Origin of the sequence: Bacillus cereus group sp. BfR-BA-01311 (assembly GCF_022664295.1) — a bacterium.
GTDB lineage: Bacteria > Bacillota > Bacilli > Bacillales > Bacillaceae_G > Bacillus_A > Bacillus_A cereus.
Window position 1 is genome coordinate 57672 of sequence record NZ_JAKUHC010000009.1, and the last position, 57671, is coordinate 115342.

Consider the following 57671-nt stretch of genomic DNA (forward strand, 5'->3'; position numbering starts at 1 on the left):
ACCAACTGGAACATCATTGTCATATATAACAACGTGTGTTGAAGTTTCTTCAAACTCATCGTACTCTTCTTCAGCAGAGACACGTTGTTCATTTACAAACACTTGTTTACGTACAGAGAATGCATCTCTTAGTTGTTCGTCCGTTTGTACAATCTGTGCGTGCAAATTAGTTGTTCCCCTTTCCAAGACGGAATGTTTCGTGTACAGTCCATGTTCCATTTTCTAATTGATATAGAAGATGGAAACGATCAATTGGTTGTTCGTAATAGAAATCTTTCATACGTAATCGGCCCAACACATCAGCATGCTCTGCATCTGATAAGCCTTGTCCGATTGTTAGATGAGGTACGAAAGCATATTCGCGTTCTTGCGTGAATAACCCGCTATGCATTTCTTCATTTAAGAAAGTAAGTTCAGGTGTTTTTTCTACTTTAAAGTAAAGGACGTTATTAACAGGTGCGAAAGAACCAACTTTCCCAACATGAAGGGTGAAAGGGTTCGTTTTACTTGCGATTGTATGTAACTCGTTTACAATCGACTCTAATTGTTCATCTTGCGCCTCAAAGGGTGTTTTCAATGTAATATGTGGCGGAACTAATGCGTAGTGCGGGTCATAACGTTTACGCAATCCGTTCGCTTTATCTTGAATCATTTTAGATGGAAAAATTACAATGCCTAATTTCATGTTCCAATTCCTCCCTTTGTAAGTCTAGTTAGATTTTGAGATAAATAAATCTCTTTATCTATTATATCAAATTATTCTGAATACTGCTCTCTATTATTTCATTGATAGAATATGAGAGAAGGCTTTTGGTAAATCAGTCTGCCAATATTTCCAAGTATGATTGCCTTCAAATTCCTCGTAATGCGTGATGAAGTTTCTATCTGTAAGAAGCGTATTTAACTCACGGTTCGGCCCTACGAAATCAGATACTTGTCCATCAGTACGCTTTACAGCCGTTTCTTCTGTACCGATGACGTGATACAGTTCTAACGCCTGTGGATCTTTGAATTCTTTTGCTAAGTTTATCACTGTCTCATCCACAAATGGTGATTGCATAACGACTTTACCGAATGTATGCGGATACATAAGTGCAGTCATAAAGGAAACTGTTCCGCCAAGAGAATCACCAATTAAAACACGACCTTTTCCCATTTGATACGTTGGATAATTTTCATCAATATATGGTGCAAGTTCATGAGCAAGGAAACGAATATATGCAGCATTTTTCACTTCATTTGGGAAATATTTTTCTTTACGATCATGTACATTTTTATATGGAATACCGACAATAATTGTACGGTCAATTTCTTCGGTTTCACGAAGGCGCTCAATTACACGGTGCGCTTTACCGAGCTGAAAATAATCTCTACCATCTTGTGCAATTACAACTGTATGTTTGTGCAGTGGTGTGTAATTTACTGGTAAATAAACGAGAAGTGTAACATCTTCTTGAAGTGATGCGCTATAAAATGAAATTTCTTCAATTCTCCCTATTGTTTGACTCATGTAGATCCCCCTAAATAAAAATTTACTGTAACGATTGTAAGAGCGACGCTTGTAGTGAAAAGGAAAGAAATATTCACTAATTGGTGCCTTAATTTCTATTTTACCATAATGGTACGAAGAATCTAAAAAATTAGTATTTAAGTTACGAAAGAAAACGGATATAATGAAGTGGGATTTTTGACAGGTGAGAGGGGAGACAGGATTTGAAACAAGAAAAATCAATCGCACTACCATTGGCTATTTCTATAATTGCCATTTCCTTTGCAGCAGTTTTTGTAAAGATGTCCTCAGCACCATCTTCAATATTAAGTATGTACCGCTTATGGATTATCGTACTTATTATGCTGCCTATCGTATGGAAAAAAAGAGAGGAATTTAATAGGATTCAAATGAAAGATTGGGGCTTTTTAATTGGATCTGGTTTCTTTTTAGCACTTCATTTTCTTTTATGGTTTGAATCTTTAAAGCATACAACAGTTGCTAGTTCAACAATTATTTTGGCACTTCAACCGATCGTATCTTTAGTTGGAGGTTTTTTTCTATTTAAAGAAAGAACAACATATTCAGCCATTGCAACGATGGGAATCGCTATTTTAGGAGTAATGTGCATTGGTTGGGGAGATTTAGGTTTAAGTAAGCAAGCAATTTATGGTGACATATTATCCTTTCTAAGTGTAATAGCAGTTGTCGGTTATTTATTTATCGGGCAAACGACAGTGAAGAAAGTATCACACTGGATTTATAGCTTTACAGTCTTTGCGTTCGCAGGTCTTTTTATGGGGATTTATAATGTCATATTACAAGTTCCCTTTACAGGTTATACGAGGTGGGATTGGACTGTTTTTCTTTTACTTGCAATTGTGCCAACAGTGTCACATGTAATTAATAACTGGCTATTAAATTATGTAAATGCAACGACAATTTCAATGAGTATTTTAGGAGAACCTGTTGGAGCATCTATACTTGCGTTCTTCTTACTTGGAGAAAAATTAAATGCAATGCAAATTATCGGTAGCATGCTCGTATTGTTTGGTGTATCTGTATTCTTACTGCAGCAACAAAAACGTACAGCAAAAAACGTCGTAAACGAGCCGGTGTATACACAGGAATTATAGTGTTAGGGGAGCAAAGAGAAGTTGTGATACTTCTCTTTTTGTTTTATAGGAATATGGGCATAGAAGGGGGATGGAAATCGAATTTCCATCAAAAAAAGATACATGGTTATATCCAATTTTTGTAGGGAGAGAATATTTTCTTTTGCTTTTTACAATTCCATTAGCAATGTTGTTTAGTTGGAGTTGATTTTTGGCAAAATATATTGCCGGGAAAGAAACAATTACGATTAGATCGGGTCTCATTACAAAACGTATATTTATACGAGATATAAAACAAATTTCAAATACGAAAAATCCAATAGCAACTCATGCATTATCATTTGACTGACTTGAAATTGTTTACGATACACATAAAAACAGAAATTATTTCTCCAAGAAATAAAGAACAATTTATTAACTTTGTAAAAAGTAAAAACTCAAATATTGAAACAAAGTAAAAGAGTGGCTACGAAGCCACTCTTCTACTTTGGGTTTGTCATATAAGGTTGTACGTGAATGACACATAGGTCACGGAATTTGCCTTCAGCAGTTGTGACAATTACGACTGCTTTACCTGCACTTTTTCCAGTAATCGTCACGGTGTCACCTTTTGGATATATGGTGATGATATCAGAATTCATATTTGACCAAATAAGCTCTTTATTCGTTGCTTGTATTGGCAAAGTAGAAGCTGCTAACACAATGTTTTGTCCCGTTTTTATTTTTAATTTATGTTTTTCCATATGAACACCGATGACTGAAATAACAGAAGGAGCAATTGAAATTTTAGGCGGGTTAGGTTGCATGTTTAAACAAGACGCAGAAGTATTTGTGATAGGTGAAAATTTTCGTGTTTGTTGTTGCTGGAAAGCTGCTAACATGTTGGAGTCCCCTTTCTGTATAAGTGCTGATACTCATACTATAAAGGAGTAGTGTTATGTTAAATTTAACGAAACATAAAGAATTTGTTAAATTTGATAAGAAGATTGTCGAACTGTAAAAAATCTCTGCTGTTACGATAACAGCAGAGATTTTTTTATAAATTATGACGATGTTGTTTTTCGAAATCCTCAAATTGCTCTTCAACTTCTTTTGAAGGTTGTGTTAGTAAACTAACAATTACGATGGCTAGTAAACTAATAGCGAAACCTGGAATCATTTCATATAAGAAATCTTTTAAGAATTTGAATTGAGTCCAGATAATAACAGTAGCGGCACCAGAAATCATACCAGCAAGCGCGCCCCATTTCGTCATACGCTTCCAATATAAGCTTAATAAAATAGCAGGTCCGAATGAAGAACCAAAACCAGCCCAAGCGTATCCAACAAGAGCTAAAATCGTATCATTTTGTTTAAACGCTAAAGCGCACCCAACTAATGCAATAACAAGTACAGCCATACGACCGACAAATACAAGTTCTTTATCAGATGCAGAACGTTTGAAGAATGTACGATATAAGTCTTCCGTTACGGCACTAGAAGTAACGAGTAACTGAGATGAGATTGTACTCATAATCGCTGCTAAAATTGCGGCTAATAAAAATCCAGTAATAAGTGGGTGGAATAAAATTTTCCCAAGTTCAAGGAAAATTGTTTCTGGGTTAGATAATGTTAACTCTTGTTGTGAATAGTAAGCAATACCAATAAGACCAGTAAACATGGCTCCGACAACAGAGAAAATCATCCAGCTCATACCAATTCTTCGTGCGCTTTTAAGTTCTTTTACAGAAGCGATTGCCATAAAGCGTACGATAATATGAGGTTGTCCGACATAACCAAGGCCCCATGCGAATAGAGAAATCATTCCTAAAGTAGAGGCACCTTTAAAAATATCTAGACGTGTTGGATCTACAGATCGAATTGTATCAAATGCAGGTCCAAGTCCGTTCGAATTCATAATTGTTACGATAGGAACAAGAATAAGAGCAACTACCATAATGATTCCTTGCACGAAGTCTGTCCAACTTACTGCTAAGAAACCACCAAATAATGTGTAAGCTACAACAACGCCTGCTACAATGAATAATCCAACATGATAGTTCATGCCAAATGAATTTTCAAATAATACAGCGCCTGAAACTAATCCTGAAGCTACATAGAAAGTAAAGAAAATCATAATAACAAGTCCAGATACTAAACGTAGCATATGAGATTTGTCGTGGAAACGGTGTTCCAAAAATTCTGGGATAGTAATAGAGTTATTTGCAATTTCTGAGTAGGTACGTAAGCGAGGAGCGACATAAAGCCAGTTTGCGTATGCGCCTAGTGTTAGGCCGATCGCAATCCAACTACTACTTAATCCAACGCTAAACATTGCACCGGGTAATCCCATTAAAAGCCAACCACTCATATCGGATGCTCCAGCACTTAATGCTGTTACTGCGGGGCCTAGTGTACGCCCGCCAAGCATATAATCTGTTAAGTTGGACGTTCGTTTGTAGGCGAAATAGCCAATTACTAACATCCCGAGCATGTAGATAGAGATCGAAGTTAAAGTTAACATCTGCGTACTCATGTAGTTCCCCTTCCTTTTGTCATGTCTTTTGATGCGTTATGCATATTTATAATCTATCATGATTATTCTGAAAAATCCATATAGAAATATGAATTTTCAGAAATGTAAGCGTTTTTTGATGTCATTTTACTTTTTTAATATATAATATTCATACAAAAAACCTTATTTTTAATAGAGTATTTATTATATTTACATAAAAAGAGGTTGTTTTGTCAATATAATATTGAAAGGAAAGAAAAATAAAATTTTTAAAAAAGTATTGACTTGTGAAAAAAGTCAGGTCTATAATGAGTGCAACTTAAAAAAATGCAAGCGTTGATGAAGAAGAGTACACATGATGAACATGTCAGAGAGCTGATGGTTGGTGCGAATCAGTATGGAATTGATGTGGAATGGGCTTCGGAGCTTCCAAACCGAAACGAAAGAAGTAGGCTTTGGCGACATGATCTCATCGATACAAGAGACACGTATTGTTTTTGATACGGTAAAGTGCGTTACATTTGTAACGAATTAAGGTGGCACCACGGGAGTACCCGTCCTTTCTATAGGATGAGTACTCCCTTTTTGTGTATAAAAAATTAAATAAATGAAATCGTTTAAGTAAGAAGAGTACGTATATTGGAGACGTTACAGAGAGCCGGGAATAGGTGGGAGCCCGGTACGGTGCCATATACGGAATGGGCTTACGAGAGGTATGCTGAACAATTATATTCAGTAGGCAACCCGGGTTCCGCCGTTACAAGGATAAGGTATAAATTTTGTACCTGAACAAAGCGGGATGCTTTTGCATCCAACACGAGGTGGTACCGCGGTATATTTATCGTCCTCTACATATTTTCGATATGTAGAGGATTTTTTTATTTTTCAGGGCGAGGTGAAGGACATGATGACGAAAGAAGAATTTATAAAACAAAAAAGAGAGAGAAAGACATTTTTAGTAATCACTGAAGAAGAAGGAGATAGCATTACGCCAATTTCTTTATATAGACGTATGAAAGGGAAGCAGAAATTCTTATTAGAAAGTTCACAGCTTCATCAAGATAAAGGGCGTTATTCTTACTTGGGATGTAATCCTTATGGAGAAGTGAAAAGCGTTGGTACGGAAGTGGAACGAACGATTTACGGCCGGGCAGAAAAGTTACAAGGTAATGTACTGCAAGTGTTAGAAGAAGTAATCGCACCATCACAAGTAGACAGTCCATTTCCATTTTGCGGAGGAGCAGTTGGTTATATTGGATATGATGTCATTCGGCAGTATGAAAACATTGGAGCGGATTTACACGACCTATTAAATATTCCGGAAGTACACCTTTTACTATATCGTGAGTTTATCGTTTACGATCATTTACGCCAAAAGTTGTCGTTTGTATATGTATGCAGGCAAGATGATTCAGCAGATTATGAAGAAGTATACGAAAGGCTACGAGTATACAAAGAGGAAGTGCTACAAGGAGAAGAAGCTGAAGTAAATACAATACAATCCCCATTATCATTTACTTCTTCTATAACGGAAAAAGAGTTTTGTGAGATGGTAGAAATGGCGAAAGAATATATAAGAGCGGGAGACATATTCCAAGTTGTACTGTCACAGCGTTTACAAAGTGAATGTATTGGTGATCCATTCGCGTTATATCGAAAACTTCGAATTGCAAATCCATCACCATATATGTTCTATATCGATTTTCAAGATTATGTTGTACTCGGTTCTTCGCCAGAAAGTTTACTATCAGTAAGGGAGGATAAAGTGATGACGAATCCAATTGCTGGTACAAGGCCGAGGGGGAAAACGAAGAGGGAAGATGAGGAAATCGCAAAAGAACTGTTAGGCAATGAGAAAGAGCGAGCAGAGCATATGATGCTTGTAGATCTTGGGCGAAACGATATTGGTAGAGTGAGTGAAATCGGCTCGGTTACGATAGATAAATATATGAAAGTAGAAAAATATTCTCACGTTATGCACATTGTATCCGAAGTTTACGGAACATTGCGAAAACAAATGGGTGGATTTGATGCGTTAGCGTATTGCTTACCAGCAGGGACGGTTTCTGGAGCTCCGAAAATTAGAGCGATGGAAATTATAAATGAACTAGAGAATGAAAAAAGAAATGTATACGCTGGTGCAGTTGGATACGTTAGTTTTTCAGGAAATCTTGATATGGCGCTCGCCATTCGAACGATGGTCGTAAAGGATGAAAAAGCATACGTTCAGGCAGGAGCGGGAATTGTTTATGATTCAGACCCAGTAGCTGAATATGAAGAAACGTTAAATAAAGCGAGAGCACTATTGGAGGTAATGAAATGATTGTACTAATTGATAATTATGATTCATTTACTTATAACTTGTATCAACTGTTAGGTGAATACGAAGAAGATATTGTAGTCGTAAGAAATGATCAAATAACGATAGAACAGCTAGAAGAGATGAATCCAACAGGAATTGTGCTTTCACCAGGACCAGGAAAAACAGAGGATGCTGGTATTTGTATCGAAGTGATTCGTCATTTTTATAAGAACGTTCCCATATTAGGTATTTGCCTTGGTCATCAGGCGATTATATCAGCATTTGGAGGAGACATTGTTAGAGCAGAACGTATTAAACATGGGAAAACATCACGCGTGAAACATAATGGAACGTCAATTTTTTCATACGTTACACAGCCGTTAACAGCGATGCGCTACCATTCCCTTGTTGCAGCGCAAACGAGCTTGCCAGAGTGTTTTGACATACTAGCGACAGCGATGGACGATGGAGAAATTATGGCAGTTCGTCACAATTATTATCCGCTATTCGGATTACAGTTTCATCCGGAATCAATCGCGACAGAAGAAGGCGGAAAGTTAATACGTGCCTTTTTAACAGAAGTGAAGGAGGAGGAAAGAGTATGAATAGCTATCTTCGTAAATTAGTGGAGGGGAAACATTTAACAGAAGAGGAAATGTATAGAGCAGGGCTTCTTTTATTAAATGAAAACATATTGGAAAGTGAAATTGCAGCTTTTTTAGTCTTACTGAAAGCGAAAGGTGAAACTGCAGAAGAAATATACGGCCTTGTTCGAGCTCTTCGCGAAAAGGCATTGCCATTTTCGAACCATATACAAGGAGCGATGGACAATTGCGGAACGGGTGGTGACGGTGCTCAAACGTTTAATATTAGTACAACATCGGCATTTGTACTGGCAGGAGCTGGCGTAAAGGTTGCAAAACATGGTAATCGTGCTGTTTCTAGTAAAACAGGAAGTGCGGACTTATTAGAAGAATTAGGTGTAAATATTAGCAGTACGCCAAGCGAAATTGATTATTTACTAGAGCATGTGGGCATTGCATTTTTATTTGCACCAGCGATGCATCCAGCACTAACGCGCATTATGAAAATAAGAAAAGAGTTAAACGTGCCGACGATCTTTAATTTAATTGGTCCTTTAACAAATCCGGTAAATTTAGAAACACAATTTGTCGGCATTTATAAACGAGATATGTTACTACCAGTTGCGCAAGTATTACAGAAGCTGGGAAGAAAACAAGCGCTTGTCGTAAACGGAAGTGGATTTTTAGATGAAGCATCATTACAAGGAGAGAATCATGTTGTCATTTTAAAAGATAATGAAATAGTAGAAATGAGTATTGATCCAGAAAAGTATGGTTTTTCAAGAGTGAAAAATGAAGAGATTAGAGGAGGGAATTCAAAAGAAAATGCAAAGATTACGCTTGAAGTATTGAGCGGAGAAAAGAGTGTTTATCGCGATACCGTTTTATTAAATGCAGGTCTAGCTCTTTTCGCAAATGGAAAAACGGAAACGATTGAAGAAGGAATTAAACTCGCGGCACATAGCATTGACTCTGGAAAAGCATTAGCCAAATTAAACTTATTAATTGTAGCAAGCAACGAAAAATTAGAAAGGGTGAACTAAAGTGGGGACGATTTTAGATAAAATTGTAGAACAGAAGAAAAAGGAAGTTGCGGAGTTATATGAAATATATACACCAGTAAAAACAAAAAGAAAGACACAGTCACTTGTAGAAGCGTTACAGCAGTTTACTGTCATTGCAGAAGTAAAGCGAGCATCACCATCAAAAGGAGATATCAATTTACACGTTGACGTACGAAAACAAGTGGGAACATATGAGAAATGTGGTGCAGGAGCAGTATCTGTTTTAACAGATGGTCAATTTTTTAAAGGATCGTTTCACGATTTACAAACAGCAAGAGAAGAAAGTAACATTCCGCTTTTATGTAAAGATTTCATAATCGATAAGATTCAAATCGATAGAGCGTATGAAGCGGGAGCAGATATTATTTTACTAATTGTAGCAGCGTTAACGAAAGAGAAGTTAAAAGAGCTGTATAGCTACGTGTTAGAAAAAGGATTAGAAGCGATTGTTGAAGTTCATGATGAACAGGAATTAGAAACTGCGATTGTATTAAATCCGCACGTTATTGGCATTAATAATCGTAATTTAAAAACGTTCGAAGTAGATTTAAGCCAAACTGAAAAGCTTGGAAAAAGATTGAATGAGGAGAAACTACTTTGGATTAGTGAAAGTGGCATTCATTCAAAAGAAGATATTATTCGTGTTAAAAGAGCTGGAGCCAAAGGTGTATTAGTTGGAGAGGCACTTATGACATCATCTTCTATTAGTAGTTTTTTTGAAGATTGTAAGGTGAATATATGAAAGTGAAAATTTGCGGCATCACTGATGTGGAAACAGCGAAAAGTGCGTGCGAATATGGCGCAGATGCACTCGGATTTGTTTTTGCAGAAAGTAAGCGGGAAATCACTCCAAAGAGAGCGGAAGAAATCATTCAGGAGCTTCCAGCCAACGTGTTAAAAATCGGTGTTTTCGTAAATGAATCAGTAGAAGTGATCCAGAAAATTGCAGATGAGTGCGGGTTAACACATGTACAACTACATGGGGATGAAGACAATTATCAAATTAGAAGATTGAATATTCCGTCTATAAAGTCACTAGGAGTAACTTCAGAGAGTGATATGAAAAACGCTCAAAGGTATGAAACGGATTATATATTATTTGATAGCCCCAAAGAAAAGTTTCATGGAGGAAATGGAAAGACATTTTCATGGGAACTACTTAGAGATATGCCAAAAGAATTGCGAAAGAAAACGATATTAGCTGGTGGATTAAACGCTCTTAATATAGAAGAAGCAATTCGAACTGTTCGGCCATACATGGTCGATGTGAGCAGTGGAGTAGAGACAGAAGGAAAGAAAGATGTAGAGAAAATAAAACAATTTATTATAAAAGCGAAGGAGTGTTCCAAATGAACTACGCATATCCAGATGAAAAAGGACATTACGGTATATACGGAGGACGATATGTTCCAGAAACGTTAATGCAATCTGTACTAGAACTAGAAGAAGCATATAAAGAAGCGATGCAAGATGAAGCATTTCAAAAGGAATTAAATCATTATTTAAAAACGTACGTCGGAAGAGAAACACCGCTATATTATGCTGAAAATATGACGAAGTATTGCGGTGGTGCAAAGATTTATTTAAAACGTGAAGATTTGAACCATACAGGAGCTCATAAAATTAACAATACAATCGGTCAGGCACTACTTGCAGTGCGAATGGGCAAGAAAAAAGTTGTCGCTGAAACAGGAGCTGGACAACACGGAGTTGCAACAGCTACTGTATGTGCTCTTCTCGGATTAGAATGCGTCATTTTTATGGGAGAAGAAGATGTAAGACGTCAAAAATTAAATGTGTTCCGAATGGAATTACTCGGAGCGAAAGTAGAATGTGTAGCGGCAGGTAGCGGTACATTAAAAGATGCGGTAAACGAGGCGCTTCGTTACTGGGTTTCACATGTGCATGATACGCACTACATTATGGGATCTGTTCTCGGACCACATCCATTCCCGCAAATTGTCCGTGATTTCCAAAGTGTAATTGGAAATGAAACGAAAAAACAATATGAGGCGTTAGAAGGAAAGTTACCAGAAGCAGTCGTTGCTTGTATTGGCGGTGGTAGTAATGCGATGGGGATGTTTTATCCGTTCGTACACGATGAAGAAGTTGCTCTTTACGGCGTAGAAGCAGCTGGAAAAGGCGTTCATACAGAAAAGCATGCAGCAACTTTAACGAAAGGAAGCGTTGGCGTTCTCCACGGATCAATGATGTATCTTCTGCAAAACGAAGAAGGACAAATTCAAGAAGCACACTCTATTTCAGCAGGACTTGATTATCCAGGTGTTGGTCCAGAACATAGCTTGCTAAAAGATATTGGCCGCGTTTCCTATCATTCGATAACAGACGAAGAAGCATTAGAAGCATTTCAATTATTAACGAAAAAAGAAGGCATTATCCCGGCGTTAGAAAGCTCGCATGCTGTCGCATACGCATTAAAATTAGCGCCGCAAATGAAGAAAGATGAAGGGCTTGTCATTTGTTTATCTGGCCGCGGTGATAAAGATGTAGAGAGTATAAAACGTTATATGGAAGAGGTGTAAAAAATGGGAGTAGAAAAAATTAAAGCAGCGTTTGAAAATGGCAAGAAAGCATTTATTCCGTACGTAATGGGCGGAGATGGTGGCCTTGAAAAATTAAAAGAAAGAATTCGTTTTCTTGATGAAGCAGGAGCAAGCATCGTTGAAATTGGTATTCCGTTTTCAGATCCAGTTGCAGATGGCCCAACGATTCAAAGAGCAGGGAAACGAGCGCTAGATAGCGGCGTAACATTAAAAGGCATTTTTCAAGCGTTAGCAGAGGTAAGGAAAGAAGTACAAATGCCTTTTGTTCTTATGACATATTTAAATCCGGTACTTGCATTCGGAAAAGAGAGATTCATTGAGAACTGTATAGAAGCAGGTGTAGACGGCATCATCGTTCCAGACTTACCGTATGAAGAACAAAATATTATTGCGCCGTTACTTCGAGAGGTAAACATTGCGCTCATCCCACTGGTTACCGTAACGAGTCCTATTGAAAGAATTGAAAAAATTACGAGTGAGTCAGAAGGGTTCGTTTATGCTGTTACAGTAGCGGGCGTAACGGGAGTACGTCAAAACTTTAAAGAGGAGATTCATAGTTACTTAGAAAAAGTAAAATCACACGTCAACTTACCAGTAGTCGCTGGATTCGGCATCTCAACAAAAGAACATGTAGAAGAAATGGTTACAATATGCGACGGAGTTGTCGTTGGAAGTAAGGTCATTGAGCTTTTAGAAAATGAAAAGCGAGAAGAAATATGTGAATTAATATATGCAACAAAACAAAAAGAAGAGGCGTAGTCTCTTCTTTTTGTTTTGCGTAATAAATGTTAAAATATACAGAAAATACATATAATTCAGAGGGGGAGAAGGCATGCTAAGACGTAAATTACTATATCTATTTTTAACTGTACCGTTATACGCTTGGCTCATTAGCATGACGAAAATAGAGTTAATGGCTCTATTTTTAGGGTATGTATTCATCTTTTCCAACTTAAATCGCATTCAAGAACAGTCTATTTTAGAAATATGTCTATTTTCGATTAGTATAGAATTATTTAGTATCGTTTCGATTGTATTATTAAACGAACTATTTCTACGGATTCATTCATTTACATTAATGAAATTTTGGAATATTATATTGCAAGCAATATGTACTTACATTGTGTTTGTTGTGTTGAAAGAAATAGTCGGAAAGCAGACAGTTTTTCAGGATAATAGAAAATGGGAGTGAATGAAAAGGAGCCGTTTGGTTCCTTTTTTGAATCTGTTTTAAAAACAATTGAAAATTATAGCATCTGTTATATAATAGTTAAAAATTGTATTTTAAACGAAATGAGATGATAACATGGCCATATTGTTGGCACTTATCCCAATTATGATGATTTTCATTTGTTTATTTTTATTTAAACAAACGTCATTAAGGTCTTCGTTAATTTCTTATGCTGTATGTGTTGGAATCGTTTTACTCTCGCCAACGTTTCAATTAGGGATAAGTGAAACTGTACACGCAACGATTAAAGGATGGTTAATTTGTTTTATTGTCGGGTACGTTTTATTTTTCGGTATTTTTTTATTTCACCTCATGAACAAAATGGGGTACATCGATCAAGTGGCACGTTTTCTAGAAGCAGTGACGCAAGATCGCTTATTACAAATGCTGCTTATGTGTTTTGGCATTTGCCCGCTTATTGAATCAGTAAGTGGATTCGGTATCGGCTTCATGGTTGCAGCACCTATTTTTCTTTCACTAGGATATAAACCATTTCAAGCTGTACTACTCTCATTCATCGGCTTACTAGCTAGTTCATGGGGCGCAATGGCAACTGGTACGATTATCGGTTCGCAGCTAATAAATATGCCTCTTACAACACTTGGCACAAATACAGCGCTACTAAGTATTCCGATGTTTGCTTACTTCGTTATTCTTTCTTTACACGTTGTTGGCGGCTGGCAAGCGGTTATAGAAAAGTGGAAAGAAGGAGTAGGATTCTTTCTATTATTTTCTCTCGGAATCTATCTTTCTAATGCATACGTAAGTGTTGAACTAGCCGGGATATTAAGTTCTATCGTTACGATTACATTTGGCTTTTTTATCATTAAATTAAAAGGAAAAAGTGGGCAAAATCTTATAACAGAGCATGCGGCTGCAACGGAGAGAGAAGTATCCATTATAAAAATTATTAGCCCTTATATATTTCTAACAGTTTGTATTTTACTTTCTCGCCTCGTTCCAGCATTACATGATTTGTTCAGATCATATGCGGTTCTTGATTTGAAATCATACTCTTACAAACTAGAGTTACTATATTCACCAGGATTTTGGCTCGGTATGACTTGCTTATTTACTATTATTTTCTTCCGCATCCCGTCTAATATTATTAAACAATCACTCTCACAAACGATCAAACAATGGATTCCTTTTGCGATTACGACGACAATGTTTATCGCCATTTCAGAACTAATGGGTGCATCAGGCATGCATTCATTACTCGCAAAGACAGCTGGTGATACATTTGGAACATTTTTCGTTTTCGTTGCGCCGTTTATTGGCGCTATTGGTGGATTTTTAACAGGTAGTAACGCAGGATCAAATGCAATGTTTATAAAACTACAAATGCAAACCGCACAAAACGTAGCACTCCCGTGGCAATATGTCACAACACTTCAAAACACCGCATCATCAGTAGCGACAATCGCTTGTCCATCACGGATTACACTAGGTGCTTACTTATGTAATATCCCTTACCGTGAAAATGAACTATTAAAGAAGACGACGTTAATGATCTTTGGTGCGGTTTTGCTTGTAGTGGTAGAGGTTATTGTTTGGTATATGTTGAGAAATTAAAAATCCTCCTAACATAGGAGGATTTTTTTTATGAATGGATAATGTTTTAAATATGAAAAGCTTCTACTCAATGAATAGGAGATGAAATGTATGCCCCTAAAAAACTACGGTGTATTAAAAGGTACAGTTATACAATCAAAGATGGGAAAAGGGAAAACTCCTCATTATCAAGTTCATTTACAAGATGAAGCAGAAGTAGATTATCGCATTGCAATTAACGTAAAGTCGCAAAGTTATCCATCAGAAGTTTTATATTTTGCGAGCGACAATATTCGGTCAGAGGCGATTCATATTTTACCGACATTACCATTCGGTTTTACAGAAATAAAAAACAATGAACCGAAAGTAGCTTTAGATTATGTAAGAGGAAATCTATTTGACTCAAATCAAATGATTCCTTTACCTCCCGAAAAGGCAGGAGCAGATAATGATTTAAATGAAAAAATAGAACGTTATATAAAACGAGCGATAGAAGAAAAAGCAATTATTTACGCGTTTGGCGAAAGATGGGGACCAGAAGAAAATACACCAGATTCCTATTTTCATTTCAAACCAGGAAACGGTATACATGATATTCATATGAATCAAGGGAATGTAGAAAAATGGCAAGGTGATGATGGAATATGGCAAGATGGAGGGATACTCATTCACTTTGAAAAGGAAGAAGAATGGATTGGTATCTTTCTTGCATTCCAATCACAGTCATGGTGTACCGATGAAGAAGGGCATGCTCGTGTTCCGGTTGAACATTGTGATTATCAGAGGAATAATTAATAAGAAGAGGGCGTTCAAAAAGAACGTCCTCTTCTTATTTTATAAAACGAAAAACTAACAAGTGTAGAAATACAAGAGAAAAGCAGTGCTACACTAGAAAACGCAATGAGATACATATTATATTTCATAACCTGTCCAATTAGCTGGTTACTGTCGTATTGAAACAGTCCCGCTATGATGTTGAATAAAAATAAAACGATAAACATGACGATAACTCCGTCTATTGATCCTTTAATGTCTGGTTTACTTAAAGCGATATGTGCGGAAATGCAAATGGCGATAAATAAAAATAACCAAAAGGAAGGATTCAATAAATTGCCGATTGTAAATAAGTTTTTCAATAATACAAACGTCGACAAGAGCATGTTTTGGATCATTTCTATATTAATAGAAGTAGAAGCAATCGTTTTTTCGAGAGTTGTATTAAATAAAAAATATGATTCTGGTACGAAATAGCGCATTAAAAGGATTAGTGCAGTAATACCAGAAATAATAGGCCCAATGCCGATGAAGAAATTCCCAATCCGTTGATACACACTTTTTTGATTGTATTGATGTTGTACGTAGCCTAAAGCGCCTTGGCTTGTATCTGTCGGGAAGAACTGAGTCGCCACAATTTTATGACGGAACAGTACGCACATAATGGCATGTCCAAGTTCGTGAATCGGAACACCGATCCAAGCCGTTAATAGGAATCCTTTTCTTCCGAAAGCTCTCGACCAATACATCCGTGTGAGAGATTCTAAATAGCCTAATAGAAATCCAATTACAATGATAACGCCAATTAAAGATAATAATTGGATTACGCTTGTAAGGAGTATTTGAAAAATTGAGTTTACCAATTCCATTGCCAGTCATCCAATCTGTTAAAAATATTATTTATTCTGTTTCATAATAGCATTTTTTTTCAAGATTACTAGCACATATATTTTCTTTCGGAAGAAGGATTTCAGAATCTTTTTCTTGTAGTCATGTTTTATGTCCAAAGTCATATATTGAACTTGTAACACCCTATAAGGTATATGCTTAAGGAGGGATAAGAGAATGAAATGTCCGTCATGTCATACAGAAAATGCAGCGGAGGCAAAGTTTTGCGGGAATTGTGGACATTCGTTAACGGAAGAAGTAGTGGCAAGTAGTGGCCAAGAAGAAGGGCCGGAACAAGTACGTGCGGCACAAGCAAAGGAAGCTCGGCCAAATGAAACGGTAGAGCAAGCGAAGCGGTTCGCGAGCGGCTATTTTCAATTTTTTAAACATGCATTACAAGCACCCACAGCGATTATGAAAAGCGGCGCTATTGAAGTGCGAAATGGAATTGTAAGTCTTGTTCTTATTTGTTTTTTAGGAGCATGTATTTTTTATAGAATGATGAGTGCAGCATCAGCAGTTACGAGAACATTTGCACCAGATATATCTACTCCCACGTTTTTTGGAGAATCTATAACGGTCTTTTTCTTTTTATTAATTTTAACTTTATTTGTTGGATTTATTATTTTTGTAAGTGGTAAGATGATGAAATCGTCTTTTTCGTTTCTTGAAGTATTTGGTATATGGGGAACGATAGCGACGCCGACTATTGTCATATTAGTCCTTTCTTTTCTTTTTAGTTTCTTATTAATCTTTTTCTTACCTATATTATTATCCGTAGCTGCAACTTATATAGGGATTAGTATAACTGTAGCCGTATTAAAGCTAGACAATGGCGGATTAGATCTCGTTTACACACTTATTATTGCAAATGTTTTAATTGGAATTGCAACGTTCATTGTACTTTGGTCTTACATTAGCACGATAATTCAAGCCTTAACAAAGGGAATAACTGGCTTCTAATGAAAAGGTGGTTGACTGAATGAATGTATGTCCAAAGTGCGGATCTCAGTTTGAAGATGGTGTGCAATTTTGTCAAAACTGCGGGTCGAAGAGGGGACGTCCTGTAGTAAAGAAGAACATGAGCGGTGGTACAAAAGTTGGCATTACACTGTTAGCACTATTTGTTATAGCGATTATTGGATTGTATTTGTACGGAGCATCGTATTATACGCAGGTGGCACAAGTAGACCGGATGATTACGATTTTACAAGAGAGGGACGGAGAGAAATTAGCTGAGATCGTTACGGCAGATGATCCATCGGTTATGATAACGAGAGAGAGTTTAACGCCTCTATTTTCATATATAAAAGAAAATCCATCTTACGTAAATGAATTAAAAGGATATTTGAGACAAGGTGAAAAACAACGGGATGGAATAGAAAGAGTTGATTTTTCATTAACGAAAGACGGAAAGTATTTCTTTATATTTGATCGATATAAATTGAAAGCGAAGACGTACTATACAACTTTGCTTACAAATGAAAAAGGCGTATCGTTAAAAATGAACGGAAAAGAAATTGATAAGACAGATGACAAAAAGTTTGAGAAGCAATATGGGCCATTTCTTCCGGGAAATCAAGTGTTTCAATCAGATTATAAAAATGACTATGTAAAATTATCTCGTGAGGAAAAGGTTGTACTTATGAAACAAAGCCAAAATAACGTAACGATAGATTTAACGTTGCAAGGTCAATATATTACAGTTCAAACGAACGCGCCTGGTGCAACATTGTACGTAAATCAAAAACCGGTTACAGCGCTAGCAGGAGAAGAAATTACATGGGGGCCTGTAGCGACTGATGGAAGTGCGACGATTTATTTAGAACGAAATGGAGAAAGCGGACGAGAAACGACACAAGTAGAGACGATAACGACACTTTCGTCTTATAATCTTCCATTCCAAAAGAAAAGTACAGAAAAAACAGTTGTTTATAATGTTACTCCAACGCCCGCGACTGGGTATGTATATAATGGTTTCATCTTTCCTGATAGTGATATTCGAAAATTAACGAGCGCAGATTTAACATATTTATCGAAAGAGCAGTTGAAAATTGCTAGAAATGAAATATATGCAAGGCATGGACATATTTTTCAAACGAAAGATATGCAAGCGTATTTTGCAAAACAGTCTTGGTATAGAGAAAATCCTTATTTTAAAGGAACGTTAACAGATATTGAAACTTATAATATTGAACTAATCAAATCAAGAGAATAGGCACTTGAAAAAGGTACAGTGTATATTGCTGTACCTTTTCTATCGTTATTTAGCTGGACCAGGATCCCTTGAGAAAAAGATATGAAAGAGAAATGTGACTTTACTTGCTCCCCCGGATGTACTGGCTTGCACATCAGATAAAGAACTAGACGTTAAGGCAGCTTCAGAATGAGGAGGAACGACTATTTTGAGTGCATCATCTGATTCTGATGATATCGTAACCGTTATTGTATCATCAGAAACATTTACAACTTTAACAGTACCAACGGGGAAGATGGACTTACCAGCGTGTGATGCAGAAGCAAAGCGAGTGGCTTTCCAAATAGTTTGAGAGAAAGTGTCATTGTCTGATAACCAAGCGCGAGCACTGTATAATGTTGCATTAACGGTAAATTCTTGTTCAAGCGGGAGGGCGGCTTTCGGTTCTTTCGGTTCCTCTGGAAACTGAGCGAGAAGACCAGCGCACATGTATGTTTCACCTACTTTCGATATTTGCTTTTATAGCATATTAAACATGTTGTTTATAAGACACGACAGTTACCTATTCATACATAAGTTTGTGCACCAAATTTGAAGATAAAATTCTCTTTCTTTACAATGGAAGTAGGTGTTATTTTTATAAAATATGGAAAACGTAAAGAGTATGTAAAAAAGAAGGAGTGGTAAAGTGAACTATGTCATTATTGGCGGAGATGCAGCTGGTATGAGTGCAGCTATGCAAATTGTTAGAAACGATGAAAATGCAAATGTTGTGACGCTAGAAAAAGGTGAAATTTATTCGTACGCGCAGTGTGGGTTACCGTATGTCATTAGTGGTGCTATCGCTTCAACGGAAAAGTTAATCGCGCGTAATGTAAAGACGTTTCGTGATAAATACGGAATTGATGCGAAAGTACGACATGAAGTAACGAAAGTAGATACGGAAAAGAAAATGGTATACGCAGAGCATACGAAGACGAAGGATGTCTTTGAATTTCCATATGATCGATTATTAATTGCGACTGGAGTGCGTCCTGTTATGCCAGAATGGGAAGGACGGGAATTACAAGGCGTTCATCTTTTAAAAACAATTCCTGATGCTGAGCGCATATTAAAAACGCTAGAAACGAATAAAGTTGAAGATGTAACGATTATTGGCGGTGGCGCAATCGGACTGGAGATGGCAGAAACATTCGTCGAACTTGGTAAGAAAGTAAGAATGATTGAGCGAAATGATCATATCGGTACGATTTATGATGCAGATATGGCAGAGTACATACATAAAGAAGCAGATAAGCATCATATTGAAATTTTAACGAATGAAAATGTAAAAGCGTTTAAAGGGAATGAACGAGTAGAAGCAATTGAAACGGATAAAGGTACGTATAAAGCAGATCTTGTTTTAGTGTCGGTAGGAGTGAAGCCAAATACTGATTTTCTTGAAGGGACAAATATACGTAAGAATCATAAAGGGGCAATTGAAGTAAATGCATATATGCAAACGAATGTGCAAGACGTATATGCAGCTGGTGATTGCGCAACACATTACCACGTTATAAAGGAAATTCATGATCATATCCCGCTCGGAACGACTGCCAATAAACAAGGCCGACTTGCTGGACTGAATATGCTGGATAAACGAAGAGCATTTAAAGGTACGTTAGGTACAGGCATTATTAAATTTATGGATTTGACGCTTGCAAGAACAGGATTAAATGAAAAAGAAGCGAAAGGGCTACACATCCCGTATAAAACAGTCAAAGTAGATTCGACTAATATGGCGGGCTATTATCCAAATGCGAAACCACTTTACTTGAAATTACTATATCGATCCGATACGAAACAATTATTGGGCGGGCAAGTAATTGGAGAAGAAGGCGTAGATAAACGGATTGATGTAATTGCAATGGCACTTTTCAATAAAATGAGTATTCACGATTTAGAAGATGTCGACTTAAGTTATGCCCCACCATATAACAGCGTTTGGGATCCAATTCAGCAAGCGGCAAGGAGAGCGGAATAGCACTTTTTAAAGTGCTATTTTTTTTACAATGAGGGAGTAAATAAAGTTTCACTTTATTTTGAATATACCGTGCCCCCTTGAAAACATATTACGTATCGCTTATATTTTCATATAGTATTTATTTTTTAAACGAAGCAATGAACGAACCAGGGGGCGCAGTATGGCAATTAACATGAAAACAATCGAAGAATGGATTGCTGAATCAAATGCAAGACATGAAGAAGACTTTGGACACGTTGTGGAAGAAATGAAAGAAGTATGTGTCGGACTTGATAACGCGACATTAATTTATACGAAAAATGTATTTTGTTTCGGTAAAAAAGTAGAAGTATTTTTCTTCTTCCAAGACCATGTTGTGATTGGACAAGAAAAAGACGAATATGTTGAGATTGAAAAATTAAAGTATGATGCCATTACAAATAGTAACTTAAAAACAAATGACAAAAATACAACGTTAGAATTAAAGTTTGCTAACGGACAATCTATTAATTTAGATAGTTTAAATGATAACTACGGTACGAAAAATTGGTTATTTGCTAGACAAATTAAGAGTATTTTTAAGTTAATCTAGTAAAAAAGCACGCCGTCCATCGGCGTGCTTTTAACTATGCAAATCCCCTTTTAACCAATTCCGCGCCCGATATGCCCCAACTGGAACTTGAATAAGAGATGTTTCATTCCCAGCATCTATTCCGTACAATTGATCACATGAATTTGTATCAAAACTAAGTAAAGGATGCCCGCCCATCCCCATCGCGGTCGCTGCAAAAACGAGTTTATGAACAAGTATACCTGCTTCCATTTGATGAATACGATACCCTCTATAGCCTAATGCATTTGTATAATAATCTTTCTTTCCAACTACATGTAGGCAAAGTGATACTTGAAAAAGGTTTACGTTATCCATCGTCATACTAGATTGAAGAGGATAACGAAGGTCCCCATATCGAAGTGGTTGTATGGAATGCGTTTTACTGTTATAAGTGTAAGCGCCGTTTTTTATATCTTTTACATTATAGAAACATCCATATAATGAGACGCGCGCATTTTCATTTATATACTTACCATCAAGGTCGTTGGAATAAGGGAAGGAGAGGCTCGCTTCTTGTAGTAAAGTAGCGAGCTCGGCTGCATCCCATTTCGTTAAAGTAAAGTCAGCATCAGGGGAATACCGTTTTCTGCAAAGTTGTAAGAAATCATAAGATAAACGCTCTACTTTCGGCAGTTGTACAGCATGCTCATGATATTGATAGTGCTCTTCATGAGCTAGTGTTTGGAAGTGTGCTGTCGATTCGATCATAGAAGCTTCATTTATTTTTGTTATCATCGGATATTCATCTACATGTTTTGAGCGAACGAAATGTTCATGTGCGAGCGGCGGAATTTGTTGCAACAACTCATGAGAAGTAAATGTTTTATTTTCATGGTAATCATTGTGAAACCAATTAGTTTCTGGCTCTGTACTTAAAGGAATAACGGCATACACACTTTCTTCACCTTCTGACAATCCGAGTAAATGGTTCAGTGCACGGTCTAGAAATTGAAAGTATACGCCGTTCGTATAACCGAACTGTTTGGCACATTCAAGTAATTGTCCAATGAGAACCCCGCTATCTAATCCTTGAAGGCGATATGAAAAGTTATTGTATTTAAAGAAGTTTTTCCAAAACATAGTGGATACGAATGCGGCACCGAAACAATCATGTATATTACAGCGGTTACCGAGTGCGTCTGCTAAATAAGAATCGAAATTTCCTTCGCGAAGTAAAATAAGCCGGTGATGCGCGGCGTCATAATGGTAAATGCCATCTGGATAATCGTCAATCTTTAAATAGATATACAATTCATTAGGGTATAAGGCACCGCCTGAAGGAATGGATCTACGTAATACATTTCTCCCGCTATTTAGCTGACATAATTGTGTTACACCAAATGAATACCAAAGGTAGTGACCAATCTCATTTAGAGTAGGTGTAGTAGAAGAGTTCGATAAAGATAACGGGATTTCTAAGGAGAGCGGGATGGTAGGTACATTTCGATATAATTTATAAGGAAGCGGTGCGTCTTTCCAGTCCACCTCATGATTTGGCATAATTTCATCGATAGAGAAATGGAGATGATGTAAAAAAGTATTTAGCTGCATGAAATCCCTCCTTTACTATGGAAACGGATGTGGATGTGGATTTAATTTTTCATTTGTTAAAGGTTCGTCTGTATATCCAAGTGTCATCGGTATGGTATATACCCGGTCCAGTCCTGTAACCCGAGTAAGATGGTGTCCGAACGTCATCGGTAACATACCTGGAATAATAACTTTTACACAGTGTAGTCCGTTCTTTTCTATAAGGGGAACGGTTTGATCTACAACGATTACTTCAAGGTCAGATTGATGCAAACGATTTAAAAGTTGGTGGAGATCGGATGTTAAATCCATATCAAATGATTGTGATACATTCATTTCTTGGAACATTTGCACCGGTGCATCTTCTCGTAAAAGGAAGTGAAGACGTTCTTCCGTTTCTTTCAATCCATACAGCATACTATGGTCTTCCATTTTATTAACGAAATAAGGATCTTGTAAGCATTTTTCGTAGTATTCTCTTTTGTGCTCGAGCTCATCGTCTGTTATAAGTAACATGCCTGCTATTTCTTGAATAGCGCTTTTTAAGGCTCGAATAGGATCTAAATGAGCGCCTCCCGCACAAACAACGTTCATTCCATTTTCACGCGTATTTTTTGCAATTACCCATAAGCTAGGGATGCCGTGTTCCATCGTCGCGTTAAAAGCGTGTAATTCATATCCGGTAATCGTACGTAACCGCTGAATCATTAATTGTAATTCTGTATCATTTGCTGAACTCAGATCAAGGCGGGGAAGAGGTAATTCTGCATACCAAGTGAGTAAGAAGGCATCACGCTCTACAATTTCTAAAATGCCGTGAAAAATCGCTTCTTCTAAACTACCGCCAATTGCACATCCATTTGATGTTTCATACACGAAAGCGTCTCGATGACCGAGGCTATAATAAGCAATTGATTCAGGAACTAAAAGCGGTCTGTTTTGTGATAAAGAATATCCCCATACCCAGTTTTGCTCATAATCAGGATCAAACGGTTTAAATGGAAAATTATCACGATTGTAATGTTCATTTGTATGTACACCGAGCGAGAGGGGATTTAGTGCGTGTTCCTCTAAATCATGAAAACTACCATGCACATTTGTCTTTTTCCCGCGAGGCGACATCCCGCAATATCGTTCTAAACCTTCTAAAATAGCAGTTGCTTCACTCACTGCAAATGAATGAGTTCGGCCTGCAACACCTTCATTTCCGAACATTAATGGCATGTTTATAATGACGTCAGCGAATGGTAATAATGAATGCTGCATTTTGCCGTTCAACATACCGACCCGATAATCTAAATAGTCTCTCGTTAAAAATGTGTTTAATTCATGAATGGAACGGCAGCGATACGTTTCGGTGCTTACTTTTAAACTCGGTTGTAAAGAAATTTCCGCCGCATCCGCAGTATCATTAGGTAAATTACTACATACAGGACAGAGAGGATCTGGAAGAAAAGAATGTCGCGTACATTGTAATGTTTGTAAGTTTAGTAAAATAAGTTCATTTTCTAAAGAAGAATGGTTATGAGTTAATATTTTTTCTGTTTCTGCGCAAATAAGATGGCACATTTGTAACATTCCATTTTGGGTGGCACGTACATCACGCCTCGTTACATCATCTGCTTTAAAGGCATATTTCCGCTGTAGTTCCCACATTTCTTTTTGGTCAAAGCCAGCGATAAAACGGCGTCCATCAGAACAATGGGAACATCCGGGCGTAAGAGGATGAATGTAAGGACCGATAATACCTTCGCCAAATGAAGTAAAACCACGTAGCCATGGAATATGATTTGACCGAAAAATTAGCTCAGCGTCATGATGAATAGTAGAAGGAGATCCGTCATGTAATACGAGAGCGAGATGAATATTTTCAGGAAGTACTTCTGGAAGGGTATGCTGACGAATGATGGAATATTGTTTGCATAATTGATCATGTACATAGTCTGCAAGAAGGCCATCTCCTATAAGCAATATATTTTGAGTCATAGACCGTCCTCCTTTGCAATTAATACCCCATACACACCGTCTAAGTTTTCTTTCAAAAATGGTTCGATTGCTAAATCAAACACGAAGGGATAAAAATTATGTTCTTCTAAATGCTGTAAGGCAAGCTGTAAAGATTGCACACTTGGAATTTCTTCTTCCGCTTGTATTTCCACTCTAAAAGAATCCGTGTCATATAAAATAATAGATGATTCAGGCAAGATATTAGCTCTGTAAGGAGTCTCTTCACTTTGAATGTGGAGCAGTGATAGTTGTAGTGCGTTCCGTAAGGCTAACGTCATATTAATATTAGATGCACCGTACCATCTATCATTTATACCAACCCAAATGACTGGAAAACTGAGAATCTCTTCACTCATTGCAATTTTAGGTGTTTCATGAATTGTAGCAAGAGCATCGTAATAAAATCTACAATGTTTATCGTGAATATCAGTTAAATCAATCGTTGTAAGTTCTTCTAGCATATGTGACTGCCGTTCATACAATTTATTGTTTAAATGTTGTTGTAGTGCCCGGTAAAATCCTTCTGTCATCGTTTCTCCAGCACCGATACCGATATCGTTATGTTCAGGAATAAGGCGGTGAATGATTTCTGCTACATATGTTTCAATCCCTGTTAAACCAGCTTCTCGGCGTGCTTCATTATGAGTCAATCCACTGCAAGTCATAAGAGGCAGAAGGGGAGCTGGGCCATCTGATAGTGGAGTGGCTACTTGAATATAGCACTGTGATAACGGTAATTGATATGAATCTTGTTCATCCCATACATGGAATATACCGGCTTCTTTAGAAGTTAATGAGTCGAAAAAGCGGAATATATCAGTTGAAGTATGTTGGCCATACCGATACTCAAGTTTTTCAGAAATATTTTCTATCGTATCAATTGTAAAACTTTCATCAGTTGCAAGAGGGTGTTTTATAAAAGGATGCCACGTTCCTTCAAGTGTTTCATAGTTTAATAAAAAGAATTGTGATTCTTTTTCACGATAAGAATCATCCGCGACATGTTTAAACAATTCAAAAACGATTACATTTGCTAACATGGCAGATGTAATTTGTGAGAAGGAATCCGATGAATTTTCATTTTGCAAAGTCGTTTCATGTAGCCGATGCCATGCGGATTCCCAGCATTCATCACGGTTTTCCATTACGACAGGTCCAGCTATACCGAGTGTTGATAAACAAATAGCTGGTATAAAATTCTTTTTCGTTTCTCTACAAATAGTGTGAACTGTTTTTAAACCGTCAATGTCTCCATTTTGAGAAACATATAAAATCCAATCAAAAGGTTCGAATACTTCATGTAAGGGACGGTCAATTGTAGTATCGATTTCTTGAAGGAGTACACTGTTATCAACTTCATATGCACGTTCTATTAGCTCATGTATTCTGTCATAGTTTGTTTCATCTCGATCTGTAACGAGGTAATGAAATATAGGTAAACCAGATTCTAATAAAGAAGAAACTAAGGAAGTGAGCATATCCCCAGAACCAAGTACAAGGACATTTGCTCCGCGGTACGTTTCGAATTTTAAAGCACCTGAATGAGAATCGGCTTCTAAAAATTCAATTTGCGAAGCATATCTGTCGAGTAATGTACTGTTTAATTCATGAGGTGCATCTTGATTTGCATCGCGAACGAAACCATTTTCATATAAAATCTCTCCAATTTCAAATACCCGATTTTGATAGGGGAGAGGGAGGCCATCGGTTATTTCTGCTAAAGAATAATTTCCGTTAAACATTGGCATTAATTTTTCAATCCAGTCATAAATTCCATCACCGTCCATGCGAAATGAACTGGCGTTATTTCGAAAATAGACACCCCCGTTTGAATCGGGGAGGAAGAAAGTATCCTTATTTACTTTAAGTTTTGCATGAATTGGAAGGTTATTCATTTTAATCCTCCTTACGTTTAGGCATACATTATTACTTTATGTCATGAAATTTGTCCCGTATGAACACAATAAAAAAAGGCTGTAGAATGATTCATTCTACAGCCTTTAATAGATTTTTAATCTATCAACCTTCTAATAATAATGACTTTGGATCTTCAAGCATATCTTTAACAGCAACAAGGAAGCTAACTGCTTCTTTACCATCAACAATACGGTGATCGTAAGATAAAGCAATGTACATCATTGGGCGGTTTTCCATACGCTCGTTATCAATTGCAACTGGGCGTACTTGGATTTTATGCATTCCTAAAATACCAACTTGAGGGCTATTTAGGATCGGTGTTGACATTAGAGAACCGAATACACCACCGTTTGTAATTGTAAATGTACCACCTTGTAGTTCTTTTAATGAAAGTTTGTTATCGCGTGCTTTTTTACCTAATTCACGAATTTCGCTTTCGATTTCAGCGAAGTTTAATTGGTTAGCATCGCGTACAACTGGAACAACTAATCCATCTGGAGCTGCTACTGCAATACCGATATCATAGAATTTTTTAATGATAAGCTCGTCACCTTGAATTTCAGCATTTAATAATGGGAATTGTTTTAATGCTGCAACAACTGCTTTTGTGAAGAATGACATGAAGCCAAGACGTACATCATGTTTTTTCTCGAAAGCATCTTTGCGTTCTTTACGTAATTCCATGATCGCACTCATATCAACTTCGTTAAATGTTGTTAACATTGCAGATGTTTGTTGAACTTCTACAAGACGTTTTGCAATTGTTTGACGGCGGCGGGACATTTTCACGCGCTCAACTGGTTTTTCGAATTCCGTTTTTGCAACTGGAGCAGGAGCTGGACTCTTTGGAGCAGCTGGTGCTTCTTTTGGTGCTGCAGCATGAGCTTGTACATCATGTGGTCTCACGCGTCCAAGTGGATCTGTACTACGTACGTCGTTTAAGTCGATTCCTAATTCACGAGCCATCTTTCTAGCAGCTGGTGATGCGATAGGACGGTTTGTATTTGGTAACCCTTGTAGTGTTGCAGTTTGCTCAGCACTTGGTGCTGCAGCTTTCGGTGCTTCAGCTGTTTCTTGTTTTGGTTGCTCAGCAGCCGGTGCAGGTGTACTTACTGCAACTGGTGCTCCATTAGCATCTAAAATTGCGATAGTTGCGCCAACTTCAACTGTATCCCCAGGTTCGCCTAGTAACTTCGATACAATACCTGAATCTTCTGCAATGATTTCTACATTGACTTTATCAGTTTCAAGCTCAACAACGCTGCCACCTTTCTCAACTTTGTCGCCTACGTTGATAAGCCATTGTGAAATAGTTCCTTCAGTAATAGATTCTGCAAGCTCAGGTACTTTAATTTCGATCATTTTAAATGTCCTCCCCTTATTTGCCTAACGGTGTGTTTTTTCTTCTTTTGTCTTCGGTAATCTCCATTTGTTAGCCTGGCCTTGGGCAGATATTCTGCCCAAGGAACAAGCTAGAAACCTTCATTGTTACTTTTTAGTTGCTGTAAACTTCAATTTCTTGTTTATCTTGACGGAAGTTATACTTCACATCTAAAGCATGTGCAACAATTAGCTCTTGCTCAGCTTTGTGAGCGAATGGATCGCCGCCAGATGGACTAGAGCGATCAGGACGTCCAATGTAGCCTGTTTTCACTTTATCTCCAGCAAGTTCGAACAGAATTGGAGCCATGTAATGCCATGCGCCCATATTACGAGGTTCTTCTTGAACCCAAATGATTTCTTCTAAGTTTTTAAAGCGTTTAATAATAGATTGAACTTTCTCAGCAGGGAATGGGTACAATTGCTCAATACGAACGACATGAACTTCGTCTAAGTTGTACTCATGTTTACCCGACTCGATTTCTGCTGCTAAGTCAATCGCCATTTTACCTGTGCTTAAAACAAGACGTTTTACTTTATTTGGTTTCATGCCAAGGTTTTCTTGTTCTAAAGCAGGTTGGAAACGTCCTTCGCTTAACTGACTAGCAGTTGAAAGCGTAAGTGGGTGACGTAATAAACTCTTCGGCGTCATCAATACTAATGGTCGAACAGCTTCTGTTCCTAAGATAGATGCTTGACGACGCAGGATATGGAAGTATTGAGCCGCGCTCGTTAAGTTTGCAACTGTCCAGTTATTCTCAGCAGCTAACTGTAAGAAACGCTCTGGACGTGCACTAGAGTGCTCTGGTCCTTGACCTTCATAACCGTGTGGTAATAGAAGAACTAAGCCAGATTTTTGACCCCATTTTGCTCTTCCAGCTGAAACATATTGATCAAATAATGCTTGCGCAGTATTTGAGAAGTCACCATATTGCGCTTCCCACATAACAAGAGTTTCTGGAGCGAATACGTTATAACCATATTCGTAACCAACAACAGCAGCCTCTGATAACGGACTGTTATGAACAGAGAACGATGCATTAATGTTTGGTAAGCGATGTAACGGTGAATATGTTTCATTTGTATCAGTATCGTGTAATACGATATGACGGTGTGCGAATGTACCACGCTGTGAATCTTGACCAGTTAAACGAATTGGCGTACCTTCTTGTAAAATAGAAGCGAATGCTAACGATTCAGCAAGTGCCCATTCAATTTTACCGTTCTCTTCAAGAGCATCTTTACGGCGCTCAAGAATTTTCTTCACTTTCGGATATACGTTAAATCCTTCTGGCCAAGATAGTAGACCTTCATTAATTGCACGAAGTGAGTCAATCTCAACACCAGTATCAATTGGTTGAATACCTTTTGCAACAACATCTGGTACTTTAACGTGAATTGTTGCGTCGCTCGTATCAGCTGGTGGTACTTGTGCATAGTCGGATTTTAATTGCTCTTGTGTAAACTGTGTAATTGTTTCAACCTCATCTGCATTTAGAACACCAGCAGCTTGTAATTGATCTGCATAAATTGCCCTTACAGTTGGATGGTTTTTAATTTTTTTGTACACTTGTGGTTGCGTAACTGCTGGATCATCCATTTCGTTATGACCGTAGCGGCGGTAACCAATTAAATCGATTAAGAAATCTTTTTTGAACAACATGCGATATTGAATCGCAAGGTTAGCAGCTGCAAGACAAGCTTCCGGATCATCAGCGTTCACGTGAACAATCGGAATATCGAAACCTTTTGCAAGGTCACTAGAATATTTCGTAGAACGAGAATCATAGCTATCAGTCGTAAAACCAACTGCATTGTTTGCGATAACATGAATCGTTCCGCCTGTTTGATACGCGTTCAATCTGCTTAAGTTGAGTGTCTCAGATACAATACCTTGACCAGGGAATGCAGCATCACCATGAACTAAAATTACGAATGATTTTGAAGTATCTTGATCTGGAAGACCAGATTTTTTACGATTCTCTTGAGCAGCACGTGCGAAACCTTCTACTACAGGATTCACGAACTCAAGATGACTCGGGTTATTTGCTAATGTCACGCGAGTGCTAACTTCTTCGTTACTAACGACTTGTTCTCTACCTAGGTGGTATTTCACATCGCCAGTCCAGCCAGAATTAGCCACTGCGCCTTCTATTTTTGCATGTTTGAACTCAGCAAACATGTGGCTATATGGTTTTTCTAATACGTGAGCAAGTACGCTTAGGCGACCGCGGTGAGCCATACCAATCATGACATCCTCAACGCCGTTTTTAGCACCTTCTAGAACAATTTCATCTAAAACAGGTACAAGCATATCAACGCCCTCGATAGAGAAACGTTTTTGCCCAACGAATGTTTTATGCAAGAATTGCTCGAAACCTTCAACAGCTGTTAAACGTTTTAAAAGAGCAGTTCGTTTTTTATTTGATAGTGGTTGACGCAATGAATTTGATTCCACCATTTGATGCAACCACGCGCGTTCTTCACTATCTTGTATATGAGAAAATTCATAAGCTAAAGATTTTGTATAAACGTCTTTTAATCTATGAATTACATCAAGTGCAGTGTGAATACCTTCTGGTGCATCTGGCCATACTGTTTTCGCTGGAATCGCTTTCAAGTCAGCATCGCTCAGTTCGCTCATTGCTTTCTCAAGAAGAGATTGTCCATTTGCAGCATCTTCCATCGGGTTGATGTGAGCCAACGTGTGCCCGAAAGAACGAATCTGCTCAACTAGTTGAACGACTTTAAGAATTTTTTCAATGTTACCTGTGTTTTGAGGAGAAAAATGTGTTGCTGTGTTGTCCCCTGTTACGACATCATCTTGAAACGAAGGAGCTCCAAAAATTTCAAAAAGCTCTTGTAATTCCGGATCAACAGAACCTGCTCCAGTTACGTAAAGATCATACTGTTCAATAACATAACCAAGGTTCGGACCGTGGAACTTGGCCCAAGGGTTTGTCGTTGTATTCTTCCTCGTCATTTGTTTAAACCTCCCAATGCATATAATCCTTTTCCATACAAAGGTGCATTTTGCTCTTTTTCAATAAGTAATGAATCAATAATCAATGTAAATGTTTTCTTTACTCTTATGTTATTACAATAATTTACATAATACCAAACACTATTACTTATCTGTTTTGTAAAAAAACATTCACAATAACTTATCACCCAAGTTAATCTTTCATGTTATAAAGTAATTTTACAGAAAAATGGGGTGGATATATTTGGTATGCCTATACTAATAGCTATAATTGTTGCATTTAAATATAGGTATAATAGTTAGAATGTTTCGATAAAATCAGTTTGAATTATGTATATTGAAATAATAAGCGCTTTCATAGATATTATACAACAATATAACGGAATATAGTATAAAAAATAAAAAATTATGAATTTATCGTAAACTTTATTTAGATAGTGTTAAATATTGAAAGGAAAGTGAAGGATTTCTACAAAAAAAGTTGCTAAACATAAAAAATGCTTCATAAACAGTTAGTTTCTATAAATATGACGAAAAACACCGTAAAACAAATAACGTATTTCGTGAAATAAAGAAATAAATGAAATGTTTTAAAAGGATAAAACAAATATGGAGATATTAAATTTTAAAAAAAGAAGTGAGGAGATATAGTAACAGTTATTTACAGTGTTCCGTGTTTCGCTTCAAAATAGACGTGCTGAAATTGAAAAAAGTTTCTTCTATATAAATAGCGTGAATAATAATCAAAATATATGTAAAGGGAACTTGACGTAAAGTTTCCTTTACATATATACTCGGTATATGGAAGGAGGGAGAAATTTCCTTGGAAAATAAAATGGTCGAATACCGAAAAAAATTTGGACTATCTCAAGAAAAGTTGGCTGAGAAACTTGGAGTTTCCAGACAAACCATTATCTCAATTGAAAAAGGGAAATACGATCCATCACTTCCGCTAGCATTTGAAATAGCGAAAACATTTCAGACAACAATAGAACATGTATTTATTTATGAAGGAAAAGAAGAGGGGGAATAAGAATGAACTATTCACAAAAGTACTTTGTAATTATGGGGATTATTTTTCTATTTATGAGTGGATTTATGATATTAACAGGTATAATGACGCATTCTGCACCGCCAAGTCCTACTTATACGTTACTTGCAATGATGATTATGTGTTTCTGCCTTAGTTACTTGCACCCACAATTTAAAGAAAAAGATGAGCGAATGAAACTTATTCGTTATAAAGGAATGTTTGTAACCTTTTTTGCGTTAACAGCATATTATCTTCTTTTCTCTATCGGCTTAAACTTAAAAATACTTACACTATCTGCTACTGAATTATTGAATATACTTATGGCACTTACGATGAGTACTGTCTTTATCTCATTTGTTGTTTTGGCAAAAAGATATTAAGATGGAAGAGAGAAAGGAAGATTAACATATGCAAATGATGTATGCTTTTGGCATTGGGCTTGTATTATTTTTAGCTGTATTCTTATTTATTCGTAAAGACGTTCAAGGCGGGACGTTAACGAAACGAGGATTTTATAAATTAATCGCCTGTTTAGTTGTTATGCTTATAGCGATTATTGTAATGATCGTTTTAATAAGTCAGTCACTATAGAGTGTAAAAACGGAACCTTACTTCGGTAAGGTTTTTCTTTATTGTTTAACCTAAAAATTACCACTAAATCCATTTACTATAAATGGATTATATTATATAATCCAATGAAATGATAGATAAGGAGTGTAGTATATGAATAAAAAAACTATCTTCTATTTATTAACTTGTCTACTACTTGTAGCTAGTACTACTTATATAATATGTAACAAAAGAGAACAAGTGCCACCTATATTAGTATGGGACAAACAAGAATACTATGTTACGAATGAACCAGCCAAAGTAGAAGAAGTTGGGCAAAAACTTGGCGAAGTAACAAAGAAAATTAAAACAAGTAGAAAACCTACTAAAAATAGAGAATCTAATACATTACAAGAGAAAACAGAAGTATTTACAATGATTGAGGAAGAAAAAAGTGATTACCCGCCTTTAATCATAAAGGAAGCTTATAGTGATGAATATAGGGTAGTGAGGCCGATGTCGAAGCAGGTATTGTGATGAAAAGGGGATTCATATGCAGACAGTAACTTCGTATCCGTGGTCGTTAAGAAAAATATTTGTCTTTTTCCTTTGCTTCATCCTTCCGCCAATCGGTGCAATTTATATTTTGATGAATAGAGAAGCACTACAAAAGAGGGACTTCATTTTATATGTATTATTTGCTGCTATTAATATATCGCTTTGGTTATCGCTTATAATCTTTGATCGGACTATGTGGATGGTAGCAGGGCATTATATAATTGGAGCAGTTGTTATTGTTTTTTCGAATATGAATAAGAGATAAGCCAGCAACCTTAAAGTTGCTGGTTTTTATTTTGCTATTTATAATGAAGAAACAAATTTTTAATAGAGAGTAGTGGGCGTTATGAGATGGAAAGCAGGAACGTTTGAAAAAATAGAAACGAATGACTCATCTATTGAGAAACTCATACATACATTTAAGGAACAAAACGTAAATGGCGGAGCGGTTATAAGCTGTTTTAAAGTACATAACGAAAATTTTTTCAAAGAAATACCATATTGGAAAGATGGACACGAGCACTTCTTTAGAAGAATCTTTAACTCTTTAGATATAATCAATAGCTTAGAAGAGTTAAAAATACATACGTCAGAAAAATATAAGTTGCATTTTAAAGAGCGATGGGCAGTCATGCTTGATGGTAGCATTGCCGCTCAAATTTTGTCGGGCGGAGCATATGAAGGATTTAAGGAACGACCAGTTATCGCAAAACAATTAGCAGTGAATGTATGTCAATATATGTTCCAAGATCGCTATGAAGATATTAAAGTGTTCGAAAGCTATTGCCCTTGGACAGATTGGTTTTACGATGTTGCATGGGATGCTACTTGGATGGTGTTAGATAGTAGGGAACAGAAAATGTGGTTCATTTGTGCTACGGATACAGATTGATAGAAGAGGGCCTTGTAGGAATGCTGCAAGGCCCTTTATCTTTTGGGAATTAATAGAAAACGAATCATATAAATGCTATACTAAAAAATGTTTGTAATGTCAGTTTCATAATATTGTATGATGCTGACTTACTAGAAAAGATAAGAGGAGAATGAGCGTGCAAAAGATAAAGAAATTATTGCTATTAATGATGGTAGTAGGATTAACAGCAGGTGTTTTAGCAGGGTGTGCAAATCCGAAAGATACTACAGAAGAATTTTTAACAGCGATACAAAAAGGTGATATAGAAAAAGCTCGTACATTTGTTGAGAGTGACAAGGAATTTAATAAACTAAATGAAAAAACAGATGATGCTGAGGCAAAAGCAATGCTAAGTGCAATTACAAAGAACTTTAAATTTGAAAAGCTAGAAGAAGTATCGAAAAAGGATGACAAAGCAGAAGTGAAAGTGAAAATTACATCTGCTGATCTATCCGTTGCTGTAACAAAAGCAGTGGGAGAAGTTATGCCAATGGCCTTCGCTAGCGCATTTAGCGAAGACAAAGAACAATCTGAAAAAGCGATCGAAAAAACAATGACCTCAACTATCATCAAAAACTTAACGGATAAAGATGCAGCAATGGCAACTCGCGAAGTTACATTGAACTTAAAGAAAGACAAAGATGGCGACTATAAAATCGTTGCTGACGATAACTTGAAAGAAGTATTGTTTGCAAATGCGAAATCTTTGGAGAAGATGTTTGGTGGGAAGTAATTGAATTAGATAAAAAAGAGACACTATATCACGTAGAAGGTTGATATGGTGTCTCTTTTTTATATGACCCCGGAGAGGCTCGAACTCACGACCTCCACCCTGTCAAGGTGTCACTAAGGGTCGTGAGTCTAACGTAAGTCAAACCGCAAGTCAACGCTAGTCACGAATGCAGTCATATTAACATTCGCGGCTAAATAGTTATACATCCGTCTCGTTTTCTATTATTAATTATAGCGTGTAGAACCGCCAAACTGCAAGATGTTAGGGCGCACTATTGTTTCTTTTACGATTAATTTCTACGTCGGATTCTTTGGTACATTTTCAGATGTTAATTTAACTGTAAGTCGAATGTATAAGTACCAATTAGTTTGAAGTCTATGCTTAATTGTTAATTATAAACACATGGATATGATGTAGCAATTGTCCACTGTGAAGGGAGTGGAGTACTCGTTGTGACAACAGGTGTGATACTAATCATTAAGTAGTTTGGAGATTTTGTTCACTTCTTTTTATTCCAACGTTCATAAAACCTTTTTTGATATTCTCCAACATTTGTTTAGCAATTTAATTTTTAAATTTAAAAGAAAGCTAAAATTTGTTGAAGGGATGCCACTAACTATTTATATGTTGAAAATTTGAATAGCTGCTACAGTGATATAATCCAATATGGTATAATTTTCTATAAAAATATTGGAAAGGGTTTAAGCGATGGGACAATTTCAAAGTAATTTTCAAACGGCAGAACAAATCGCAACGCAAATGAGGAATGCTTCTGATATTATCCAAAGTACGATAAATCGTTCTATAACGAAGTCGAATCGTACTACGCTAACTGTTAATTCCAAAGCACAAGAAGCGAATCAGCAAGCTTTAGATTTAACGAAACAATTTTGTGCCTCCTTTCAACAGGCAGTCGATCATATTCATTCGGTAGCTAAAGAGTTTGAGAGAATGGATAACGAACTTCAACATACTTTTCGCTAATGTGACCACCTTCGTAAAGGTAAAACGGTAGGAGGAAAAAGATGAGTCAAGATATTGAAAACTAAATCAAACAATTAAATCAAAGGTTACGAAGTGCATTTGAAGAACAGGACCGAAATCAATCTGCGATTCAAACTCAAGAGCAAACAGAAGAGGGCTTTTATGAATGGAAAAATCAAAATCGTCGTTTGTTTAACCGAATTTTAGAAACTTGGCATGGAGATAGAGAATTATCTCATTTTTTTACAAATATCTGTCAAGAAGCACAACACATTGAGCGGAAACTTACATTTGAATTTGAAAACAAAAAAGAAGTGTTACTTAAGGAAAAACGAGATCTTAGTGACTTAGAAAATGAGCTTTCCTATCAGCAACAACAATTAGCAAGGGAGGTCAATGCATGAGTTTAAATATGTATTTGGGAGAAGTACAGAACCAGACTCAAAGCATGAATGCTGTATGTACGGCCACCATTCAAGGGATGGAACAAGCCATTCAGTCGATTGACGCATTTGCAGGTGATACTGTTTTACAAGGACAAACTTACGAAAGTGCAAGAACATTCTTTGTCCAAACCTTTCGACCTTTGGCACAAGGAATTATTTTTTTATGTGAAGAGTTAATTCGTCAGAATAATGCTTTTCCCAATGATTTCGAATCACAAGTAGCTTCAACTGATGTCATTGAACAAGAGTTGCTAGAACAAATTCGAGAGATTGACCGAATGAAAGCAAGTATGGAAGCCATCAGTCAAGCTATGCCAATACCGGGTATGGAAGCTATGGCGAATCTTTTTACTGACATGAGGAAAAAACTTCAAAAAAAGCTAGATCATCTACATGAATTTAATCAAACATCTAGTAATAACTATAGTACAGCAATTCAATTAGCTGCTAGCATTGCTATAGGACTTGCAGAAGTACAGAGTGGAAAAGGATTTAATCCTGCCAGCGGCACATTTAGTACGAGAGAATTAAATATGGAATGGCTAACACCTATTCAAGAAATTATGTATGAACAAGCTATTCAAGATCAAATCGAGGAAATGGATTTAATAGAAAAACAAGTGGCTTTAAAGGCTCAGGAAGATAATAGATCATGGTATGAAAAAACAGCTATTGGTGCTTGGGAGTATTTAAATGGTGTTATCGAATTTTTTCAAGGTGCTGGCAGTGCAGCAGCGGAAAACTTTATTGGACTTAAAACGCCTGATAATGATAAATTAGAAAGCAAGATGACTTATCAAGCTGGAAGGCTTACTGGAAATGCTTTATCGATGGTAGGATCTGTTATAGAAATTTTTGAAGGTATTTCACTTATAGGTGCCTCTAATTTCTTAACCTTCGTAGCGGAAGTAGGAACCGGTGGATTGGCATCACCAATTGTTCTTCCGTTAAATGGAGTTGCTACAGTAGCTGGTGTTAGTGTGGCTGGACATGGTGGATTTGTTTTACATAAATCAATTCAAAATGCTAAGGATACTCTTCAAAAATTCCAGTCTTCTCCAAATGGATCTGCTAGTACTATAAAAAAATCGTCACCTAAAAAAGTTAAAAGTTTAAGAGAACAATATTTAGGAAAGACACCTGGAAAGAAATCAAGAACTGGCCGTGAAGTAATAGAAAAAATGAAAAATGAAAATCCACCAAGAATTAGGACAACACGTGCCGGTAAAATGCAATTTAAGGCAAGTGATGGAGTGTGGTATGATCTTAGTAAATCAGATATGGCTCATCTAACCGATGCTGTCTCGTGGTGGAATAGTATTGGTAGGCATTATGGAGCAAAGTCTAAGGAAGTTAGAAAATGGATGCTAGATTCTGTTAATTATGAATTGGATCATTTTAGTTTAAATAGATCAGCAGGCGCTAAATTAGGTGAGAGATATTTGCCACCAACTAAAAAATAATTGGGGGTAAAGGGAATTGGAACTAGAACTAGATGACAAAATATACAATCAAATTGTACAACTATGTGAAGAGGGAGATATTCTATTTGAAGTAGAACAATTTGATCAAGCACTGGAGAAATATTTAGTGGCTTTAGATATGGTGCCAGCACCAAAGACGGATTGGGAAGCGAGTACTTGGTTATATACAGTAATAGGCGACACTTATCTTATTAAAGATGACTATGAAATGGCAAAAAGTAATTTTTATAATGCTTTAAACTGTCCAGACGGTATTTCGAATCCATTGATTTTATTGAGACTTGGAGAGAGCTTGTTCGAATGTGGAGAACTTGAAAAAGCTAAGGAGTATTTATTAAAAGCATACATGCTAGAAGGTTACAAGATATTTTTTGAAGAAGATGATAAATATTTTGACTTGATTAAAGACATTATTTAAGGAGGAGCAATATGGCTATATTACAATCACCTTTAAAAGAGAAATTCGAAAGTCTAGTTAATCAGAGTAATGATGAATTTGATAGAGGTAATCATAATGAGTCTATTACATTATTAGAAGAGGCTTGGAGTGTATTACCTACTCCGAAAGGTATTTATAATGAAAGTTATGATTTAGTGAATGATATTATTGATACTTGTTTTATTGTAAAGGATTTTAAGACAGCAAAAAAATGGTCAGATAAAATGTTTTTAACCGGATTTATGCGTATTGATACAGGTGAAAAAGAATTTATTTCAGGAAAAGTTGCGTATGAATTGGGTGATTTAGAAATAGCAAAAGAGTTTTTCAGCTTTGCTAACAAAAAATCGGAAGGAAGATGTTTTGAAGATGAGGATGTTAAGTATCTTAAATTCTTCAAAAGTTAAGAGTGTAGGCTAGGTGGTAGATAGCTAAGCATTTTATGTATGACGAAGATGAAGAATAAATAATAGCAGAATAATTGAAATATAGGCGTAAACCTCGGTTCACGTCTTTTTTGCGTTTTTTCAGTTTCTCCGCTACAAAGTCGACTTAGGATCGGATTTAATAGTGTGAGAGACGGGAGTAGTAGCTGGCCATCTTTCTACCGGCGCTTCTTCCAAGATATACGAATGAGAAGTTTTGAAGCTTTTTTGAAATTAACGTTACGAAGCAATTCAGGAGTCGGATTTATACATAGGAAAAAGAGTTTAATAAAAATCGGAGGTAGTTACTATTGAAAAATTAATTTCGTCATAACGAAGATGGCACAACGTCGATTTTTATGACTTATTTGGTTTATAATTATGGTCTTCAAATTGTATTTTCTCGTTCTCCATAAATACTACGTAGTTGCGGATTACATCAGTCGTAATGGTATCTATATTTCTACTAAGACTTTTGTAATCGAGGAAATACGTAAAGTATCGAAAGTTTTCTTTAGACTGATGCAAAGTACGTGTAGCTCGTCCTTCAGCTAACTTGGCATGATAAAATCTCTCGAACAAGTCGTCGATCGTTTGTGTAGCAAATGTTCGTAACTCTTTCTTTACACGTTTCCCTTTACGTTTTGAAACAGTTCCTTCATTAATAGCTGTCATAAAAAAACGCCTTCTATTTCGTTTTTGAAAACGAGACGAGAGACCTATAACGACCCGTTGTAGCTGACCGCCACCCTGGTTAAGTCAACGGAAAATAAAAAAAACGTATCAAACGTTAATCTGACACGGTTTACGATCATTTTATGACCCCGGAGAGGCTCGAACTCACGACCTCCACCCTGTCAAGGTGGCGCTCTCCCTGCTGAGCTACGGGATCCCAACTATAAATATTACGACCAGCAATGTGTTTTCATTCGTGTAATCGGAGGATTTGTATAATTTGTTGAATATTGTAACGTTTGACGTATTCCTATAATAGCAACAAAATTTAATAGTGTAAAGATGTAATTTTCTGAATATTATTATTCCAATTTGTATATAAAAAATAAGCCCCGAAGAGCTTATTTCAATAATAATAATATCACCGCAATTATCAATGATATTATCAAAAATACAAGCATAAATAATAGAGCTCGTTCATGAGCTATCGTCCTGTAACTGTCATTCCTGCTGTGTAAATTGTATCTACAGAACCGTCAGCACTTACAACTTCAACTTTATAGCGATATGTTCCATTGTCTGAAATGTTTTCGCCATATCCTGTGAAAGTAGAAATTTCATCGTTACTTCCAGCTGGAACCCATTGATTTTGCCAATGGAAGAAAGTATCATATTCTCCCCAGTTATCGCCATATTTTTTCTCGATGCTGACATTGTAATGAATATCTTCAGCTCGTTTATTTGTAATTCTTGCAATTACGTTTTGACCAAAGCTATATTCTGTAGCGTGTACTTGAACTGTAACACCGTTCACCGTTTCACCAGGACCACAAATGTAATGACAACCATCCCATTCGTCAGCATGTGCTTTTGGTGTTTCAATGTTCATAACCGTTAAACCCCCTAAAGCTAAAGCTCCTGTTAATAATACTTTACTAAATGCCTTCACTTGAAATTCCCCCTAAGTATATTCTCAATTCGTTCGATAGATATCACATTAAGTAGTTTTATAACATTAATCTAATCGAACACTTTTTTCCTCGAGTGTATTCGCTATGAATCTTTCATCTTGTAGTAATCTAACCTCTACATAAAATTTCATAGTTTTGATTCCATATATGTATCATGATTTACATAGAACAAATCTGTTAATACGTTTTGGTTATTTGCTTATCCCACTACTCTTTATTACCTTTTATTGGTAAAACGTTGGTTTTATTATATACCATTATTATCTATTTACAAGAGAAAACAATACTGTATGCAAAAATGCATAATAAAAAACACTACTTGTATTCTGAATTACAGAATACAAGTAGTGTTGGGTTTCAATTAATATTTAATTGGAACCTAATGCTAATTTTTTATGTTTAACAGTATACATATATCACTGTTTTTTTAGTCATAATTGATAAAATTTGTTCAGGGGACGCTCTTCCTGTTGAGCTATGGGATCTTTAAAAGGGAAAGTATAAGCGATTATGAGAGTAATGTATGAAGGGATAATGATGAGAAGCGAATTTAGTAGAAAGTAGTCTTTGGATGTAGAGGTTATATTATTTCCGATACCAATCCAAAGGACCTTCATCACTCAAATCAACAAGAAAAGGGAACAAGAATTGTAAAGGTAAGCTTATAAGTTCTGGCATAGCGTTCACTGTTTTCTTTGATAGATATTGCCTCCCAAAACAATACGGACAATCTTTTTCAAATGTCACGAGTATTGACCATACATCTTTTACTTTCCACTTCGTTTTACAATACGTACAACGCGCCATTGAGTTCCTCCTCAGTTTAAGGTGTTTTCTAATATATTCTACTTTATTGTACGAAAGTCATTTGAATTTGATGTGGTAAAATGCAAAACAAGCCTAACCTCGTTCTACATTCAGGGAGGGGTTAAGCTTGTTTTAATTCCGTTCAATGTCTCTTTGTATCAGGCTGTTTATACATTGCCTAGATAGCTTCGTGTTAAATTCGGGAGAATAATTTTTCCATCTTTACTGTATTTTTCGAATAGCTCTGATAGGAGAAAAATAAAGTTTTTATACTGTTCGTCATTTTCTTTCGGAGCATAAGATGCTGATAAATTCCTTCCCAAAAACCCTTCATAATCAAAAAGTAAATCATTTTGATATTCTTTAAAATCATACTTTCCATCTTTAAAAAAGTTGTTAAATACTTCTGGAGTTTCATCTATTCCACCGCTAAAGCCTTTAAAGTTTGGACAGGTTTTCTGGCAAATTTCTGCATTCTCTTTAATAAGTGGACTAGTTAAATCTCTACTATTCCAAACAAGTGCAACATTTGCTTTTTGTTTTAAAATTCGTTGGCATTCGATTTTGAAAGCCTCTTTATCAAACCAATGAAATGCTTGGGCAACAGTTACTAAATCTACACTATTTTCTTTTAAAGTGGTATTTTCAGCAGTTGCTTTTATGGATTGAAAACGAGAATATAGTTTTAACGATTGCTCAGCCATCTTTCTCATATCATCATTTGGCTCAACTCCAATAACATGTAAACCACTTTCAAGCAGCTGGTGGCTAAATATCCCCGTACCTGAACCAATATCAGCCACAATCCGATTCCCTTTCAGTTGGTTAGCTGAAAGCAAGTAATCAATATATTCATTAGGATAACTAGGGCGATATTTTGCATATATATCGGCCCTGTCAGTAAAATTTTCTGTTGTTTTCACAGTACTACCTTCTTTCTTACGATATGATGTACAGAAATAGAAATTAAATATGAATTCCGGCATCAGTCTCTAAGTCTACAACTTAAGAGTCCAGCTAAATAGAAAGCCTCAGTTTCTTTATTCAAATATCCTTTATCCGTTTAGTATACTATTTTAGATAATATCTTCCAAAAGACTATAATGGCTTACTCAATTATGTTTTAAAGTGTATATTTTTATGGATTTATTTAATAATTTATGAGCAATTGTATGCCGTATTACGTTTACGTAGGTAAGAGATTTTCATTTTTGCTATTTAAATTGGCCAATATATCCTTTTTACAATTTACTAAAAATCATGTATAACAGAGATACATGATTATTTTATCTCGCTATTTGCGGGCAGTAAGATCCCTTACCTCGAAATTCAGCAAAAGTAAAGAAGTTAGGTTCGGGTCGGAATGCCCGTAAAAGTCCGATTCGTGAGGGTTGATGAAAGTTTCACTTTATAAATATTCAGAAGTAGAGGGAGAAAAGTTGTAATGGTAAGAAAAACGTTCAAGATGCGCGTGTCTAAAAATAGAACGATTTCGATTAATGGATCGATTCTTGATGTGGATGTTACACATGATGAATTTTTACAAGAGTTTGTTGAGTGGGTTGATTCTAAAGGTTGGTCGTTTATGGGAATAACAGATGAGATTACGCCCGAGGAAGCTAGTCAAAAGTTAATAGATTCGTTGATTGATGAGAAGGATAAGAAAGAGTAATTCCTTCTTATTTTTATTGTATATTTATGTTCTTTATCGTAAAAGTATGATATAGTAAAAAATAGTGAAATTTCTTCCAATATAATACAAATTACATATGATTGGTAGATTTATTATTTTGTTAAGGAGTAAATGGAAAAGGGAGAGTCATATGGTAAATTTTAAGAAAATTTTGGTTTTTATTACAGTTATTTGTTCGTTTTTTTTGACGCCCATAACATTGCGTGCTGAGACGAATATTGGAGTAAATCCAGAACAAGTTGCACCACCACCTGCGGAAGGACCGAATGTTTTTAGTCAGTTTGCAACGACAATTGATGCGAAAACAGGAGATGTTTTGTATGATAAAAACGCATATCACCGAGCATATCCTGCTAGTACGACGAAGGTGTTAACAGCGATTTTACTCATGGAGCATACAAAGCCAGAGGATCAATTTACATTTTCACAATTAGCATTAGATCAAGAGAAGAGTAATTATCAAATTGAGTTTCAACCTGGAGAGACAATTAATAGAAATACTGCGCTTATGATTTTAATGGTGCTGAGTGCGAATGATGTGTCGTATGCGATTGCGGAGCGGATTGGCGGGAGTGTTGAGAATTTCGCTAATATGATGAATGAGAAAGCGAAGCAATTAGGAGCGAAAGATAGCCACTTTGTAACACCGAATGGATTGCATGATCCGAACCATTATACGACGCCGTATGATATGGCTATGATTACGAAGGGTGTGCAAAAGTATCCTGAAATTTTACAAGCGATGAATACGAAAAGAACGACAGTTACGACGTCTAGGCAGACGGTGTCTATTTTTAATAAATCTAATTTTTTTGAAAATCCATATAGCATTGGCGGTAAGACAGGGTTTACGAATGAAGCACGTAATACACTTGTTTTATTAAATGAGAAAGATGGAAATCGTATTATAAGCGTAGTAATGGCTTCTCAAAGACCTGAAATTTATGAAGATTTGAAGCAGATGGCGGAATATTCTTTCGGTCAATTTACGAAGCAAATGGTGCTTGATAAACATAATTGGCATCAAAAAACAACATATTTAAATAAAGATGTTAATTCTGAGTTGGAACAAAGTGCGGAGCTTATGCTTAAGAAAGATGAAGGGAAAAATGTGAAAACTATTTTCCGGGCGGCTTCATTAGATAAAGAATCTTTATATCATAAAGGAATACATCGTGGTGAGGTAGTTGGTGCAGTTGATATTACGAAAAATAATCAAACAATTGCGACGGTAAATGTTCTTTCAACAGAAGATGTCACTTTTACGATGCCTAAAAAAGATACAACTATGCCTGAAGTAAAAGACTCAAATGTGAAAGTAATAAGTGTTGGGATAGGTGCGATTATATTATTTGGAGCAATTTTATATGTAGTGTTGCGCCGAAATACAAAAGGAATGAAATCAGAAGGTAAATAAAATATAGAAAAAAGACTGTGTAAAATTTTGGCACAGTCTTTTTTCTATATTTTAAATAACTAATAATTGTAAATTTTCTTATTGCAATAACTTAAAGTTCGTTATATCATTTACTTGTGTTCTTGTTAAAGAACAAAAGTGGATATTGCATACTTCAAATAATATAAAACAACGGAGAGGGAGAGAGACGATGAAATTAATATGGAAGATAATTAGCAACGCGATCTCATTTGTTTTATTTGCATTGATGGTTTTTTTAGCTTTTGTAGTTATTTCTTCAAAAGCAAGCGGTGGTGATCCGACAGTGATGGGATATCAATTTAAGAGCGTTCTTTCAGGATCAATGGAGCCGACGTTTTTAACAGGATCAATCATTGCAATAGAACCAAACAAAGATGGTTCTCAATATCAAAAAGGTGATGTTATTACCTTTAAAGAGAAAGATCAAAAAATTATCACTCACCGTATTATCGGTGTGAAAGATAAAAATGGAAAAGTAATGTATGAAACAAAAGGGGATAACAACAACGGACCAGATTTAGAGCCAGTACTTGCAGAAAATGTAGTTGGAAAGTATGCAGATATTACAGTTCCATATGTTGGTTATTTACTGAATTATGCGAATTCGAAAGCAGGAGCAGCATTACTTCTTATTATTCCAGGAGTCTTTTTGCTTGGTTATTCCGCTATTTCTATTTTTGGTGCTATTCGTAGCATTGACGGAGAAAAGAAAGATAAAAAAGTAGAACAATCCGTCTAGTTCGTTTGGTTATACTTTCCGTTTAGGAAGTTAACAAATATATATTAAGGGGATATGGACATGACTTTAAAGAAAAAATTAGGAATGGGTATTACATCAGCAGTATTAGGAGCAGCTTTAGTTGGTGGAGGAACATTTGCATTTTTCAGTGATAAAGAAGTGTCAAACAATACATTTGCGGCTGGAACACTGGATTTAGCATTAAATCCATCAACAGTTGTTAACGTATCGAATTTAAAACCTGGGGATACAATTGAAAAAGAATTTAAACTAGAAAATAAAGGCTCTTTAGATATTAAAAAGGTTCTACTGAAAACAGATTATAATGTAGAAGATGTAAAGAAAGATAATAAAGATGATTTTGGTAAACATATTAAAGTAACATTCTTAAAAAATGTAGATAAGCATGAGACAATTGTGAAACAAACTACTTTAGATAAATTAAAAGGTGACACACTTACAGCTGTAGATAATGATTTATCGGCTTGGTTCTGGGATGAAAAAGGTATTTCAGCAGGTAAATCTGATAAATTCAAAGTGAAATTTGAGTTCGTTGATAATGGAAAAGATCAAAATCAATTCCAAGGCGATAAGTTACAATTAAATTGGACGTTTGATGCACAACAAACAGCAGGTGAAGAAAGATAATAATAAAAAGGGCTATCACATGGATAGCCCTTTTTCTATTTTTCTAGTATTTGTCTATCAATTTTAATAGTTCTTTACTATAATATAGATAATGTTCTGTATAAAGAACGTAATGTTCGATGGGAGAGATTAAGATGCTGAAAAGACCGCGTAATTTTAAAAAGATGCTTATATTGCCGTGTATGTGTTCTATTACGTTTTATTTAGGATCTCAAATTATGACGCATACAGAAGCGGCGTTCATTCATGAAACGAAAGTAGAAGCGACGCTTTCTACAGCAATTATATTTCCGAAAACAGTTAATACGTTAAAAGAGCAATCTGAGAAACATAAACAGTTTATTGAGCGTGAGTATGGAACGATGAAGGGGAAATTGAAAGCAACTTCTATTGAAGAAATAAAACAGGCGATTTCTGTATGGCAACAAGGGCGTGAGAAAATTGTTGCTGAGAAGGAAGCTCTGCAAAATGTATATACTGAAATAGAAGCTCCTTACAATCAAATACAAGAAGAATTAAAGGTAAATAAAGATGAGTCGATGCAGCAAGTGTCCATATATGTAAATGAAGGATTTCGCAGTATCAAAGAGAAGCGTGACTATATTGAGAAAGAAATTAGCTTGAAAGCTATTGATGAGCAAATTCAGGCTCTTCAGCAACAATTAAACGTTGCAATTGAAGCGGAAGAACAAAAGAAAGCCGAAGAACAAAAGAAAGCCGAAGAACAAAAGAAAGCCGAAGAACAGAAGGAAGTAGAAAAACAGAAGAAAGTAGAAGAACAGAAAAAAGTAGAAGAGCAAAAGAAAGTGGAAGAACAGAAAAAGCTAGAAGAGCAGAAGAAAGTGGAGTAACTGCTTTAGTGAAACAGCCGAAAAATAAGAATGTGGTGTAAGAGAGAGCGAACGAATAAGCAAGACTAGTAATATTTATACGAGTGTGAGGGAACGTTAGCCCTCACCTCTTTGTTTTTCTTTTTTCTTATAGTATTAAATGATTTGAGTGTGAAAAAAGTTATAAATTATCATTATTTTTTTCTGGAAAATCTAAATAATATTGAGAAATAAAAATAACTGAAAATATTAATAAATATGTGTTGTGTTTATATAGGTTTGTTCGTTATAATGAACATAAGGTTTTTAAAAAAGAACACATATTAGCTAAGCTAATATAGTTTTCTTTATATCTCTTATTGAAAAATAAGTGATAAAAATATAAAAAAAAGCTAGGGGGAATTGATTGTGAGTCTGAAAAAGAAATTAGGTATGGGAGTTGCATCAGCAGCATTGGGGTTAGCTTTAATTGGCGGAGGAACATTTGCATTCTTTAGCGATAAAGAAGTATCAAACAATACATTTGCAGCTGGGACGTTAGACCTTACATTAAACCCTAAGACGCTTGTAGATATTAAAGATTTAAAACCAGGGGATTCTGTTAAGAAAGAGTTCTTATTACAAAACAGCGGTTCGTTAACTATTAAAGACGTTAAATTAGCAACAAAGTATACTGTTAAAGATGCAAAAGGTGATAATGCTGGTGAAGACTTTGGTAAGCACGTTAAAGTAAAATTCCTTTGGAACTGGGATAAACAAAGTGAGCCTGTATATGAAACAACTTTAGCAGACTTACAAAAAGTTGATCCAGATCTTTTAGCTAAAGATATCTTTGCTCCTGAGTGGGGAGAAAAGGGTGGATTAGCAGCTGGTACAGAGGATTATCTATGGGTACAATTTGAATTCGTAGATGATGGAAAAGACCAAAATATCTTCCAAGGTGATACATTGAATTTAGAATGGACATTCAATGCCAACCAAGAAGCTGGGGAAGAAAAATAATAAAAAAGCGGGTATTCCCGCTTTTTTTTATAAAGAAAAAGAAGTGCTGGTTGTAAGCACTTCTTTCTATTATTATTTTTGATTTTGCTTCCACTTTGTAAATTCAAGAAATTCACGAAATTGTTCTTTGGAGACACCAGAGTTCATTGCATCTTTAACGAGTTGTGTCCATTCGGAGTCTAGGTTAGTTTCCTTTGTTGTTTCATCATGAAGTAAAGTATCAACTGGAATTTGTAGAACTGCTGCGATCTTTTCAAGAAACTGAATGGAAGGGTTTTTTTGTAAATTTCGTTCTATAGAACTAATGTAAGATTTAGCAACGCCAGCTTTTTCGGCAAGTTCAGTTAATGAAATCCCTTTTTGTAAACGAAGGCGTTTTATACGTTCTCCAATCATATTTGCGCACCTTTCTATCAATATGTAGTTGTCTTATGATGTCATTATTATAACATAAACTTCGTTAAAAAGAACAAACCTATTGAGCCTGACTGGATGGCTTCATACGTTGGAAAAATTGCTCGATGTCTTGCATGGCGATACCAGCATCTAGAGCTTCAAGTATTAAATCAATCCATTCTTGATCCAGTGCGTCTGTCTTATCTTTGTACAAATGTAATTCCTCCCTAATTATCGGTCATAATTGCTGCTACATAATACATGATAATGCAATCGGATTTTGTGTTTTATATAGTGAATTATCAAATATTTTGTAGATGAAACAAAGATAAAATCCCCATTAAACTCCCTCTATGGAAATTATAAATTGTTCGATAAAAACTTTCAATATTTTCAGAAAACATTGTTGAATTGTGATATATTCGTATGCTAACTATGAAATTTTTACAAGTATATTAAAAATATTACATAATATGACTAAATATTGAAAAAATATTGAATTTTTAATAAAATTCAATTTGTAATACATATTATTTATTAGGGGAGGAAATATGGGATGAACAAGAAACCGTTCAAAGTTTTGTCATCAATCGCTTTAACAGCTGTATTAGGCCTTTCATTCGGAGCTGGCACTCAATCTGCATATGCTGAAACGCCTGCGAATAAAACAGCTACGAGCCCAGTTGATGATCACTTAATTCCGGAAGAACGTTTAGCAGATGCGCTAAAAAAACGTGGGGTAATTGATTCGTCAGCTTCAGAGAAAGAAACAAAGAAAGCTGTCGAAAAGTATGTAGAGAACAAAAAGGGTGAAAATCCTGGGAAAGAAGTACCAAATGGGGATCAACTTACAAAAGAAGCATCTGACTTTTTAAAGAAAGTGAAAGATGCGAAAGCAGACACGAAAGAAAAATTAGATAACCCTGCAACAGGAACACCTGCAGCGACAGGACCAGTTAAAGGCGGATTAAATGGTAAAGTACCAACATCTCCAGCAAAGCAAAAAGCGTATAACGGTGATGTGCGTAAAGATAAAGTACTCGTTTTACTTGTAGAGTACGCTGACTTTAAACATAACAATATCGATAAAGAGCCTGGTTATATGTATTCGGAAGACTTTAACAAAGAACACTATGAAAAAATGCTATTCGGTGACGAGCCGTTTACATTAGATGATGGAAGTAAAATTGAAACGTTTAAACAATATTACGAAGAGCAATCTGGTGGTAGTTACACTGTAGATGGAACAGTTACAAAATGGTTAACAGTTCCTGGTAAAGCTGCTGATTACGGTGCAGATGCTGCTAGCGGCGGTCATGATAATAAAGGACCAAAGGGACCACGTGATTTAGTAAAAGATGCATTAAAAGCAGCTGTAGATAGCGGTCTTGATCTATCAGAGTTTGATCAATTTGATCAATATGATGTAAATGGCGATGGAAATAAAAATCAACCAGACGGTTTAATTGATCACTTAATGATTATTCATGCAGGTGTTGGACAAGAAGCAGGTGGTGGTAAATTAGGTGATGATGCAATTTGGTCACATCGCTGGACAGTTGGACCAAAACCATTCGCAATTGAAGGTACACAAGCGAAAGTTCCATATTGGGGTGGAAAGATGGCAGCGTTCGACTACACAATTGAACCAGAAGATGGAGCAGTTGGTGTATTCGCGCATGAATATGGTCATGATTTAGGTTTACCAGATGAGTATGATACACAATATAGCGGTGCTGGTGAGCCAATTCAAGCTTGGTCTATCATGAGTGGCGGAAGCTGGGCTGGTAAAATTGCAGGTACAACACCAACGAGCTTATCACCACAAAATAAAGAGTTTTTCCAAAAAACAATCGGTGGTAACTGGGCAAATATCGTAGAAGTAGATTACGAGAAATTAAATAAAGGTATCGGCCTAGCAACATATTTAGACCAAAGTGTTACGAAATCTAACCGTCCAGGTATGATTCGTGTTAACTTACCAGACAAAGATATAAAAACAATTGAGCCGGCATTCGGAAAACAGTATTACTACAGCACAAAGGGTGATGATCTTCATACGAAGATGGAAACACCACTGTTCGATTTAACAAATGCAACGACTGCAAAATTTGACTTCAAATCATTATATGAAATTGAAGCAGAGTATGATTTCCTTGAAGTACACGCTGTAACGGAAGATGGTCAACAAACGTTAATTGAAAGACTTGGTGAGAAAGCAAATAGTGGAAATGCAGATTCGACAAATGGAAAATGGATTGACAAATCATATGATTTAAGCCAGTTCAAAGGTAAGAAAGTAAAATTAACATTTGATTACATTACTGATGGTGGTTTAGCATTAAATGGTTTCTTACTTGATAATGCTTCATTAACAGTAGATGATAAAGTAGTATTCTCTGATGACGCAGAAGGTACGGCACAATTCAAATTAGATGGTTTTGCTGTTTCTAACGGAACAGAGAAGAAAAGCCATAACTACTATGTTGAGTGGAGAAACTATGCTGGTTCAGATAACGCGTTAAAATTTGCACGTGGTCCAGTATATAACGCTGGTATGGTCGTATGGTATGCAGATTCAGCTTACACAGATAACTGGGTAGGTGTACATCCAGGACACGGTTTCCTAGGTGTAGTTGATTCTCATCCAGAAGCAATTGTAGGAACTTTAAATGGTAAACCGACAGTGGAAAGTAGTACGCGATTCCAAATCGCAGATGCGGCGTTCTCATTCGATAAAACGCCAGCTTGGAAAGTTGTATCTCCAACGCGTGGAACGTATACGTATGATGGTTTAGCAGGTGTACCGAAGTTTGATGATTCTAAAACGTATATTAATCAACAGATTCCAGATGCAGGACGTATTTTACCGAAGCTTGGTCTGAAGTTTGAAGTAGTAGGACAAGCTGATGATAATTCTGCAGGTGCTGTTCGTTTATATCGTTAATACTGTAAAACTACCGAGAGATTTTCTTTCGGTAGTTTTTTTGTGAGCAATGAATTTTATATAGCTGAAAAAGTCATATATAATGTAACTTTAAGAATAGAAATTTGTTATATATGAAGTCTATATAAATAATGAAAGAATTGGATAAAAATAGTGGGAGAAGGTGAGTGAATGAGTATTTCCTCTATTGTAAGTAGGCAAAAGGAATATTTTTTAAAAGGGCATACGAGAAGCATCGAAATGCGAAAGAATAATTTGAAGAAGCTTTATGAAGGCATTCAGCATTTTGAAGAAGAAATATTTCAGGCATTGAAATTAGATTTAAATAAGTCAGTTCACGAGTCGTTTACAACGGAAGTTGGATATGTATTAAAAGAAATTTCCTTTCAATTGAAACATATGTCATCGTGGAGTAAACCGAAACGAGTTCGAACAGCACTTACTCATTTTGGATCAAAAGGAAAAGTAGTGCCAGAACCGTATGGTGTGACACTTATTATTGCACCGTGGAACTATCCTTTTCAATTAGCAATTGCACCACTTGTAGGAGCACTGGCAGCTGGAAATACAATCGTTTTAAAGCCGTCAGAGTTAACACCAAGCGTTTCAAAAGTGCTTAAGAGAATGTTAGATGAATTATTCCCAGAAGAGCTTGTAGCGGTAGTAGAAGGTGGCGTTGAAGAGAGTACATCTTTGCTGAGGGAACCATTTGATTATATTTTCTTTACTGGTAGTGTTGGCGTTGGAAAAGTTGTAATGGAAGCAGCAGCGAAACAGTTGACGCCGCTCACTTTAGAACTTGGCGGGAAAAGTCCTTGTATTGTACATCAAGATGCAAAGATAGAGATGACAGCAAGAAGAATTGTTTGGGGTAAGTTTTTAAATGCAGGGCAGACGTGTGTAGCGCCTGATTATATGTATGTGCATTCTTCCGTGAAAGAAAAGCTAATTGAGGCACTGCGACATGAAATTATAGAGCAGTATAGTAAAGAACCTTTGCAAAATGAAAATTATGTGCGTATTGTAAGTGAGCGTCATTTTGAAAGATTATGTGGATTTTTACAAGATGGTCAAGTCGTAATTGGTGGAAACTATAAGAAAGATACATTACATATTGAACCGACAGTACTAGCGGATATTACATGGAAAGATACTGTTATGGAAGATGAAATTTTTGGTCCGATTTTACCAATCATAGAGTACAACAACATAGAAGATGTAATTGGCACAATCCAGCAACATCCGAAGCCGTTAGCGTTATATGTATTTTCTGAAGATAAAGAAATACAAAAGAAAGTGACGAGTAATATTTCATATGGTGGAGGCTGTATTAATGATGTTGTCTATCATCTTGCCACGCCATATTTACCTTTTGGGGGTGTTGGAAGTAGTGGATTAGGGGGTTATCATGGGAAAGAAAGTTTTCGGACTTTTTCACATTATAAAAGCATTTTAGCCCAATCTACAGCATTCGACATGAAAATTCGTTACTCTTCTACAAAAAGTGCTTTAAAATTCATACGAAAGTTGTTAAAATGATGATGGTGTTTATCAGTAGGCGTAGCCGTATGATAATAGCCCCTTCGCAATGGAAGGGGTTTTTCTGTTCGACGTTATGTATCATGCGAAAATGAATCAAACATACTACATAAAGAATAGAAACGAACGCTTGTTAAATAACCATTTTTGTTTGGATCGAAACAAAAAATAGTCTATAGAACATAAATATTTATTCATGAATATAAAAATTTAAAATTTAAGGTAGATAGGACGGGAAAATGAAAAAGATTATTAAAGTTGAAGCAGTTGAAAAACATTTTGGAAATCAAGTGATTATCCCACCTCTTTCTTTAGATATTAAAGAGGGAGAGTTTTTAACAATTTTAGGGCCGAGTGGCTGCGGGAAAACGACTTTACTTCGTATGATCGCAGGATTTGAAACTCCAACTAAAGGGAATCTTTTATTAGATGATGAAAGAATTAACGATTTGCCGCCATATAAACGTCATATGAACCTAGTGTTCCAACATTACGCACTATTCCCACATATGACAGTAGAGAAGAATATTTGTTTTGGTATGAAAATGCAGAAAGTATCAGCAGCAGAGCAGAAAGAGCGTGCTGAAGAGGCAATGCGTTTAACGCAGTTACTTGAGTTCCGTAATCGTAAACCTGCGAAGCTTTCTGGTGGACAACAGCAGCGTGTTGCAATTGCAAGAGCGATTGTAAATAATCCGCGTGTATTACTATTAGATGAGCCACTTGGAGCGCTTGACTTTAAGTTACGAAAAGACTTGCAACGTGAATTGAAAAACTTACAACGTAATTTAGGAATTACGTTCATATACGTAACGCACGATCAAGAAGAAGCAATGAGCATGAGCGATCGTATTGTCGTTATGAATAAAGGACATATCGAACAAATCGGAACGCCGAAAGAAATTTATAATAAGCCGAAAACATTGTTCGTTGCGACATTCATCGGTGAAAATAATATTGTGAAGAACGGGGAAGGCTATGTAGCAATTCGCCCTGAAAATGTAAAAGTACGTTCGGTTGAAGAACCAATTTTAAAAGAATACCATCTTGGACATATTGAAGATATTGAGTTTGTCGGAAATATGGAGAAGCTTTATGTACGTGATGAGAAAACATCAGAATTACTAATGGCATATCAAACTGCTGAAGAGGCAGCGCAGTGGAGCATTGGAGATAATGTATATGTAGGCTGGGAGCAAGAGGACGAGGTGACCTTAAATTGAAAAAAGGGAAATTACTCGCACTACCTACAGTCGCGTGGCTGTTAATTTTCTTCCTAATCCCGCTCGTATTCGTATTAGGATTCGCCTTCATGCAGCGCGGAGCTTACGGGACAGTAGAAATGCAATTTACGCTGGAAAATATATCCCGTGTATTTGATCCATTGTACTTAGGAACGTTATGGGAAACTGTTAAAATCGCAGTTATTACGACAGTAATATGTTTATTAATTGGTTATCCGTTTGCTTATACAATTACAATTGTTGACCGCAAATACCGCTCTATTCTTTTATTATTGGCAACGATCCCGTTTTGGATTAACTTTCTTGTTCGTTCATACGCATGGATTGTTATTTTACGTTCACAAGGTCTTGTGAATACGTTGTTATTAAAGCTTGGCATTATTAGTGAACCGTTAAATTTATTATATAATACTCCTTCTGTAATACTCGGAATGGTCTATTCTTTATTACCATTTATGATTTTACCAGTGTATGCAGCAATTGAGCAGCTGGATAAGCGTAAGCTAGAAGCGGCTTATGATTTAGGAGCAACACCAATAAAGGCATTTTGGAATATAACAGTGCCGATGACGATGTCAGGAATTGCGACTGGTTCTATTTTAGTATTCGTTTCTTCTATCGGAATGTTTGTTGTATCAGACGTGATGGGCGGATCGAAAGTAGCATTAATCGGAAACGTTATTCAAAATCAATTCTTAGGTGCACGTGACTGGCCGTTTGGATCTGCGTTATCGATTATCGTTGTTCTATTCTCTGTTCTGTTAATTTACTTATATTATCGTGCAACGAAAGTATATAAATATAATGAGAACGGAGGGGAATAGGCAAAGATGAAGAAGTTTTTAGTTTCTTATTCTTGGTTAATTTTGTTATTCTTGTATTTTCCAATGATGGTTTTAATGGTCTATTCTTTCAACGACTCTCGCATTAATGCGGAGTGGGAAGGTTTTACATTCCATTGGTATACAGATTTATTTCAAAAACAAGATGTTATTGATGCATTTGTAAATAGTATTACGATTGCAGTTATAACAACGATTGTGACAACGGTACTTGGTGTATTCTTTGCAATTGCTTTACATCGTTATAAATATCGTTTCGAAGGGGCTATTAATGGCCTTGTATATTTACCAATTTTAATTCCTGATATTTTAATGGGATTATCTTTACTAATTCTTTTCAGTCAGTTAGGAATGGAACTTGGACAAACAACGATTATTATTGCGCATATTACATTTAGCATTTCGTTTGTTGTTGTTATTTTAGCTGCGCGTCTTTCAAGTATGGGACGTGACTTAGAAGAAGCTGCAAATGATTTAGGAGCAACACCTTGGCAAACGTTTCGTTATGTAACGTTCCCAGCAATTGCACCGGGAGTTATTTCAGCAGCATTATTAACATTCACATTATCAATTGATGATTTTGTAATTAGTTTCTTCGTATCAGGACCAGGATCAACAACATTGCCACTATACATTTACAGTATGGTTAAGCGCGGAGTATCACCAGAAATTAATGCTCTTTCTACAATTTTAATTGTGGCTATCGTAGGATTAATGGTTCTATCTGAAATCTTCCGGAACAAAGGTGCAGATGGTGAAGAAAACTCTGGAGGACACCTTCCTTTATAATACGAACGATATAGAAAGTACAAGGGGGTAATAAACAGATGAAATTAATGAAAAGAATAGCTGGCGTAGCAATTAGCTTTAGCCTTGTTGCTGGTGTGCTTGCTGGTTGTGGTGAAAAGAAAGAAGAATTAAATATTTATAGCTGGGCTGACAATTTTGATGAGCAGGTGCTAAAAGATTTTGAAAAGAAATATAATGTGAAAATTAACTATGACAAGTACGCAAGTAATGAAGAAATGCTTGCGAAATTACAAGCTGGTGGCGCAAAGTATGACTTAATCCAGCCGTCTGATTACATGGTTAAAACAATGGCGAAAATGGACTTATTAGCACCGTTAGATAAAAAGAATATCCCGAATATCGAAAACATGGTTTCTAATTTTAAAACACCTGCGTTTGATCCAGAGAATAAATATTCTTTAGTGTACACTTGGGGTGTAACAGGGATTGCATACAATAAAAAGTATGTGAAAGAAGCACCTACAAGCTGGGCTGACTTATGGAATGAGAAATATAAAGGACATGTAACGTTACTAAACGATTCTCGTGAAGTATTAGGAATGGGTCTTAAGAAGCACGGGTTCTCAAACAGTACGAAAGACGATGCACAATTAAAGACAGCAGCAGATGATTTAAAGAAGCTGCTTCCAAACTTGTTAGCGTTTGATACAGATAACATTAAACAAAAATTCATTACAGAAGATGCTTGGATCGGAACAGTTTGGTCTGGAGATGCAGCATTTATCGCAAAAGATAATAAAGATGTAGAATATGTTGTACCAAAAGAAGGCGGCACAATTTGGGCTGATACGTTAGCAATTCCAAAAGGTGCAAAACATAAAGAGCTTGCTGAGAAATTTATGAACTACTTACTAGATGAAAAAGTAAGTGTGAAAAACTACGAATCAATTGGTTACAGTAATCCAAATGAAAAAGCTCATCCTCTTCATAGTAAAGAATACCGTGATAATCACATGATTTTCTTAACGAAAGAAGAGTTAGATCGTACAGAATGGCTTGTTGATGTGGACGATAAGTTAAAAGACTATGATCGTTACTGGACAGAGCTAAAAACAAAAGGTAAATAAGTAAGGAAATGCGGTTTCTAAAGTAGAAATCGCATTTTTTCATAGTAGGAGGAAATCGTTTGAAGAAGAAGTTACATCAGTATGAGCTAATGTGTATCGGTTTGTTATTTGCTGTATTTGGTATTGTTGCTTGGCGCGTACATGCAGGTGGCGTTACAGTGATGGATACATATGTCCGTGGATTAGTAAGAGGGCTGCAAACGGAAAGTTCTCTTACATTTTTCTCGTACTTTACAAAATTGGGATCAGCAATTGGGATAGTCGCTACGCTCGTTATAAGTTTGCTTGTTTTTTGGAAGAAGCGTTATTATGCTGCGATGATTGTATATCCAATGGGAATTTTAATAACACATCTTGTGAATAAAGGGATAAAAGAGATTGTAAAGAGAGAACGTCCGTCATTAAATGAAGCGCTAGATGCACTTGGATATAGTTTTCCTAGTGGACATGCAATGTTATCGATTATGACATTTGGATTTCTTACTTATATCATTGCTGCTAATTTGAAAAGCGTAGCTGGCAAATGTGCCACAACGATTTTGATGGGTATAGTAATTGTATCGATTGGATTAAGTAGAGTCATTTTAAATGTACATTACCCAACTGATATTTTAGCTGGTTACTGCGTAGGTGGTATTTTGTTAATTATGGCGATTTACTACCATCGTTTACTTACTGAGAGATTAGGGCTTAATAAAGAGAGATAGAAAGAAAGACGTCTGGAAAAACTATCATTATAGTTTTCCAGACGTTTTTTGTTTATATCAAGATGTGATACAGTATAAGTGACAATTGAATCATGTAAAGTAGGTGAAAATGTGTGAAGACAAATGTACATAAAGTTGATAAGTGGGGGAAGTTAGGAGCCTTTTTGTATCAGTTCCGTTATACAGTAATTGTAGCGTTACTGTTGCTCGCAATCGCACTTGGGATTTTTGCTCCAAAGCTACCGGGAGTATTAGGTGGTGATGGTTTCCAAACGGAAGGCGACTATCAAAAAACGAAAGAAATTTTAGATAAAGATTTTAAGAAGTCTCAAGATACGCTTCTGCTCGTTTTTGAGAAAAATAAAGATGCTTCGCATGAGGAATTTAAAAAGCGAATAGATGAAATTGTAAAGAATGTTCAAGAGAAAGAGAACTATGAATCTTTCCATCACCCAATCCAAAATAAAGAAATGCTACAAGATGACATCGGTTATGCGACAATTTTATTTTCCGGGAAAACAAATAAAGAAAGAATGGAAAAGACATTACAATTTGCTGATGAGATTGAGAAAGAAAGTAATGTAGCATTAAAAGTAACACCTACAGGATTTCCGAAAATTAATAAAGAGATTAATGAAAGAACGCAAAATGATTTAAAAGTAGCAGAAATGATTGGATTACCAATTGCGTTTCTTGTATTACTATTTTCGTTTGGTAGTCTTTTGGCATCAATTTTACCGATTTTGAATGGGGCGCTTAGTGTTATTAGTACGATGGGGATATTGTATTTCATCGGTGTTGATAAAGAACTATCTATTTTCGTGTTAAACGTTGCACCGATGATTGGACTTGCATTATCTATTGATTTTGCGCTATTATTTGTGAACCGTTTTCGAGAGGAAGTTGCTAAACGAACGGTAAAAGAAGCGATAGCAATTACATATCAAACGGCAGGACGTGCGATTGTATTTTCAGGATTATGCGTATTTGTTGGGTTATCCGGTTTGTTTTTCTTTAAGATAGATTATATTCAATCTGTCGCGATTAGCGGAATGATTGTTGTC

General features: G+C 36.1%; 59 protein-coding genes, 1 tRNA gene, 1 pseudogene and 2 other annotated features (2 of these 63 cut by a window edge). Of the genes and pseudogenes, 42 read left to right on the plus strand and 19 right to left on the minus strand.

Going from position 1 to position 57671, the window contains the following annotated elements; all coding sequences use genetic code 11:
• The 3 genes from MR136_RS19760 to MR136_RS19770 form a co-directional block, all read right to left on the minus strand.
• On the minus strand, positions 1–165 hold the 5' end (the start) of the coding sequence (locus tag MR136_RS19760) for a GNAT family N-acetyltransferase (RefSeq protein WP_000543295.1). Its footprint begins 258 nt before the window's first position; the window shows 165 of its 423 coding nt (coding positions 1–165); it begins with the start codon at positions 163–165; its stop codon lies beyond the left edge, outside the window.
• A gap of 1 nt (position 166) precedes the next feature.
• Entirely contained in the window at positions 167–685 is a 519-nt protein-coding gene (locus tag MR136_RS19765) for a YjcG family protein (RefSeq protein WP_000765863.1), read from the minus strand.
• A gap of 93 nt (positions 686–778) precedes the next feature.
• The gene (locus MR136_RS19770; protein ID WP_017672797.1) at positions 779–1510 is read right to left on the minus strand and encodes an alpha/beta hydrolase; all 732 of its coding nucleotides are present in this window, start codon (positions 1508–1510) and stop codon (positions 779–781) included.
• Between the two features lie 203 nt (positions 1511–1713).
• Between MR136_RS19770 and MR136_RS19775 the strand changes: the two genes are divergently transcribed.
• Positions 1714–2625 carry a DMT family transporter gene (locus MR136_RS19775; protein WP_000806943.1) on the plus strand — a complete coding sequence of 304 codons (912 nt, stop codon included), beginning with the start codon at positions 1714–1716 and terminating at the stop codon, positions 2623–2625.
• Between the two features lie 76 nt (positions 2626–2701).
• Positions 2702–3062: pseudogene (locus tag MR136_RS19780) on the plus strand (PH domain-containing protein).
• 24 nt (positions 3063–3086) lie between these two features.
• On the opposite strand, the gene MR136_RS19785 reads toward MR136_RS19780, so the two are convergent.
• Both MR136_RS19785 and putP read right to left on the minus strand, forming a co-directional pair.
• A complete protein-coding gene (locus MR136_RS19785; RefSeq protein ID WP_000878731.1) occupies positions 3087–3485 on the minus strand; it encodes an Ig-like domain-containing protein in 399 nt (132 codons plus the stop codon).
• Positions 3486–3640: 155 nt separating this feature from the next.
• Entirely contained in the window at positions 3641–5119 is a 1479-nt protein-coding gene (gene putP / locus MR136_RS19790; RefSeq protein ID WP_000107208.1) for a sodium/proline symporter PutP, read from the minus strand.
• A 306-nt stretch (positions 5120–5425) separates the two neighbouring features.
• Positions 5426–5663 (plus strand) — a binding site (T-box leader).
• A gap of 42 nt (positions 5664–5705) precedes the next feature.
• Positions 5706–5950: a binding site (T-box leader), on the plus strand.
• Between the two features lie 52 nt (positions 5951–6002).
• On the opposite strand from putP, the gene trpE reads away from it, so the two are divergent.
• The 10 genes from trpE (at position 6003) to MR136_RS19840 (ending at position 15192) form a co-directional block, all read left to right on the plus strand.
• Positions 6003–7421, plus strand: a complete 1419-nt coding sequence (trpE, locus tag MR136_RS19795) for an anthranilate synthase component I (RefSeq protein WP_061456925.1) — start codon at positions 6003–6005, stop codon at positions 7419–7421.
• On the plus strand, positions 7418–8005 hold the full coding sequence (locus MR136_RS19800) for an aminodeoxychorismate/anthranilate synthase component II (protein WP_017672801.1): 588 nt from the start codon (positions 7418–7420) through the stop codon (positions 8003–8005). Before trpE ends, MR136_RS19800 begins: the two co-directional genes overlap by 4 nt.
• A complete protein-coding gene (gene trpD, locus MR136_RS19805) occupies positions 8002–9027 on the plus strand; it encodes an anthranilate phosphoribosyltransferase (protein WP_001089853.1) in 1026 nt (341 codons plus the stop codon). The genes MR136_RS19800 and trpD overlap by 4 nt, the downstream gene beginning before the upstream one ends.
• 1 nt (position 9028) lies before the next feature.
• Positions 9029–9790 (plus strand): indole-3-glycerol phosphate synthase TrpC, encoded by a 762-nt coding sequence (trpC, locus tag MR136_RS19810; protein WP_000536703.1) that lies wholly within the window; start codon positions 9029–9031, stop codon positions 9788–9790.
• Entirely contained in the window at positions 9787–10401 is a 615-nt protein-coding gene (locus MR136_RS19815) for a phosphoribosylanthranilate isomerase (RefSeq protein WP_017672803.1), read from the plus strand. Before trpC ends, MR136_RS19815 begins: the two co-directional genes overlap by 4 nt.
• Positions 10398–11591 carry a tryptophan synthase subunit beta gene (trpB, locus tag MR136_RS19820; RefSeq protein WP_001105033.1) on the plus strand — a complete coding sequence of 398 codons (1194 nt, stop codon included), beginning with the start codon at positions 10398–10400 and terminating at the stop codon, positions 11589–11591. The genes MR136_RS19815 and trpB overlap by 4 nt, the downstream gene beginning before the upstream one ends.
• Before the next feature lie 3 nt (positions 11592–11594).
• Positions 11595–12371: a tryptophan synthase subunit alpha gene (gene trpA / locus MR136_RS19825; protein ID WP_000537825.1), complete on the plus strand. Its 777-nt coding sequence runs from the start codon at positions 11595–11597 to the stop codon at positions 12369–12371.
• A gap of 73 nt (positions 12372–12444) precedes the next feature.
• Positions 12445–12804, plus strand: a complete 360-nt coding sequence (locus MR136_RS19830; RefSeq protein ID WP_000946131.1) for a DUF4029 domain-containing protein — start codon at positions 12445–12447, stop codon at positions 12802–12804.
• Between the two features lie 114 nt (positions 12805–12918).
• The gene (locus MR136_RS19835) at positions 12919–14418 is read left to right on the plus strand and encodes an L-lactate permease (protein WP_017672804.1); all 1500 of its coding nucleotides are present in this window, start codon (positions 12919–12921) and stop codon (positions 14416–14418) included.
• 90 nt (positions 14419–14508) lie between these two features.
• Positions 14509–15192, plus strand: a complete 684-nt coding sequence (locus MR136_RS19840) for a DUF2278 family protein (protein WP_017672805.1) — start codon at positions 14509–14511, stop codon at positions 15190–15192.
• Positions 15193–15206: 14 nt separating this feature from the next.
• Here MR136_RS19840 and MR136_RS19845 read toward each other — a convergent pair whose 3' ends face one another.
• Positions 15207–16040, minus strand: a complete 834-nt coding sequence (locus MR136_RS19845; RefSeq protein WP_000424524.1) for a hypothetical protein — start codon at positions 16038–16040, stop codon at positions 15207–15209.
• A gap of 196 nt (positions 16041–16236) precedes the next feature.
• Here MR136_RS19845 and MR136_RS19850 point away from each other — a divergent pair, with 196 nt between their 5' ends.
• Complete coding sequence (locus MR136_RS19850) at positions 16237–17022, plus strand: zinc ribbon domain-containing protein (RefSeq protein WP_000650098.1); 786 nt, start codon at positions 16237–16239, stop codon at positions 17020–17022.
• Between the two features lie 19 nt (positions 17023–17041).
• The gene (locus MR136_RS19855) at positions 17042–18277 is read left to right on the plus strand and encodes a TcaA 3rd/4th domain-containing protein (protein ID WP_017672808.1); all 1236 of its coding nucleotides are present in this window, start codon (positions 17042–17044) and stop codon (positions 18275–18277) included.
• Between the two features lie 45 nt (positions 18278–18322).
• Here MR136_RS19855 and MR136_RS19860 read toward each other — a convergent pair whose 3' ends face one another.
• A complete protein-coding gene (locus tag MR136_RS19860) occupies positions 18323–18745 on the minus strand; it encodes a hypothetical protein (RefSeq protein ID WP_017672809.1) in 423 nt (140 codons plus the stop codon).
• 199 nt (positions 18746–18944) lie between these two features.
• Between MR136_RS19860 and MR136_RS19865 the strand changes: the two genes are divergently transcribed.
• Both MR136_RS19865 and MR136_RS19870 read left to right on the plus strand, forming a co-directional pair.
• On the plus strand, positions 18945–20279 hold the full coding sequence (locus MR136_RS19865; protein ID WP_001110222.1) for a CoA-disulfide reductase: 1335 nt from the start codon (positions 18945–18947) through the stop codon (positions 20277–20279).
• 160 nt (positions 20280–20439) lie between these two features.
• Complete coding sequence (locus MR136_RS19870; protein ID WP_000996782.1) at positions 20440–20850, plus strand: DUF3908 family protein; 411 nt, start codon at positions 20440–20442, stop codon at positions 20848–20850.
• A gap of 30 nt (positions 20851–20880) precedes the next feature.
• Here the strand turns inward: MR136_RS19870 and MR136_RS19875 are convergent, their stop codons facing one another.
• The 5 genes from MR136_RS19875 to odhA all read right to left on the minus strand — a co-directional run bounded on the left by MR136_RS19875 (position 20881) and on the right by odhA (position 30688).
• Positions 20881–22422: a SagB family peptide dehydrogenase gene (locus tag MR136_RS19875; RefSeq protein WP_017672810.1), complete on the minus strand. Its 1542-nt coding sequence runs from the start codon at positions 22420–22422 to the stop codon at positions 20881–20883.
• Positions 22423–22437: 15 nt separating this feature from the next.
• Positions 22438–24387, minus strand: a complete 1950-nt coding sequence (locus tag MR136_RS19880; protein WP_000192983.1) for a TOMM precursor leader peptide-binding protein — start codon at positions 24385–24387, stop codon at positions 22438–22440.
• Positions 24384–26303, minus strand: a complete 1920-nt coding sequence (locus MR136_RS19885; RefSeq protein ID WP_061456926.1) for a putative thiazole-containing bacteriocin maturation protein — start codon at positions 26301–26303, stop codon at positions 24384–24386. The genes MR136_RS19880 and MR136_RS19885 overlap by 4 nt, the downstream gene beginning before the upstream one ends.
• Before the next feature lie 124 nt (positions 26304–26427).
• Positions 26428–27687, minus strand: coding sequence for a 2-oxoglutarate dehydrogenase complex dihydrolipoyllysine-residue succinyltransferase (odhB, locus tag MR136_RS19890; protein ID WP_000569896.1), 1260 nt, complete (start codon positions 27685–27687; stop codon positions 26428–26430).
• A gap of 133 nt (positions 27688–27820) precedes the next feature.
• Positions 27821–30688 carry a 2-oxoglutarate dehydrogenase E1 component gene (odhA, locus tag MR136_RS19895; RefSeq protein ID WP_000197157.1) on the minus strand — a complete coding sequence of 956 codons (2868 nt, stop codon included), beginning with the start codon at positions 30686–30688 and terminating at the stop codon, positions 27821–27823.
• Positions 30689–31511: 823 nt separating this feature from the next.
• On the opposite strand from odhA, the gene MR136_RS19900 reads away from it, so the two are divergent.
• The 12 genes from MR136_RS19900 to MR136_RS19955 all read left to right on the plus strand — a co-directional run bounded on the left by MR136_RS19900 (position 31512) and on the right by MR136_RS19955 (position 38234).
• Positions 31512–31721: a helix-turn-helix transcriptional regulator gene (locus MR136_RS19900; RefSeq protein WP_000428506.1), complete on the plus strand. Its 210-nt coding sequence runs from the start codon at positions 31512–31514 to the stop codon at positions 31719–31721.
• A 2-nt stretch (positions 31722–31723) separates the two neighbouring features.
• Positions 31724–32101 (plus strand): hypothetical protein, encoded by a 378-nt coding sequence (locus tag MR136_RS19905; RefSeq protein WP_001109911.1) that lies wholly within the window; start codon positions 31724–31726, stop codon positions 32099–32101.
• Positions 32102–32129: 28 nt separating this feature from the next.
• Positions 32130–32312, plus strand: coding sequence for a DUF3976 domain-containing protein (locus tag MR136_RS19910; RefSeq protein ID WP_001178291.1), 183 nt, complete (start codon positions 32130–32132; stop codon positions 32310–32312).
• 132 nt (positions 32313–32444) lie between these two features.
• Complete coding sequence (locus tag MR136_RS19915) at positions 32445–32807, plus strand: hypothetical protein (protein ID WP_061456927.1); 363 nt, start codon at positions 32445–32447, stop codon at positions 32805–32807.
• Between the two features lie 16 nt (positions 32808–32823).
• Entirely contained in the window at positions 32824–33093 is a 270-nt protein-coding gene (locus MR136_RS19920; RefSeq protein WP_017672813.1) for a hypothetical protein, read from the plus strand.
• A gap of 81 nt (positions 33094–33174) precedes the next feature.
• Positions 33175–33720 (plus strand): hypothetical protein, encoded by a 546-nt coding sequence (locus tag MR136_RS19925; RefSeq protein ID WP_016082411.1) that lies wholly within the window; start codon positions 33175–33177, stop codon positions 33718–33720.
• Positions 33721–33877: 157 nt separating this feature from the next.
• The gene (locus MR136_RS19930; protein WP_001169480.1) at positions 33878–34474 is read left to right on the plus strand and encodes a hypothetical protein; all 597 of its coding nucleotides are present in this window, start codon (positions 33878–33880) and stop codon (positions 34472–34474) included.
• Positions 34475–35182: 708 nt separating this feature from the next.
• The gene (locus MR136_RS19935) at positions 35183–35458 is read left to right on the plus strand and encodes a TIGR04197 family type VII secretion effector (RefSeq protein ID WP_017672814.1); all 276 of its coding nucleotides are present in this window, start codon (positions 35183–35185) and stop codon (positions 35456–35458) included.
• A gap of 65 nt (positions 35459–35523) precedes the next feature.
• Positions 35524–35862 carry a DUF3958 family protein gene (locus tag MR136_RS19940; protein WP_235598829.1) on the plus strand — a complete coding sequence of 113 codons (339 nt, stop codon included), beginning with the start codon at positions 35524–35526 and terminating at the stop codon, positions 35860–35862.
• Positions 35859–37367, plus strand: coding sequence for a T7SS effector LXG polymorphic toxin (locus MR136_RS19945; protein ID WP_061456928.1), 1509 nt, complete (start codon positions 35859–35861; stop codon positions 37365–37367). Before MR136_RS19940 ends, MR136_RS19945 begins: the two co-directional genes overlap by 4 nt.
• Positions 37368–37383: 16 nt before the next feature.
• The gene (locus MR136_RS19950) at positions 37384–37806 is read left to right on the plus strand and encodes a tetratricopeptide repeat protein (protein WP_017672819.1); all 423 of its coding nucleotides are present in this window, start codon (positions 37384–37386) and stop codon (positions 37804–37806) included.
• A gap of 11 nt (positions 37807–37817) precedes the next feature.
• Entirely contained in the window at positions 37818–38234 is a 417-nt protein-coding gene (locus tag MR136_RS19955; protein WP_017672820.1) for a hypothetical protein, read from the plus strand.
• 375 nt (positions 38235–38609) lie between these two features.
• On the opposite strand, the gene MR136_RS19960 is transcribed toward MR136_RS19955, so the two are convergent.
• The 5 genes from MR136_RS19960 to MR136_RS19980 form a co-directional block, all read right to left on the minus strand.
• Complete coding sequence (locus MR136_RS19960; RefSeq protein WP_017672821.1) at positions 38610–38927, minus strand: hypothetical protein; 318 nt, start codon at positions 38925–38927, stop codon at positions 38610–38612.
• Positions 38928–39071: 144 nt separating this feature from the next.
• Positions 39072–39144 (minus strand) — tRNA-Val (locus tag MR136_RS19965).
• 267 nt (positions 39145–39411) lie between these two features.
• Positions 39412–39876, minus strand: a complete 465-nt coding sequence (locus MR136_RS19970; RefSeq protein WP_017672840.1) for a hypothetical protein — start codon at positions 39874–39876, stop codon at positions 39412–39414.
• Positions 39877–40483: 607 nt separating this feature from the next.
• Entirely contained in the window at positions 40484–40705 is a 222-nt protein-coding gene (locus MR136_RS19975) for a hypothetical protein (RefSeq protein ID WP_017672841.1), read from the minus strand.
• Between the two features lie 167 nt (positions 40706–40872).
• Positions 40873–41628: a class I SAM-dependent methyltransferase gene (locus MR136_RS19980; RefSeq protein WP_000858661.1), complete on the minus strand. Its 756-nt coding sequence runs from the start codon at positions 41626–41628 to the stop codon at positions 40873–40875.
• 521 nt (positions 41629–42149) lie between these two features.
• Here MR136_RS19980 and MR136_RS19985 point away from each other — a divergent pair.
• From MR136_RS19985 to calY, 6 genes are all read left to right on the plus strand, one after another.
• Positions 42150–42377, plus strand: a complete 228-nt coding sequence (locus MR136_RS19985) for a hypothetical protein (RefSeq protein WP_000251856.1) — start codon at positions 42150–42152, stop codon at positions 42375–42377.
• Positions 42378–42528: 151 nt separating this feature from the next.
• Entirely contained in the window at positions 42529–43815 is a 1287-nt protein-coding gene (locus MR136_RS19990) for a D-alanyl-D-alanine carboxypeptidase family protein (protein ID WP_000247031.1), read from the plus strand.
• Positions 43816–44005: 190 nt separating this feature from the next.
• Positions 44006–44575, plus strand: coding sequence for a signal peptidase I SipW (gene sipW / locus MR136_RS19995; RefSeq protein ID WP_017672842.1), 570 nt, complete (start codon positions 44006–44008; stop codon positions 44573–44575).
• A 60-nt stretch (positions 44576–44635) separates the two neighbouring features.
• Positions 44636–45223, plus strand: coding sequence for a CalY family protein (locus tag MR136_RS20000; protein WP_000172852.1), 588 nt, complete (start codon positions 44636–44638; stop codon positions 45221–45223).
• 119 nt (positions 45224–45342) lie between these two features.
• The gene (locus MR136_RS20005; RefSeq protein WP_242259563.1) at positions 45343–46074 is read left to right on the plus strand and encodes a DUF4047 domain-containing protein; all 732 of its coding nucleotides are present in this window, start codon (positions 45343–45345) and stop codon (positions 46072–46074) included.
• Between the two features lie 387 nt (positions 46075–46461).
• Positions 46462–47055 (plus strand): biofilm matrix protein CalY, encoded by a 594-nt coding sequence (calY, locus tag MR136_RS20010; protein ID WP_000053713.1) that lies wholly within the window; start codon positions 46462–46464, stop codon positions 47053–47055.
• 72 nt (positions 47056–47127) lie between these two features.
• On the opposite strand, the gene MR136_RS20015 is transcribed toward calY, so the two are convergent.
• A complete protein-coding gene (locus MR136_RS20015) occupies positions 47128–47451 on the minus strand; it encodes a helix-turn-helix domain-containing protein (protein WP_000578885.1) in 324 nt (107 codons plus the stop codon).
• A gap of 79 nt (positions 47452–47530) precedes the next feature.
• On the minus strand, positions 47531–47665 hold the full coding sequence (locus tag MR136_RS20020; RefSeq protein WP_000276219.1) for an anti-repressor SinI family protein: 135 nt from the start codon (positions 47663–47665) through the stop codon (positions 47531–47533).
• Positions 47666–48007: 342 nt separating this feature from the next.
• Here MR136_RS20020 and inhA1 point away from each other — a divergent pair, with 342 nt between their 5' ends.
• The 8 genes from inhA1 to MR136_RS20060 form a co-directional block, all read left to right on the plus strand.
• Positions 48008–50398: a M6 family metalloprotease immune inhibitor InhA1 gene (gene inhA1 / locus MR136_RS20025; protein WP_017672843.1), complete on the plus strand. Its 2391-nt coding sequence runs from the start codon at positions 48008–48010 to the stop codon at positions 50396–50398.
• Between the two features lie 171 nt (positions 50399–50569).
• A complete protein-coding gene (locus tag MR136_RS20030; protein WP_017672844.1) occupies positions 50570–51937 on the plus strand; it encodes an aldehyde dehydrogenase in 1368 nt (455 codons plus the stop codon).
• Between the two features lie 239 nt (positions 51938–52176).
• Positions 52177–53160, plus strand: a complete 984-nt coding sequence (potA, locus tag MR136_RS20035; RefSeq protein WP_000720333.1) for a spermidine/putrescine ABC transporter ATP-binding protein PotA — start codon at positions 52177–52179, stop codon at positions 53158–53160.
• Positions 53157–54005 carry a spermidine/putrescine ABC transporter permease PotB gene (potB, locus tag MR136_RS20040; protein ID WP_000715500.1) on the plus strand — a complete coding sequence of 283 codons (849 nt, stop codon included), beginning with the start codon at positions 53157–53159 and terminating at the stop codon, positions 54003–54005. Before potA ends, potB begins: the two co-directional genes overlap by 4 nt.
• A 6-nt stretch (positions 54006–54011) precedes the next feature.
• Positions 54012–54812 (plus strand): spermidine/putrescine ABC transporter permease PotC, encoded by an 801-nt coding sequence (gene potC / locus MR136_RS20045; protein WP_000714192.1) that lies wholly within the window; start codon positions 54012–54014, stop codon positions 54810–54812.
• 38 nt (positions 54813–54850) lie between these two features.
• Positions 54851–55900 carry a spermidine/putrescine ABC transporter substrate-binding protein PotD gene (potD, locus tag MR136_RS20050; RefSeq protein WP_000772493.1) on the plus strand — a complete coding sequence of 350 codons (1050 nt, stop codon included), beginning with the start codon at positions 54851–54853 and terminating at the stop codon, positions 55898–55900.
• Positions 55901–55959: 59 nt separating this feature from the next.
• A complete protein-coding gene (locus MR136_RS20055) occupies positions 55960–56607 on the plus strand; it encodes a phosphatase PAP2 family protein (RefSeq protein ID WP_000727782.1) in 648 nt (215 codons plus the stop codon).
• 113 nt (positions 56608–56720) lie between these two features.
• Positions 56721–57671, plus strand: the 5' portion of a protein-coding gene (locus MR136_RS20060; RefSeq protein ID WP_242259564.1) for an MMPL family transporter. Its footprint extends 1242 nt past the window's final position; 951 of the gene's 2193 nt are visible here — the first part of the coding sequence; its start codon is at positions 56721–56723; its stop codon lies off the right edge, out of view.

Bases quoted from the DNA above. Each gene is read 5' to 3' on its own strand.
- trpA (WP_000537825.1), top strand. From the start codon at position 11,595: ATGGGAGTAGAAAAAATTAAAGCAGCGTTTGAAAATGGCAAGAAAGCA.
- inhA1 (WP_017672843.1), top strand. From the start codon at position 48,008: ATGAACAAGAAACCGTTCAAAGTTTTGTCATCAATCGCTTTAACAGCT.
- MR136_RS19905 (WP_001109911.1), top strand. From the start codon at position 31,724: ATGAACTATTCACAAAAGTACTTTGTAATTATGGGGATTATTTTTCTA.
- MR136_RS19845 (WP_000424524.1), bottom strand. From the start codon at position 16,040: ATGGAATTGGTAAACTCAATTTTTCAAATACTCCTTACAAGCGTAATC.
- MR136_RS19990 (WP_000247031.1), top strand. From the start codon at position 42,529: ATGGTAAATTTTAAGAAAATTTTGGTTTTTATTACAGTTATTTGTTCG.
- MR136_RS19815 (WP_017672803.1), top strand. From the start codon at position 9,787: ATGAAAGTGAAAATTTGCGGCATCACTGATGTGGAAACAGCGAAAAGT.
- MR136_RS19925 (WP_016082411.1), top strand. From the start codon at position 33,175: ATGAGATGGAAAGCAGGAACGTTTGAAAAAATAGAAACGAATGACTCA.
- trpB (WP_001105033.1), top strand. From the start codon at position 10,398: ATGAACTACGCATATCCAGATGAAAAAGGACATTACGGTATATACGGA.
- MR136_RS19850 (WP_000650098.1), top strand. From the start codon at position 16,237: ATGAAATGTCCGTCATGTCATACAGAAAATGCAGCGGAGGCAAAGTTT.
- trpD (WP_001089853.1), top strand. From the start codon at position 8,002: ATGAATAGCTATCTTCGTAAATTAGTGGAGGGGAAACATTTAACAGAA.
- MR136_RS19840 (WP_017672805.1), top strand. From the start codon at position 14,509: ATGCCCCTAAAAAACTACGGTGTATTAAAAGGTACAGTTATACAATCA.
- MR136_RS19920 (WP_017672813.1), top strand. From the start codon at position 32,824: ATGCAGACAGTAACTTCGTATCCGTGGTCGTTAAGAAAAATATTTGTC.
- MR136_RS19955 (WP_017672820.1), top strand. From the start codon at position 37,818: ATGGCTATATTACAATCACCTTTAAAAGAGAAATTCGAAAGTCTAGTT.
- potC (WP_000714192.1), top strand. From the start codon at position 54,012: ATGAAGAAGTTTTTAGTTTCTTATTCTTGGTTAATTTTGTTATTCTTG.
- MR136_RS19835 (WP_017672804.1), top strand. From the start codon at position 12,919: ATGGCCATATTGTTGGCACTTATCCCAATTATGATGATTTTCATTTGT.
- potA (WP_000720333.1), top strand. From the start codon at position 52,177: ATGAAAAAGATTATTAAAGTTGAAGCAGTTGAAAAACATTTTGGAAAT.
- MR136_RS19855 (WP_017672808.1), top strand. From the start codon at position 17,042: ATGAATGTATGTCCAAAGTGCGGATCTCAGTTTGAAGATGGTGTGCAA.
- MR136_RS20000 (WP_000172852.1), top strand. From the start codon at position 44,636: ATGACTTTAAAGAAAAAATTAGGAATGGGTATTACATCAGCAGTATTA.
- MR136_RS19945 (WP_061456928.1), top strand. From the start codon at position 35,859: ATGAGTTTAAATATGTATTTGGGAGAAGTACAGAACCAGACTCAAAGC.
- odhB (WP_000569896.1), bottom strand. From the start codon at position 27,687: ATGATCGAAATTAAAGTACCTGAGCTTGCAGAATCTATTACTGAAGGA.
- MR136_RS19910 (WP_001178291.1), top strand. From the start codon at position 32,130: ATGCAAATGATGTATGCTTTTGGCATTGGGCTTGTATTATTTTTAGCT.
- MR136_RS19770 (WP_017672797.1), bottom strand. From the start codon at position 1,510: ATGAGTCAAACAATAGGGAGAATTGAAGAAATTTCATTTTATAGCGCA.
- MR136_RS19880 (WP_000192983.1), bottom strand. From the start codon at position 24,387: ATGACTCAAAATATATTGCTTATAGGAGATGGCCTTCTTGCAGACTAT.
- MR136_RS19915 (WP_061456927.1), top strand. From the start codon at position 32,445: ATGAATAAAAAAACTATCTTCTATTTATTAACTTGTCTACTACTTGTA.
- potD (WP_000772493.1), top strand. From the start codon at position 54,851: ATGAAATTAATGAAAAGAATAGCTGGCGTAGCAATTAGCTTTAGCCTT.
- MR136_RS20005 (WP_242259563.1), top strand. From the start codon at position 45,343: ATGGGAGAGATTAAGATGCTGAAAAGACCGCGTAATTTTAAAAAGATG.
- MR136_RS19875 (WP_017672810.1), bottom strand. From the start codon at position 22,422: ATGCAGCTAAATACTTTTTTACATCATCTCCATTTCTCTATCGATGAA.
- MR136_RS19870 (WP_000996782.1), top strand. From the start codon at position 20,440: ATGGCAATTAACATGAAAACAATCGAAGAATGGATTGCTGAATCAAAT.
- trpE (WP_061456925.1), top strand. From the start codon at position 6,003: ATGATGACGAAAGAAGAATTTATAAAACAAAAAAGAGAGAGAAAGACA.
- odhA (WP_000197157.1), bottom strand. From the start codon at position 30,688: ATGACGAGGAAGAATACAACGACAAACCCTTGGGCCAAGTTCCACGGT.
- putP (WP_000107208.1), bottom strand. From the start codon at position 5,119: ATGAGTACGCAGATGTTAACTTTAACTTCGATCTCTATCTACATGCTC.
- MR136_RS19975 (WP_017672841.1), bottom strand. From the start codon at position 40,705: ATGGCGCGTTGTACGTATTGTAAAACGAAGTGGAAAGTAAAAGATGTA.
- MR136_RS20015 (WP_000578885.1), bottom strand. From the start codon at position 47,451: ATGATTGGAGAACGTATAAAACGCCTTCGTTTACAAAAAGGGATTTCA.
- MR136_RS19885 (WP_061456926.1), bottom strand. From the start codon at position 26,303: ATGAATAACCTTCCAATTCATGCAAAACTTAAAGTAAATAAGGATACT.
- MR136_RS19860 (WP_017672809.1), bottom strand. From the start codon at position 18,745: ATGTGCGCTGGTCTTCTCGCTCAGTTTCCAGAGGAACCGAAAGAACCG.
- MR136_RS19785 (WP_000878731.1), bottom strand. From the start codon at position 3,485: ATGTTAGCAGCTTTCCAGCAACAACAAACACGAAAATTTTCACCTATC.
- MR136_RS19800 (WP_017672801.1), top strand. From the start codon at position 7,418: ATGATTGTACTAATTGATAATTATGATTCATTTACTTATAACTTGTAT.
- MR136_RS19985 (WP_000251856.1), top strand. From the start codon at position 42,150: ATGGTAAGAAAAACGTTCAAGATGCGCGTGTCTAAAAATAGAACGATT.
- MR136_RS19830 (WP_000946131.1), top strand. From the start codon at position 12,445: ATGCTAAGACGTAAATTACTATATCTATTTTTAACTGTACCGTTATAC.
- MR136_RS19935 (WP_017672814.1), top strand. From the start codon at position 35,183: ATGGGACAATTTCAAAGTAATTTTCAAACGGCAGAACAAATCGCAACG.
- MR136_RS20030 (WP_017672844.1), top strand. From the start codon at position 50,570: ATGAGTATTTCCTCTATTGTAAGTAGGCAAAAGGAATATTTTTTAAAA.
- MR136_RS19960 (WP_017672821.1), bottom strand. From the start codon at position 38,927: ATGACAGCTATTAATGAAGGAACTGTTTCAAAACGTAAAGGGAAACGT.
- MR136_RS19765 (WP_000765863.1), bottom strand. From the start codon at position 685: ATGAAATTAGGCATTGTAATTTTTCCATCTAAAATGATTCAAGATAAA.
- sipW (WP_017672842.1), top strand. From the start codon at position 44,006: ATGAAATTAATATGGAAGATAATTAGCAACGCGATCTCATTTGTTTTA.